The following is a 57671-nucleotide window of genomic DNA, read 5'->3' as shown; positions in this document are numbered from 1 at the left end:
CCGCGCGCCAGACCTGGCCAATAATTTCTGACACTTTCAGGTTACGGTTGAAGCCCTGTTGCGCCGTGGAGCAGAATTTACACTCCAGCGCACAGCCAACCTGTGAGGAAACGCACAGCGTGGCGCGATCGTCTTCCGGAATGTATACCGTTTCAACGCGCTGATCGCCTACGGCAATCGCCCATTTGATGGTGCCATCGGAGGAACGTTGCTCTTCCACGACTTCAGGAGCGCGGATTACCGCGACCTCTTTGAGCTTATTACGCAGCACTTTATTGATGTCGGTCATCTCATCAAAATCGTCGCTGCAATAGTGGTACATCCACTTCATCACCTGATCGGCGCGGAAGGGTTTTTCGCCTAAGTTTTTGAAAAACTCGCGCATCTGCTGACGATTCAGATCCAGCAGGTTGATTTTTGCATCTTTATTGGGAACCGTCAGTGCGACGTTCTCAGGCGTGACAATCTGTTCAGACATAGTTGTGTATTCCGGCCTCGTTATTACACGTTATGGCCCCTGGAGGGTTGAAAAAAGAAGCGCCCCGGGAATGCGTTTTGCAATTCACGGGGCGCTGCATTGTACAAATTCTGCTGTGCAGATGCCACGACTGCGCGCGGCATTGGCAAAATAAAGTGTAAATCTGCTTACAATTTCCGATGGGCTTCGCACAACAGGGTGCGTAAGGCCGTGGAAATTAGCGAGTGCGTGGGCATACTTCGCCTTCGCCGAAGAAATAGGCGATTTCGCGCGCCGCAGATTCCAGAGAATCGGAACCGTGGGTGCCGTTCTCGGTGAAACTGTCAGCATAATCAGCGCGCAGAGTACCTGCCAGCGCGTTAGCCGGGTTGGTAGCGCCCAGCAGGTCACGGTGACGCTGCACCGCGTTTTCGCTTTCCAGCACGGAGACCACGATCGGGCCGGAGGTCATGAACTCAACCAGGCCGTCGAAGAACGGTTTGCCTTCGTGCTCAGCGTAGAAACCACGAGCCTGCTCAACGGACAGATGCAGCATTTTCGTGCCAACAATCTTGAAACCAGCAGATTCAAAACGCGCGAAAATACTACCAATAACGTTTTTTGCCACCGCGTTCGGCTTGATGATGGAAAAAGTACGTTCAATAGCCATGTTAACCCCTGTAAGTTGTTCTGTTGTCGTACATACATACGTATGACCTGGCGCGGATTATAAAGAGCAACGCGGGCATTGCCTATGGATAAAGGTAACATTTTTTTAAAATAAGACGAGTTTCAGCAACACCATTCACCAAAACGTCTCTTCACCACATTATTCAGGTTACATCAAGGCGGCAAGCGCAGGCATCCCCGGTACTTACATAAATCAGTCACCGGGGTGTACACGTGCAACCAACACAAAGGCAGCGTGAAAAAAGATGCGTATATGTGTTGCGTTATTGCACCGCGAACTCTACCGCCGCGACCTGCCCGGCGTCATCCATCACCAGTAACTGGTACTGACCGCTTTTATCAAGGTTAAGGCTTAATAGTTGATCATGACCGTCCAGCGGCTCTCCGTTTAAAAACCACCAGCGTCGCCCTTCGCCACCGGTGGCCTGTAGCGGCAATGTTGCCTGCGAACGCCCCGGTAACCGTTTGATCACTGCGCCATCGCGGATCCCCGAGAGCAACAGCGGCGGCGGTGCGTTCTCATCACGCGGAGGACAGGTTTTCGAGCGCGGAGGTAATCTTGCCGCCCGGCGCTCGCCATCAGGTAACCAGGGTTCCAGCGGCAAAGGCCAGACGATGATTGTGCGTTGTTGCGCATCGGGGCAATCTGCTGCGACCCGTTGTCCCTGCGCGTTAACCCACACCGGGAAACGAATGCCGCGCGCCCCTTCTTGTTCCGCCATCAGCATCGTGGGTGGCTGACTATTATCCAGAAGCCAGGTCGCCAGACGGCGGCGACAATTGCTGTCACCTTCCGGTAAGCTCTGCCCGCCAGGCCAGCAGATGACATCGCGGCTGACCGATTCCGGGCGCGGATCCTGCGGTAAACGCGCCAGCTCCAGCGCGGAACGGGGCTGCAGCATATTGTTCACCTGATTGAGCAATGGCACTGCGCTGGCGAAACCAAACTGGCCCGCAACCGGCGTGCCGTCCGGCCTGCCCGTCCAGATGCCAATCACATAGCGACTATTGAGCCCAATGGCCCAGGCGTCACGATAACCGTAGCTGGTGCCGGTTTTCCAGGCCAGCGGCACCACTTGCGGGAGCGCGCTGTCCGGTAACGGCTGCGCTTCTCCGGCAAGAATGCGGCGAATAATCCACGCCGCGCCCGGCGACATCAGCGTTCTTTCCATCAACGGATCGTCTGGCTGAAAGCGTAACTGTCCGGCCTTGCCGTGGCGCGCAAAGGCACTATACGCTGCGGTGATATCCGCCAGACGGGCGCCTGCCCCCCCCAGAATAAGTGACAGGTTCGGCTCCGCGCCTTCCGGCAATTTAAGCGGCAACCCGGCATTGCGCAGCGTAGCGGCAAATTTCTTCGGCCCGTAGGCCTCCAGAACCTGTACCGCCGGAAGGTTAAGTGAGCGAACCAGCGCCTCGTTCATGCTGACCGGCCCGTGAAAACCGCTGTCAAAATTACCGGGACGATAGTCCCCCGTTCGCCGTGGCACATCCTGTAGTAATGAGGCGGGATGAATCAGACCATCATCCATCGCCAGGCCATAAATGAAGGGTTTTAACACCGATCCCGGGGAGCGGGTGGCGCTGACCATATCGACATGGCCAAAACGGCTATCGTCATTAATGTCCACCGACCCCACCCAGCCCCGCACTTTCATGTCCGTATGGTCGACAACGATGATCGCCAGCGAGCTACGCTGGGGCAGACGAGATTTCACGCCAGCGGCCAGGTCTTCAAGCTGACGCTGGAGGCTGGCATCAAGTGTGGTGGTAATTTTGAGACCCGGGTCTTTGCTTAACATATAACGGGAGAAAAGGGGCGCGAGTTGCGGCATCTGACGCGGTGCCAGCCAGACCGGCTCTTCACGCGACTCCGCAACCTGTTTTTGGCTCCACACGCCCTGCGAGACCATGCGATCCAGTACTTTATCCCGCGCCGCCTGGGCACGCTCCGACCAGCGGTCAGGGCGCAGGCGACTCGGTGCTTGTGGTAAGACAGCGAGCAGTGCCGCCTCTGCATAGCTGAGCTGCGCGGGGGATTTGCCCAGATAAACCCAGCTTGCCGCCCCAACGCCCTGCAACGTACCGCCAAACGGGGCACGGTTGAGATAGAGCGTCAGAATGTCGCGCTTGGAGAGATGCCACTCGAGTTGCAACGCCCGCCATAGCTGGCGGACTTTACCGCCAAAGGTACGCGGATGGGGATCGAGCAGACGCGCAACCTGCATAGTGAGCGTACTGCCGCCAGAAATAACTCTGCCAGCCAGCAGATCCTGCCATGCAGCACGGGCGACCGAAAGCGGGTTTACGCCAGGGTGTTTCCAGAACCAGCGGTCCTCGTATTCGATAAGCGCCTGTAAATAACGCGGAGAGACATCTTCTATCGCCACCGGATAGCGCCAGATCCCCTCGGCATCAGCGAAGCGCCAGAGCGGCGTGCCATCCTCCGCCACAACGACGCGCGCCGGGTTGACCTCTTTTAGAGGCAGCGGCCAGAGTTTGTCGGCGATAAAAAGAACCAACGGAATAAGAAGAAACGCTCCCGCAAGCCAAAGCCCGCGGGAGCGCCAGGTGCGCCCTTTATTCATGCTATGGGCGAACGATCAACGGACCGCTTGCGGCCCCTGTTGCCCGCCACTGCGGCACATACATAGACTCCACCTGCGGCATCGGCAGTTGATAGGTTCCCGGCGTTACCGCACGCGCAAGGTAAACCAGCGTGACTGGCTGCCCTTCGCTAACGGAGACGGCGGCGACAAAGCGATCATCGCGGAATTCCATATGGGCAATATCTGCCTGCTGCATACGGTTAAGGAGTTCCTGCACTTCGCTGCCGCTATCCTGCAGGCTCGCGCTGCTGCTGGCCAGATTCTGGTTTTCCAGTTCCAGTCCGGCTGGCAGAAGGTCAACTACCAGCGCATCTGGCACGTTGTGGCTGGCGCGGACTTCAAGCCAGACCAGCACCAGTTCGCCGCTTTTCAGCGAGGCCAGTGATTTTGTCTGCCCATCGGTACCAAGGATCTGACGTTCGATATTCAGGACATTGCTGGCCGGTGCCGGGGTGTACTCCGGATACCCTGTACTGTCGAGACGCAGCCACATCGGGCTTTCACCGGTGTTTGTCACCGTCAGCGCCGTCATCTGGTCCGCGTTGAGTTCACGGGTTTGCGGTTTGTCGCCTTTCAGCTCTTCACTGGTCAGGGAGGTCTGTGCCTGCCATGTCCCCGGCAAGTTCTGCAAATGACGCCCCGCCAGATAAAGCGCATTGCTTTCCTGCGTGGAGAGCCAGCGTTGGCCATAGGCCTGTTCAGACAAGGTGGTCAGCAACTTGTTCTGCGCATCCGGCAACAGTGAGTTTCTTCCAGCAGCGACAGCATCAGCGCATTATCACGCAGTTCGCTGCCGTAATCCGCCATCCAGCGCTGCGCTTTCGCACGCGGTGTCGTTAACGCCAGCGCCAGTGCCTGTTCACTGCGCGGAGCATCGCCCATCAGCTTGAGTGCCACCCCCAGTTGCAGCAGCGGCAGACCCGCTTTCGCCTGCGCATGACGCTGCCACAGTTCGCGCAGCGCGCCGAGTGGGGCTTTCTGCTGACGTGCAAGCACCAGCGCCGCATAGCTTTGCGCCGCAAATTTTGTCGCCTGGACATCGTCGCTGTAACGCACAGCCATCACCGCCGGGTCCTGCAAGTAACGCAGCAGACGGCTATTGGCGTTATTCAGCGCCTCCACAGGCACGCTGTAACCCTGCTCTGAGGCGCGTACCAGGAAGTCAGTCACATAGGCGGACAACCAGTACTCTTCCGGCCCGTTTTTATCCCATAACGAGAAACCACCGTCATCACGCTGCATTTGCAGCAAGCGGGCGATACCGATCTCCACTGCCGCACGGCGCTGTTCATCGCTGTCACCCTTGATACCCATCGACTTAAGCTGAGCCGCATTGGTATACAACGACGGGAACAGCCCGCTCGCCGTCTGCTCAAGGCATCCGTACGGGTAGGCTTTCAGCTCCTGAATGTAACGGGCGATGTTGAGCGAAGGACGTCCGCTCAGCAACAACTGCCCCTGCAGGGCCACTGGCGAAATACGTTTTGTATGCTCAGCCGGTGCATTCCAGCTCTCATGCGGATAGAGCATGACATCGCTGCTGATGGTCTGCGCCGGGTAAGCCGGGCGCACACCGATCTTCCACGATTTAGTCTGCGTCGCGAAGGTTTCCCCCGGCAATGTCAGGCCTGAAATGGCAGCCGTCACTTCGCCATCGCCATAACCGTCCAGCGCACGTACCGGAATAAAGAGTGTCATCCGCGCCCCTGGCGCTACGTTCACCGGCTTCGGTTGCTCGCTTTCCAGAGCCAGTAAGCCTTTTGCCGCCAGTGCAATGTTCAGCGTCTGCGGCTTATCGGTGAGGTTAGTAATATCGAGCGTCAGGCGGCTGGTATCGCCACCGGCCAGGAAGCGAGGCGTGTTGAGCTCGGTAATCACCGGTGCTGCGACAATCACTTTGCTTTCGCTGTTACCGAAGTCTTCCGCAGTCCAGGCCTGCGCCATCACGCGCAGTTCACCGTTAAAGTCGCCAATAGGCAGCGTAACCGTTCCTTCACCCTTGTCATCCAGCGTAACCGGCTGCGCCTGTTGGGCAATGATGGTGACATGGTTAACCGGTGGCTTGCCGCCACGGTTGAGCTCGTCACCATCACCACCAAAACGTAACGCGGCAAGACGCCCCTGCCCTTCAATCACCTGACCATAGATGTCATAGATATCGGCGCCATAGCGTTTTTGCCCAAAGAAGGCTTCCCACGGGTCTGGCGTAACATAATCCGTGATATTCAGCACCCCGCTATCCACTGCGGAGACCAGCACGTTGACCTGTTTTGGCACGGTGCCGTTTTTCAGGCTGGCCTTCACCTTGACCGTCAGCGGCTGGTTCGGGCGCATTTTTTGCGGACTTTCCAGGGCCACGGAGAGGCGGCGGTTTTCGTCCCCCATCGGCAGATGGAGCAAGCCCACGGCGCGTTTCGGCGTTGCCGATTTGGACTTATCCCCCGGACGCACTACCAGCGTGCTCAGGTAGAGGTCATGGCGACGCCATTTCTGATCCACCGGAATAGAGAGATCCAGCCCTGTCGCGGGCACGTCGATTTCCTGCCACCACAACGGCCCTTCGCTGGACTCAATCATGGCGTAGCCTTTGCCTGCCGCAGGTGCGGTGATGTGCAGCTTAATGGTATCGCCCGGCTGATAGGCAGGTTTGTCCAGCTTCATCGTGACACGGTCAGGGCGTGCGGCACCGGTGCCGTCGCTGTTATCCTGCCAGCTATAACCGGCCCAGAAACGGACGCTACTGACGCTTTCATCAGGCGCTTTGACTTCCAGGCGATATGAGCCCCACTCTACCGGTACGGTAATTTTCCCGGTTTCGTCAGCGGCGAGATCCAACGTCTGCTCATTCTCTACCAGATCTTTTTGATCAAACTGTGACTGCCAGCCTTCGCTTTCCGACCAGTTCCAGTAGTAGTCGCGACGTTCGCGAATCAATCGTACCTGCAGGCCAGAGACCGCTTTTTTCACGCCCTGCGCATCGGCATAGACAATGTCAAAACCGGCATTACCATTTTCATCAACAATCGGCTGGTTGACGGTGGTATCGGTGCGGTAATCGTAAACCGCCTTCGAGGCAAACTGCGGACGGATACCCGGCAGCACAGGCGCAGGCCAGATAGCCTGTTCAGCACGACGCGTGACCGGACGACCGCCCGATTCAAGCAGGCTTGCCTGCAAAATAACCTGCAACGGTGAGTGAGTTTCCTGCCACTGGCTGGGGGCTGTAACCTGGCCATGGCCTTTTTCATCCAGTGTCAGATGCACTTCATCCAGGGTACGCGTCAGATTTTCATCGGCAATGTCGCCAAACTGAAAACCTGGCAGGGCTTTTACCGCTTCGCGTAAAGGGCGCAAATAGAGCTGGCCCTGCAGGGTATTGCCGTTGGCCGGCGCACCGTACAGGTAATAGCCAGCGACGTTGAAATCCACATCCTCATCGGCCTTGAGCGGTGTCGGTTGAGGGCTCAGATTCAGCGCCATGCGTTCTGGCATAAAATCTTCTACATGGAAAGACCAGCTACGCAGTTGGTTATCCCCGGTATTGGCGCGAATTGACCATGTACCGGTCTGCGCGCTGGCATCCAGGGCGTAGGTAAAATGGTACAGACCGTTTGTCGGCTGGCTTACCACGGTACGCATCACCTGGCCATCCGGTTTGACCACCTCAAGCTTCACGGGCTGATCGGCGAGCGGTTTACCGTCGCTGTCACGCAGCAGAGCATTTACGATCACGGTTTCGCCGGGGCGGTAGAGATCGCGCGGACCAAACATAAAGAATTGCTTGCTGTAACCCGGATCACCGGCAATCGCAAATTCCGCCAGATCGAGGGCAGGAAGCTGCAAGTCGAGCAGGGTTGTTTCGCCGTCTTTACGCGCCAGAATCAGTGCCGCTTCTTTGTCCGTGGTCAGCGTGGCATGCCCCTGTGCATCGCTGGTCGCCTGCGCCAGCGTCTGACCTTTATCGTTCAGCAGGACAACATCGACGCCCGATTGCGCCGCACCGTTTTCGAGGCCCTGGGTGAAAATATCTAACCGATTATGGTAACGGTGGGCGGACAGGCCAATATTACTCAGCGTAAAAAGGGTCGCCGCATTGCTATAGCTATAGTGCCCCGCCTGGTTCATAACGGCGATATAGACTCCGGCCTGCTGTAGGGGCTTGATTTCTCCCAGCGGAAGCAGAAGTTTTTCGCGGGTGTTACGTGCCGGATTGAGGTCAAACCGACCGGTGTAAACCAGATCGGCCATTTTCAGCAAATTGTCCGACTCCCAGTTGGTCAGCGCGTTGCGGTATTCCCACTGGCTAACGAAAGCCGCCAGCGATTCCGGCTTCACGCGGTAGAAGTTAACGTCCACATTATTGACGTTAAGCGCCATAACCGGCAGCCCTTCCACCACTTTTCCGGGCAGTAAAGAACCACGGCTGGCAAAGCCAACGGTAGGCTGAATATCACGGGTGGTAATCGCCTTTTCGTAATCAATACCAAACGTGGCTTTATTAAGCGCCACCAGCCCGCGGTCAACGGATACCAACAGTTCGCGGTTGGGTTCCAGGTGACGCAGGCGAAGTTCTTTCAGGTTTGTGGAGAGTTCCCATGCCCCGTCGACTTTGCCATTCTTTTTATCCACCACGTGGACAGTCTGGGCAAAGTTCTGATCCGGGTCGAGCGGAACGGAAAAGGTCAATACCAGGGCGGCCGCGCCCTCAAGCTGGACCTCTGAGGCATCTACCAGCGTTAACGGCTTGCCTTCACTGCTCGCCGCGAGTTGTTTGAGTTTTTCGCCATCCGGTTTTGTCGCGGGTGGCGTTTGACTCGCGGCTGGCGCAGCAGCTGCCGGGGCGGCCTGCGCTTCCTGAGGTTTATCGTTGTTATCACAACCTGCCAATATGAACGCACTAAAGAAGACGATAGCGATCGCCGTCGAACGTTTCAGTTTCATCCTTTATCCCTGGCCCACAAAGCCTGTTAATTCGTTAAGCGTAAGTATTATGCGTGACTTTGCCGATTACAAACAGCCTCCCAGAATCTGGAAAGCGCTTCGCTGAGTTTAGCCGGTTCGTTCGGCCATGTTACCGCGATCACAGGTCGTAACGTTACATGTTACCTTTCAGGTCATTTGTTTTTAAAACAATAAGATAGATAGCTTACTTTTGCGTTCACCTGCTAACGTTAGTGCATCTTCACCCCTTTTTCGCGGTTCATATAAGAGAGAACGTTATGAGCAGAGCCGTTAACGCCCTACAAAATTTCGGTAAGTCCCTCTTTGGTCCGGTGCTGATTTTGCCGATTGTCGGCTTGTTTATCGCCTTCGGAAATATTTTTGGCAACGGCAACCTGGCAGAGTACCTGCCGTTTCTCGGTCATCCGCTGATTCAACATACCGGGCAACTGATTGCTAAATCCGCCGTCTCGGTGTTGGCAAATCTGGCGCTGGTCTTTGCAGTCGGCATTCCCGTTGGTCTCGCCGCACGCGATAAAGGCTATGCCGCGCTCATTGGTCTGGTCACCTTTATCGTGTTTATCAATGCCATGAATGTCACCTTGCAGATGCAGGGGGGGCTGGCAGCGGCCGATCAGATGAAAGCCGCGGGCCAAAGTATGGTGCTGGGTGTACAGGTGCTGGAGATGGGCGTCTTCGCCGGGATCCTCACCGGCGCGCTATCGGGATATCTGTACAACAAGTATTCCGGCGTACAGTTTTCCGGGGCGATGGCTATCTATTCCGGCCACTGCTTTGTCGCCATCATCATGCTCCCTGTCTCTATGATGCTGGGGGTTGTCATGAGCGAGCTGTGGCCTTTCGCCCAGCATGGCATCAGCACGCTGGCCATGGCCATTAAAGGTGCCGGGCCATTCGGCGTGGCCATTTATGGCTTCCTGGAGCGCATTCTGGTTCCCACGGGCCTGCATCACCTGGTCTACACGCCATTTTTATATACCGAACTGGGCGGTACGCAGGAAGTGTGCGGCTCGATGTATCAGGGCGCGCGCAATATCTATTTTGCCGAAATGGCCTGCCCGGACGTGAAACAACTGAGCAGCACAGTGGTGTGGGATGCGCGTGGCATCAGTAAAATGTTCGGCCTGCCCGCCGCAGCACTGGCCATGTATTTGACCGCCAGGCCCGAACGCAAAGCGGCGGCGAAAGCGATTCTTATCCCCGCAGCGCTCACCTCCCTTCTGGTTGGGGTGACCGAACCGCTTGAGTTTTCTTTTCTGTTCGTCGCACCACTGCTGTTCGTGGTGCACGCGGTGCTGACCGGCATCGGCATGATGCTTTTCTCCCTGCTTGGCGTCCATGCCATCGGCGCAAACGGCATCATTGATTTTATTCTCTATAACCTGCCGCTCGGCACTGAGAAGTCGAACTGGCCGATGTACATCGTGGTCGGGCTGATTATGTTCGCCCTCTACTTCGTTATTTTCCGTTTCCTGATTTTGCGTTTCGACATGAAGACGCCAGGCCGGGAAACCGAAGACGAAGAGACGCGTTTGTACAGCAAGCAGGATTACCAGGCCAAAGGCAACAACGATGGACTGGGCGAGGCGATCATCGAAGGACTCGGCGGACGCGGCAACATCGAGGTGGTAGACAACTGCTATACCCGTCTGCGCGTCACGGTGAAAGATGTCGCCACCATTGATGAACCTCGCCTGAAAGCAACGGGCGCGAAAGCGGTCATCAAACAAGGCAATAACGTTCAGGTGGTCTACGGGCTGCATGTCAAAAAAATGCGAGAAGCCGTTGAGGCGTTTCTCTAAAGGAGACTAAAGATGTTGAACCCCCCATTTATTCTCTCTATCGCCGGTGGCGGCAGCACCTACACGCCAGGGATTGTCAAAAGCCTGATGGTGCGTCTGGAGGATTTCCCGCTGGCGGAAATTCGCCTCTATGACATCGACGAAGCCCGACAGAGCACTATTGCGCCGGTGGTGGAAAAAGTGATTCGTGACCACAGCCAGAGCATCAAGTTTACCGTCACCAGCAACCCGGAAACGGCCTTTAGCGGTGCCCACTTCGTCTTCGCCCAAATGCGTGTCGGCCAGTACAAAATGCGCGAGCAGGATGAAAAAATTCCGCTGCGTCATGGTGTGGTGGGGCAGGAAACCTGTGGACCTGGCGGCCTGGCGTACGGTCTGCGCACCATTCTGCCAATGGTGGAACTCATTGACCTGGTCGAGCGCTACGCCGATAAACGCGCGTGGATTGTGAATTATTCCAACCCCGCTGCAATTGTTGCCGAAGGGGTACGTCGTCTGCGTCCGGACGCCCGCGTGCTCAATATTTGCGATATGCCAGTGGCGGCGATGCGCAATATGGGGGCGATCCTCGGCGTTGATCGCCACAAACTGGAGGTGGATTACTTCGGCCTGAACCATTTTGGCTGGTTTACCCGCGTGCTTGTTGATGGCGAAGACAGACTGCCTCAACTGCGTGAACACATTGCCCGCTTTGGCCTGCTCACCGAAGATGCCGCACAGACCGATCCGCAACACTCGGATCCGTCGTGGGTGAAGACATGGCGCAATATTAAACCGCTGATGGATCATTTCCCGGAATATCTGCCGAACCCCTATCTACAGTACTACCTGATGCCCAACGAGATTGTTGAACATCAGGATCCCAACTATACCCGCGCCAATGAGGTGATGAACGGCAGGGAGAAAAAGCTGTTTGCCGCAGCCCAGGAGTATCAACGTACCGGCGTCCTACCGGATGCGTTTCATGTCGGGGTTCACGGCGCGTTTATCGTTGATGTCGCCTGCTCGCTGGCCTTTGATTTACGTCAGCGCCATCTGGTGATCGTCGAAAACAAAGGGGCGATTGCGAACCTCCCCTACGATGCAATGGTAGAAGTACCGGCGTACATCACGGCAAACGGACCGGAGCCGGTGCGCATGGGGGCGGTGCCGTTGTTTCATCAAACGTTATTGATGCAGCAACTGGCTTCGGAACAACTGCTGGTTGAAGCCACCATTGAAGGTAGTTATGAAAAAGCCCTGCAGGCCTTTACGCTCAACCGCACAGTACCCACCATGCAACACGCTAAAGCGATTCTTGATGAAATGATCGCGGCGAATCGCGAATACTGGCCCGCGCTGCAAAAAGCCTGGGAAAATGGTCGGGCGATAAAAAAATAACGAGGATACTCGCGCCTTTTGCGATGGTTGCTTGTCGGGGCAGGAAAAAACGTTAACAATTCAGGATATACCCTGAATAATTCAAGTTGCAGGCAGGCGACAGGTGAGAGAATCTCCGAAGCTTACTGATGTAAGTGACCGGGATGAACGAATCCAGCCAATACACCTGTAGCCTGAAACATGGCGGGTTTCTTGTTGATGACACGGAGGCAACCATGTCCACCTCTTTTTTTGTCTCAGCCGACTGGCTGATTGAACACGCCGATGACCCCGAGGTTCAGGTCATCGATGCCCGTATGGCACCCGCAGGCCAGGAACACACCCGTAATATGACGGCTGAATACCGCGCCGGGCACATTCCCGGGGCGGTATTTTTTGATATCGAAGCCCTTTCTGACCACACCACTTCGCTGCCGCACATGTTACCGCGCCCGGAAGCCTTTGCCGTCGCCATGCGCGAACTGGGCGTAAGCCACGACAAACATCTGGTGGTCTATGACGAAGGCAATCTCTTCTCCGCACCGCGCGCCTGGTGGATGCTGCGTTATTTCGGTGTCGAGCGGGTTTCAATTCTGGCAGGCGGATTTGCAGGCTGGCAGCGCGATGAACTGCCACTTGAGCAGGGTGACGCCAACTTGCCGCAATCTGATTTCGAAGTGAAAGTTGACCCATCACTGGTTAAACGCCTGACCGATGTGCTGCTGGTCAGCCACGAGCGTACCGCACAGCTTGTGGATGCCCGCCCGGCGGCCCGTTTCAACGCCGAGGTGGATGAACCGCGTGCAGGCCTGAAACGCGGCCATATTCCCGGCGCGCTGAATGTACCGTGGGGCGATCTGGTGGTTAACGGTGAACTAAAAACGACAGACGAGCTGGAGGCCATTTTCACACGTCAGGGCGTTAATCTGCAGGAGCCGATTATTGTCAGTTGCGGCTCGGGTGTCACCGCCACTGTCGTCATCCTGGCACTGACCACGCTCGGCGCAAATAACGTGAAGTTATACGATGGTTCCTGGAGTGAATGGGGCGCGCGCGACGACTTGCCGATTGAACCTGCGTAAATGGATAACCGTTTAGCGCCCCTTTTAACGCGCGGGGAGTCTCTTACCCGCGCCGAATACCGGGTCCTTGCCCACCTCACGGATCACCCGCTGCTGGTGGGCAATATCACCGTCCGCGATCTGGCGACAGCGACATTTGTCTCTACTGCCACCATTATGCGGCTATGCCAGAAACTGGGGTTTAGCGGTTACAGCGAATTCATCTGGCACTGCAAACAGCTTCTGGCCGATACCCCTCATATTCCAGAGCAGGTTACGGGAAACGGCAATACCCTGCCTGCGCTTTTCCATCAGTTTATGGCGAACTACCAGCAGACCTTTCAATGGGTGACCGAGGAAAAACGCCAACAGTTCGTCACATTACTGCGCGAGAAAGAGAGTTTTTTCCTTTATGGCGCCGGCTTTTCATATCTGTTTGCGGAATACCTGACAAAAAAATTGCAGGTGCTGGGCAAGACGGCATTTATTTCCGGCCCCGGCGACAGCCGTAATATCTTCCTCAGCAACGCGGCGCGTTACCAGGTGTTTATCGCCGTCTCACGTAGCGGAGAAACGGAACAGGTTCTGGATAAAGCGCGTATTGCACAGAATGTCGGTATGACGGTTATCGCCTTTACTCGCGCCTCGGCGAATACGCTGGCAAACCTCGCGGATTTGCATTTTGCGTTGTATGACGAAGCGGTGCATTTTGCCGCCGAAGCGGCCGGGGTAACGTCGTTTGAGTCGAATCTGGTGTTACTGATGGATTTACTGCTGCTGGAAGCGACGGGATAAGCCCGTCGACGTATCAGATAATGCGGTTGTTCTTCAGATCGCGCAGGAAACTGCCCCAGCGGCGCTCATAGAAGGGGGTGATATGGGCAATCATAAAATGGCTGACCCCGTGTTCCCCTTTTACTACCTGGCAAATATCCACTGGCTCATCACCCGGTAAGGTATCCATTGCCACACTGCCTGCCGCCTCAATCACGCTCTCAATGTCGCCTTCGGCTTCAATACCAATCAGCAGGTTCGGCTGGGCATCATTTTTCTCTTTGATAGAGCAAAGATACGCACATTTCACATGGTTGAAGGTCGAGAACAATTTGATCAACGAATCGATCATCTGCGCGGGCGGTTCTGCCACTTCGGACAGCAGCAGCGACATGCCGCCTTCCAGCACTTCCTGCTGGCTTAACGGACTGTCATCTTTACCCACCAGATGGCTGATTTCACGCGGCGTGAGCTCTTTACCGGTCGGTAACTTCGCATTGAGGAACAGCGTCTCACCGAGCGTCATTTCAAATAGTGTACGCGCAGGCATCACCACAAATGCCTGCTCCGTTTCCACCGCCTGCTGCAGGGCTTCGAGGGAGGTGAAAAAGGGGATCACCGACTGGCCGTCGTCCTTTTCCCAGTGCTGTAGATCCAACACGCTGTCTTCAACAATGGCTTCATCTTCCGCGGCAGTGCCTGGCACCCAAACAGTGGATTCCAGCAATTTGCGGAAAAATGCCGGACGATAAGCCGGCTCAGTCGCAGCTTTTTCCAGCAGGCTATCGAGGGTTTCAGGCTCGTGATGATGGTCGTGATCGTGGTCTGAATGAGACATAAATTTTACTGTTCGTTTAAGCTGTTTGAAGCCCTCACCCGGCCCTCTCCCATAGAGAGGGGGGGACGGCCTGCACCGTACAATCCCCCTCGTCCCTTTGGGGAGAAGGTCAGGATGAGGGGGAAAATTACTTCGCGGTCAACAGATTCGCGATGGCACGCACGCCAAGGCCCGTCGCACCCGCAGCCCACTGCTCCACCGCCGCTTTACGATAGGTCGCAGAGCAGTCGATATGCAGCCAGCCCTGCTGATAATTTTCCACAAAATGCGACAGGAAACCTGCCGCCGTGCTTGCCCCTGCCGGGAACGCCGCGCCAGCGGTGTTATTCAGCTCGGCAAAGTTTGACGGTAGCTGATTACGGTGGAATTCCGCCAGCGGCAAACGCCAGAACGGCTCGTTTTCCGCCGCAGCGCTGGCCAGTAAACGGTTTGCCAGTTTGTCATCGAAGCTAAACAGCGCATGATAGTCATTACCCAATGCGGTTTTAGCAGCCCCGGTCAGGGTCGCGGCATCAATGATAAATTGCGGTTTCTGCGCGGAAGCATTAATCAGACCGTCTGCCAGCACCAGACGCCCTTCCGCATCGGTGTTCATGACTTCTACGGTTTTGCCGTTGCGGTAGCGGATGATATCGCCCAGTTTGAAGGCATTGCCGCTGACCATGTTATCCGCGCAGCATAGGTAAAGTTTCACCCGCTTTTTCAGGCCGCGCGTAATCGCAAATGCCAGTGCACCGGTCACCAGCGCAGCGCCGCCCATATCGGATTTCATCGAATCCATAAACGCGGTCTGCTTGATGCTATAACCGCCGGAATCGAAGGTAATGCCTTTACCGACCAGGCAGGCATAGATTGGCGCTTCTGCATCACCCGTCGGGTTAAAATCCAGCGACAGCAGTACCGGCGGACGTTCAGAACCGCGCCCGACAGTATGGATGCCCATATATCCTTTTTCGCGCAGATCTTCGCCTTTCACGATCCGGTAAGAGACCGCCTCGCCGCCCACGTCATTGAGCAGATCCACAGCGCGTTGCGCCAGTTGTTCCGGCCCGAGATCTTCTGCCGGCGCATTGATGATGTCACGCACCCAGTCGATGGTTTTCAGACGGCTGTCGAGCTCTTTTTGATCGGACTCTGATAAGGTCGGCCACTCAACATTGCGCGTCCCTTTCGGCCCTTTGTAACCAGCCCAGAACGCCCAACTGCGATCCGCGTTCCAGCCTTCTCCGCTCAGCGCGACATGCTTTATGCCCATGCCATCAATTTTGCGCGCGGCGCGCTGAATTAAGCCCGTGTCATCTTTACCGGTCAGGTGCAGGGTGATGCCGTCGTTATTAATACTGTAGAGCGCTTTTTCGCCCCAACGAGCGTCTGCGCCCTGGGTCGTCAGCGTAATTTTCATCGCTTCTGTTGTCATTGTTTTGTCCTTTAGCGCATGGGATATGAAAACGGGCCGCCAGAAGGCAGCCCGTCGATATCAAGATGCTTCATCTAACCAGACTAGCAGAATTGCTTCGAGAATCTTTTCGTTCGATGCGTTCGGATCGTCATCAAAATCTTCCAGATCGCAAATCCACTGGTGCATATCGGTGAAGCGGACAGTTCTCGGATCGAGATCCGGGTTAGCGTCATACAGCGCCTCGCCGATCTCGCGACTGTCGGTCCATTTCAGTGCCATATTAATGCTCCCGGGCGTGGTTGATAGTGTAACGCGGGATCTCCACGACCAGATCTTCGTCGGTGACACGCGCCTGGCAACCCAGGCGACTTTCCGGCTCAAGACCCCAGGCTTTATCCAGCATGTCGTCTTCGTCTTCGCTGCTTTCCGGCAACGAATCAAACCCTTCACGCACGACACAGTGGCAGGTGGTGCAGGCGCAGGATTTCTCACAGGCGTGCTCAATCTCAATACCGCCACGCAGGGCTACATCAAGAATGGTCTCGCCGCTCTTAGCTTCCAGAACTGCGCCATCGGGACAGAGGTCCTGATGAGGCAGAAAAACGATCTTTGGCATGTTAAACCTCGTCGACGGAATGGCCTTTTAACGCGGTGCGCACGGACTGATCCATGCGGCGCGCGGCGAATTCCTGGGTTTGTTTGTCTAGATTTTTAATGGCTTGTTCTATGGCGTCAGTATCATCGCCGTTAGCAACCGCACTTAACTGTGCGATAGCCTCGTCGATAACCATCCGCTCTGCGGCGCTTAACAGCGCGGCATCTGTCGCCAGCGCACCGTTAAGGCTTTCCAGTACGCGGGCAGCTTCCACTTTTTGTTCGGCCAGCATACGCGCTTTCACGTCCTGCTCAGCGAAGCTCATGGAATCTTTAATCATGGTGGCGATTTCGTTGTCGGTCAGGCCGTAGGATGGCTTGACCTGGATAGCCGCTTCAACGCCGGTGGATTTCTCCATGGCTGTCACGCTGAGCAGGCCGTCCGCATCCACCTGGAAGGTAACACGGATATGTGCGCCACCCGCTGGCATCGCCGGGATACCACGAAGCGCAAAACGCGCCAGCGAACGGCAATCCTGCACCAGTTCGCGCTCGCCCTGCATTACGTGGATAGACATGGCCGTTTGCCCATCTTTGAAGGTGGTGAACTCCTGCGCACGCGCCACCGGAATGGTGGTATTACGCGGGATAACTTTTTCCACCAGCCCCCCCATGGTTTCCAGGCCAAGCGACAGCGGGATCACATCCAGCAGCAGCATGTCGCTGTCTGGCTTATTGCCCACCAGAATATCGGCCTGGATCGCCGCGCCAATCGCGACAACTTTATCCGGATCGATGGAGGTCAGCGGCGTACGACCAAAAAACTCACCCACTTGCTCGCGAACCAGAGGTACACGCGTGGAGCCGCCCACCATGACCACTTCCAGCACTTCGTTAGGCTCAACGCCCGCATCTTTCAGCGCGCGACGGCAAGAAAGCAAGGTACGTTTGACCAGCGTCGAAATCAGCGCTTCGAACTGTTCACGGGTCACTGTGCCCTGCCAGCCAGCCACCTCAACGGTGACGGACGCGGCATCGCTCAGCGCAATTTTTGCGGCAATAGCGGCGTCAAGCAGTTCACGCTGCAGACGGTTGTCGCCATGCTGAGGCAGGTTCGCCTGCTCGCGGATAAAATCTGCCAGCAGATGATCAAAGTCATCGCCACCCAGCGCGGAATCACCGCCGGTAGCCAGCACTTCAAACACCCCGCGGCTTAAGCGCAGAATGGAAATATCAAAGGTACCGCCGCCCAGATCGTAAACGGCAATCACCCCCTCTTTCCCGGAGTCCAGGCCATAGGCTATCGCCGCTGCGGTCGGTTCGTTGAGCAAACGCAGAACATGCAGGCCCGCCAGGCGCGCGGCATCTTTGGTGCCCTGACGCTGCGCATCGTCAAAATATGCCGGAACGGTGATAACCACGCCGTCCAGCTCGCCGGACAGGGATTCTTGCGCGCGCAGCGCAAGGGATTTCAGGATATCGGCAGAGACGCGGATCGGGTTTATCAGCCCCGCGCTGGTGGCGATCATCGGCAGACCGTTCTCGCTTGCCTGCAATTGATACGGCAGATGCGGGTAACGTACCTGGATATCGCTCAGCGCGCGGCCCAGCATACGTTTTACGGAACTGATGGTATTAACCGGATCCTGTGCGGCGTTGGCACGCGCGTCATAACCCACGGTATGTTCGGTGGCTGAATAGTGCACAACCGAAGGTAACAGATGACGCCCGGCGCTATCGGCAAGGGTCTCAGCCTGGCCGCTGCGTACAGTAGCAACCAGAGAATTGGTGGTGCCTAAATCGATGCCTGCCGCCAGACGACGCTGATGCGGCGCGGCACTCAAACCAGGCTCACTAATTTGTAATAAGGCCATCTTGTGCTTCCAGAAAAATTAAAAACCGAGCAGTTTTTCTTCGAGTTGTTCTATTGAGCTGCGCAGTTTATCGAGAAAACGCAGTTTACGCACGGTATCCGCCGCGACATCCCACGTTTCATTATTCAGTTGTTCAATCAGTTGCTGATGGCGGGAATCAAACATACCTTTCACGCGTTTGCTAAAGCTTTCCAGACGCGCCTGATCCCGCGCCTGTTCAATCTCATCAAGCTCTTCGCGCAATTCCAGTTGTTCCATCAGAAAAGCGGTATCGCGCACCGTGTGCTGCTCGCTGGCGAGATCGAAGCCGTGCAGTGAAAGGAGATATTCCGCGCGATTCAGCGGGCTACGCAGCGTCTGCCATGCCTGATTGATGGTTGCAGACTGCTGCAGCGCAGCCAGTTGTTCTGCCTGGGTTCCGCTGGCGAATTTATCCGGATGGTATTGACGCTGCAGATCCTGGTAGCGTGACGCCAGCGCCTGAATGTCAATCTGATAGTGGGCGGATAACCCAAAGAGAGTGAAGTAATCCATAGCAATCTCGGAATAGCCTGCTAAAACAAACCCCACACACAGTCATACTCTGCGTCCTTCACGCTGACTCAGCGCGAAGGATGTGAGTCTTTTCTATGGTGGGGCTTATCGGTGAAATGCAATTACACGTTAAAGCTTTCGCCGCAACCGCACTCGTCTTTGACGTTCGGGTTGGTGAACTTAAACCCTTCGTTCAGGCCTTCTTTAACGAAATCCAGTTGCGTGCCATCAAGGAATTGCAGGCTCTTGCCGTCGATAACGACCTTCACACCTTTATCTTCGAACACGGTGTCTTCCGCCGAGGGTTCGTCAACAAATTCCAGTACGTAGGCCATGCCAGAACAACCAGAGGTTCTGACCCCCAGACGCAGGCCAAACCCTTTACCGCGGTTGGCCAAAAAGTTATTCACTCGCGTTGCAGCACTGTCGCTCAGGGTAATCGACATACAATGCCCTCAATTATTTTGCTTCACGTTTACTTTTGTAGTCCGCAATTGCGGCCTTAATCGCATCTTCCGCCAGAATAGAGCAGTGGATTTTTACCGGCGGCAATTCCAGCTCTTCGGCAATGTCAGTGTTTTTAATTGCCTGCGCTTCATCCAGGGACTTGCCTTTTACCCACTCGGTGACGAGTGAACTGGAGGCGATTGCCGAACCGCAACCGTAGGTCTTGAAGCGCGCGTCTTCAATGATACCTTCATTGTTGACTTTGATCTGCAACTTCATTACGTCGCCACAGGCTGGTGCACCCACCATACCGCTACCAACGCTCTCATCGCTGTTGTCAAAAGAGCCGACGTTGCGCGGGTTTTCGTAGTGATCGATTACTTTTTCGCTGTAAGCCATGTTCTGTTCTCCTGATTCCGCTACCGATTAGTGATGTGACCATTCAATGGTGTTCAAATCCACGCCCTGCTTGAACATTTCCCACAGTGGAGAAAGTTCGCGCAGACGACCAATGGAGTTGCGAACCAGCTTGATGGCGTAGTCAATCTCTTCTTCGGTAGTGAAACGACCTAAAGAGAAACGAATAGAGCTGTGTGCCAGCTCGTCAGTCATACCCAGCGCGCGCAGCACGTAAGAGGGTTCCAGGCTCGCCGAGGTACAGGCAGAACCAGAGGAAACCGCCAGGTCTTTGAGCGCCATGATCAGCGACTCGCCTTCAACGTAGTTAAAGCTGACGTTGAGGATGTTCGGTGCGCCCTGGTCGAGATCGCCGTTCAGGTAGACCTCTTCCATATCTTTCACGCCGTCCCACAGACGGTTACGCAGACCGCGCAGACGCGCCATCTCGGTTTCCATCTCTTCTTTGGCGATACGGTAAGCTTCACCCATGCCGACAATCTGGTGTACTGGCAGGGTACCGGAACGCATACCGCGCTCGTGACCGCCGCCGTGCATCTGTGCTTCAATACGGATACGCGGTTTACGACGCACGTACAGCGCGCCAATCCCTTTCGGGCCATAGATTTTGTGGCCGGAGAAGGACATCAGATCCACTTTCAACTGGCTCAGGTCGATAGGCAGTTTGCCCACGCTCTGGGTCGCATCAACGTGGTAGATAATGCCGCGCGCACGGCACATTTCGCCGATGGTCGCGATATCCTGTACCACACCGATTTCGTTGTTCACGTGCATGATGGAGACGAGGATGGTGTCGTCACGCATGGCCGCTTCGAGCTCTTTCAGGTCGATGATGCCGTTGCGCTGAGGTGCCAGATAGGTCACGTCGAAACCTTCACGCTCGAGCTGACGGCAGGTGTCCAGCACGGCTTTGTGTTCGGTTTTGCTGGTGATGATGTGCTTGCCTTTTTTCTGATAGAAGTTAGCCGCACCTTTGATCGCCAGGTTATCGGATTCGGTCGCGCCAGAGGTGAAAACAATTTCACGCGGATCGGCACCAACCAGCTCAGCAATCTGATTACGGGCGATATCAACCGCCTCCTCAGCTTGCCAGCCAAAACGGTGAGAACGAGAAGCTGGGTTACCAAAAGTCCCGTCCAGAGTCAGACACTGCATCATTTTCTCAGCAACACGCGGATCCACCGGCGTCGTTGCGGAGTAATCGAGATAGATCGGTAATTTCATTGCTCTATAAACTCCGTACATCACTCAATGCAATGAATCAGGCTACCGGCTGGATGTACGACCGTTTATACGGGGTGACGGATCACCCCGGCCTGATTCTGAATTCTTATAGTGTTTTAACCTAACTGTTTTGCGGTGCGGCAAGGCGGCAGGCTTGTGAATGCCCAGGTGCTTACATAAGTAAGCGCCTGGGTTAAACAAGTGCGGCCAACGCAGCAGCGCCCCGAAACAGGACGGGTAAATTATGCGCGCAGCTTAACGTCGATGGCATCCTGACCACGGGTCGTGCGATGGGATTCGTGCGTATGCTGACGATCGGACACATCGAGGATTTCCTGGTTATTGACCAACTCACCCAGGGTGATGTTGTTCAGGAAACCGGTCAGACGATCGCTCAGGTCACGCCACAGCGCATGGGTCAGGCATTTGTCGCCGCCCTGGCAGCCGCTTTTACCCTGGCAACGGGTTGCATCAACAGATTCGTCAACGGCGCTGATCACTTCACCAACAGCGATACTGCCTGCATCTTTACCCAGCAGATAACCGCCGCCCGGGCCACGCACGCTGGCCACGAGGCCATTTTTGCGCAAGCGAGAGAACAGTTGTTCCAGATAAGAGAGGGAGATTCCCTGACGTTCGGAAATATCAGCCAACGGTACCGGGCCCGTTTCGGAGTTGAGCGCAACGTCCAGCATTGCGGTCACGGCATAACGCCCTTTAGATGTCAGTCTCATGTCTTAACTTAGCCTCAGACTCGCCCCTGCCCGGGGTTTTTATTAAAATTTAAAATAATGTCGCATAGCAGGGGCAAGTCTGACATTCCTGACTAAATTGGTCAACTATTTACTTGACTGTTTTAGTCAGGTATTTGGCTTTACGTGCCGTTTTGCTTAGGGGCATTTTTCGCCCGCAGAAGCAGTCGGGGCATACGCAGGAAAAACAGTAACCCTACTGTTTTTCCTGCGTTTTCTGCTCAATTGACGCCAGAATTCCGCGCAGGATATTCAGTTCCTGGCTTTCCGGACGCGCACGGGTAAAGAGGCGGCGCAACTTGTTCATGACCTGTCCTGGGTGGCTTTCACGGATAAACCCGGTGGAGAGCAGCGTCTTTTCCAGGTGACCATAGAAACGCTCCAGATCATCCACCAGCGGATACGGCGTCTCTTCATGTTCTTCCGTGCTGTCGTTTTCCTGCGTCGCCAGCCACGCCATACGGACTTCGTAAGCAATCACCTGAACCGCCATCGCCAGGTTCAGCGAGCTGTATTCCGGGTTGGCCGCAATCGCGACGTGATAATGACATTTTTGGAGTTCGTCATTGGTCAGGCCAACGCGTTCGCGACCAAATACCAGCGCCACCGGCGCATGCTGTGCCTCGGAAACGCTTTTTAAGCCACACTCACGCGGGTCGAGCATCGGCCACGGCAGCGTACGGGAGCGGGCGCTGGTACCGACAACGAGGCTACAGCCTGCCAGCGCCTCATCGAGGGTATCGACGATTTGCGCATTGCCAATCACATCGCTGGCACCTGCGGCCAGCGCGATTGCCTGGGAGTCCGGTTTAACCAGCGGGTTCACCAGCCAGAGGTTGGTTAAGCCCATCGTTTTCATTGCGCGGGCGACGGAGCCCATGTTGCCAGTGTGAGAGGTTTCAACCAGCACAATTCGAATATTTTGCAGCATATTTTTTCAACGGCTAAAGAATATTCGCGCATATTATCATAAAGCGAAGACATAATCCGAATTCGCTGCTATCATACGCGCCGTTTTCCGTTCTTTAACATCCAGTGAGAGAAACCGATGCATCCGATGCTGACCATCGCCGTGCGTGCTGCGCGCAAGGCGGGTAATGTAATTGCCAAACACTATGAAACCCCGGACGCTGTAGAAGCGAGCCAGAAAGGCAGTAACGATTTCGTGACTAACGTAGATAAAGCTGCAGAAGCAGTGATTATCGACACTATCCGTAAATCTTACCCGCAACACACCATTATCACCGAAGAAAGCGGTGAGCATGAAGGCACAGATCAGGATGTTCAATGGGTTATCGATCCACTGGATGGCACCACCAACTTCATCAAACGTCTGCCACACTTCTCCGTCTCTATCGCCGTGCGCATTAAAGGCCGCACCGAAGTCGCGGTCGTTTACGATCCAATGCGTAATGAACTCTTCACGGCAACCCGTGGTCAGGGCGCGCAATTGAACGGCTATCGTCTGCGTGGCAGCACTGCGCGCGACCTGGACGGCACCATTCTGGCGACCGGCTTCCCGTTCAAAGCCAAGCAACACGCGGCGACCTACATCAACATCGTTGGCAAACTGTTTACTGAGTGCGCGGATTTCCGTCGTACCGGTTCTGCTGCGCTGGACCTGGCCTATGTGGCTGCGGGCCGCGTTGACGGTTTCTTCGAAATCGCCCTCAAACCGTGGGATTTTGCGGCAGGCGAACTGCTGGTTCGTGAAGCTGGCGGTCTGGTGTGCGATTTCACCGGTGGTCATAACTATATGACAACCGGCAACATCGTTGCAGGTAACCCACGCGTTGTGAAAGCGATGCTGGCAAACATGCGCGAAGAGCTGAGCGACGCGCTCAAGCGTTAATGCCTGATAACCGCTTGCGGCCTGGCTGCAAGCGGTACTCTCTTTCGGCGAATCAAAAAGGCCGAAGCCCTCTTCCCATTATTTCCGCACTGAGCCACATCACAACCGATGCGGTGACAAGAATCGCCCCACCCGCCAGCGCGAGCGTCGTCCAGCCAACCTGCTTCCATAGGGCGGGGGCTTTATTCGCACTCAATTTCACCGCCAGTTGACGAAAACTGTGCACCAGCAGCGCCAGCGTCGAGATTGTCAATGATGTCCCGGCCGCCATCGCCATCGCCGAGGCAACACCCCAGCCGAAAACGCCAATCACCTTACTGAACAGCAGTACCATAATGGCCCCGGAACAGGGCCGCATCCCCATCGAGAGAATGATCATCAAACGCGCGCGCCAGTCGTCGCCCTGCTGTAGCTGCTCCGCCGTGGGCAGATGCTGATGTCCACAACCGCAGTGTTCATGATGCTCATGGTGGGGCGTAAACGCGGTAAATGTAGGTTTGCGTAACAGGCCGCGGAGTTTATTGACAGCACGCCAGCAGAGCAACAGGCCCAGCACCCCCACCAGCGCGTAGCTAAATTTCTCCAGCCAGAAGCTGCTTAAATGAAGCTGACGGGCCGGTAGCGCCAGTACGCTCAATACGACAAACACCAGCGTCACCGCCACCATCCCTTGCAGTAAGGAAGAAGCCAGCGTCAGCCCAATACTGGATTTCAGGCGTGAAGGATGCGTTGCAAGCCAGGTGGTGATCACCACCTTGCCATGCCCCGGCCCGAGCGCATGCAGTACGCCATACATAAAGCTCACCATCAGCAGAGCCCCCCCCGCAGTAGTCGGGTTTTCTGCCACGGCCTGAATCAGGGCACTCATTTGCCGGTTAAACGCACGCTGCCAGCCGACACTTTCACGCAGTACCTGCGGCCAGACGTGCCAGAGCCAGAAGACGCCCGCCAGCGCGAGCACGATAAAGAGGGCCAGAGGCCACCACTGCCGCCAGCGCCGCAGCGGTCGGCGTGTTGTGTTAATTACGGACATTGTACCGTCACCGTCTGCGCGAACTGTTTACCCAACTGCATGTCTTCCTCCGGCGCATCCGCTTTATCCAGCGATTGTGCATAGTTCAGCACATCTTCCCCCGGCTTCGGTGTTTTAACTGTAAGTTTGCATGTCTTCTGTACAACATCCGGCAGCGTGGCATCGCTCTCACTGGCGTAACTCATGTCGACAAAATAGGTCGGATCATAGGTGGAAAAAGTATACGTCTGCCCGCTCAGCGGCTGTGGTTCTGCCAGCGGCAACACAAAGGTTAACACTGCCTTATGCCCTTCCCTCGCAAGGCCATAGCTTAAGGGTCGATTTTGAAATTTCACTTTTTGCCCGTTATGCCAGACTTCGGTGAAGTAATGCTGCCCCAGTACATTGGCCATCACTTCCGCCGCCAGCTTTTTCCAGATCTCGTCACCCGGTTTGGCATCACCCGCATCATAGAGGAGATCGGCGGAGGTAATTTCATCCATCGTCCAGCGCATATTCAGCCCGGTCCATTGCCCGTTATCCACCACAAGCTGCATTTTTATGCGGATGAAACTGTGCGGATGCGCCAGCGCACTGAATGATAAAAATGCGAGAAAGAGCCCAAAAGCGCATTGTTTAACTGCTTGCATGTGTTCCTCACGAGAAAAATTCTGTGATGCTCTCCGGCAATCCTGAAGGAAAGGGCTGCGGCTGCGCTTTCACCAGACATACCTTTAGCTATTCTTATCAAACAACCTTACTGGAGCCTGACAGATGACTATAGAAATGACACCGCCATCTGTGCTCTCCAGTCCGCAGCGCCGCTGCCAGGTGCTTTTGATGCTCGCACTCCCAGGGCACACTGTCACCACGGAAATCATACGTGCCATGAATGGCGTGGATGAAGAGGTCACCCGGCAGGATATTGCCGAGACCGACCATGAGATCCAGCGTTTTCATCGGCTGACTATTACGTCCCGACAGGACGGCAGCTACCGGATTGAAGGCACAGCACTCGACCAACGTTTATGCCTGTTGCAATGGCTCCGGCGTGGGCTGCGCTTATGTCCCCATTTTATCACTCAACAGTATGCGCCAGCGCTCAAAGCCGCCCTTAAACAACAGGGGGTTGCCCGCACGCTGTATGACGACACCAATTTGCGCGCGTTGATTAACCTCTGCGCCCGGCGCTTAGAACGGTCATTTGAATGCCGCGACATTCAGTTTCTGCGTCTCTATCTCCAGTACTGCCTGCTGCAAAGTCACTACGGTTTTACGCCGGAGTTTAACCCGGTTCAGCAGGCATGGACACAGATGCGCGCAGAATACGCAGCGGCGCATGAAATCGTGCGTCACTGGCGCCGTCGTGTTACCGCGTTACCTCCCGGTAACGAACATGCCTTTCTCTCGCTGCTGTTTATGATGTTGCGTACCCCGGACCCACTGAACGACAGCCAGCAACAGGATAAACGCCTGCAACAAGCCATTGCGCATATGATTGCCCGTTTTCGCGCGCTTGCCGGGCTGCGTTTCAGCGATGAGCAAGGGCTGGCGGCACAGCTTTATGTTCACCTGGCCCAGGCGCTGGATCGTAATCTCTTTGGAATTGGTATTGATGACAGCCTGCAGGAGGAGATTTTCCGTCTTTATCCACGGCTGGTACGCACCGCGCGCGAGGCGTTATTGGTGGTGGAAAAAGAATACGGCCTGCGTTTTAGCGACGAGGAAGCGGGCCTGGTGGCGGTCATCTTCGGGGCATGGCTAATGCAGGAAAGCGACCTGCATGAAAAACAGGTCGTACTGCTTACCGGCCACGAGCCAGAGCGCGAACAGGAAATTGAATTGCAACTGCGCGAACTCACGCTGCTGCCGCTCAATATTAAGTATTTGTCGCTACAGGACTTTCAGAAACAGGGGGCGCCACGCGATGTCACGCTGATCGTGACCCCGTACACAACTCCACTCCCCCTCTTTTCACCGCCGCTGATCCATGCGGATCGCCCGCTGACCGGTCATCAGCAGGCGCATATCCGTGAAATGCTTGAAGCTTAAGGCTGAGCGGCAACCTTCGGGCGCAAAAACAGTGCAGGCACTGCCAGTAGCGCCATCACCCAGAACAGCCCCTGATGCAGATGCTGGAATAAGAATCCGGAAAACATGGTCATCACCGCAATACTTCCGCCCATCGCGATGGCCGAATAGACAGCCTGCAGACGAATTATCTCATTGTCTTTGCGGGCAGCGATGTAGCGCATACCGGCCAGATGGCAGACGGTAAAGGTACCGCAGTGCAGAATTTGTACGACGATAAGCCACGACAGATCGGTCGTCCATCCCATCAGGCCCCAACGCACCAGCCCACAAACAGCAGACAGTAAAAGCAAATCGCGGGCGCTAAAGCGGCGGAACAACCGGTTACTGAGCGTAAAGACAACGACTTCTGCGACCACCCCAAGTGACCAGAGATAGCCCACCGTTGAAGCGGAATACCCCGCTTCCTGCCAGTAGATGGCACTGAAACCATAGTAGGCAGCGTGCGCCCCCTGCAGTAGCGAAACGCAAACCAGGAAACGCCAGCTTTTTACGACCAGGTCGCGCCATGCCTTCCAGCCGGTGGCATCCTGATGGCGGGTATCTCCCTGCGGTAAAATCGACGGGCGTAGCAGCATTCCCAGCAGCATAGAAGCAACCCCCAGCGTCAGCATCGCCAGCACCGCACGATAATCAAATTCGCTAACCAGTTTTCCGGTTGCCGCCGAGCCAATCACAAAGGCGATAGAGCCCCAGACGCGAACCCGACCGTAGTCCATGGGAAACTGTTTCTGCCAGGTGTTGGCAAGCGCATCCGTCAAGGGAACCAGCGGCGAGAAAAAGAGGTTAAAACCGATAATCACTACCATGAGCCAGGCCACATTCGTCCCGGCCCAAAAGGCGAGCGCGAACACCAGCGTCATCAACGCAAGGAGACGTAAGGCGTTAATAAGAAGTGAGGGGTTACTGACGCGAGGTGCGATAAGCAGGCTGCCGAGGAAACGGGCTACCAGGCCTGCACCGAGCAAGATCCCGATGGTTTCCGGCGTGAGTCCTGTGCCTTTGAGCCAGACGCTCCAGAAGGGCAAAAAGATGCCGTAACTAAAAAAGTAGGTGAAATAAGCGAGCGCCAGCCAGCGCGTGGACTGCAAAACCATGATTCCCTCCTGAATGAGGCGATAGTCTGGAGGTAAATCAATAAACTGGCAAGTAACAGTTATATAACAGATTGGGGAGGCGTGTTATTCCCTTACCGTTAGCGGATATAGGAATCCAGCACACTCAGCACCACGTCAAGGTCGGCTTCACGTTTAACTTCGTCATTTTCATGAACGATATGATCGGTCAAATGTCCTTTAATAACCTCACGCATCAAACCGTTAACCGCCCCGCGAATGGCCGCGATTTGCTGCAAAACCTGTGCGCATTCATGCGGTTCATCAAGCATCTTTTTCAGCGCCGCAACTTGCCCTTCAATCTTACTCGCCCGTGCTTTGAGCTTTCTTTTATCCCGAATGGTATGCGACATACTGACCTCATTTTCGCGTCTGCTGAGTGGAAAAATCATATCACAGAACAACTGGGGGGGAGTTTCTTTCTACTGGGGGATAGTATTTTTTACTGGGGGGGAGTAGATTTAAAAGAGATAACAATTAGCGAGAATTATTCTCATGACCGATTTTGCGACCCTCTTTCAGCAGGGAAATGGCTGGTTTTTCATACCGAGCGCCATTCTGCTCGGCGCGCTGCACGGCCTTGAACCGGGGCATTCAAAAACGATGATGGCAGCCTTTATCGTGGCGATCAAAGGCACCGTTAAACAGGCCGTTATGCTCGGTCTTGCGGCTACGCTGTCTCATACGGCGGTGGTCTGGCTTATCGCGATGGGCGGGATGTTTATCAGCCGTCGGTTCACTGCCGAGGCCGTTGAGCCGTGGATGCAGATGATCTCAGCAGTGATTATTCTGGGGACAGCCGCATGGATGTTCTGGCGTACCTGGCAAGGTGAGCGCCAGTGGCATGCGGGTCACCACCATGATCATCACCACGATCATGACCACCATCACGATCATCCGCATCCCCACCCTCATGCTCAAGGTTTGATTTTCCAGCCTGCACAAGCCGCCAGCCTGAGCCTGCGCCAGCCGGTGATCCTCTCTGCGCGGAAAGTGGAGAAACAAGAAGAGTATCGTGACGCGCACGAACTGGCCCATGCCCGGGATATCGAGCGCCGCTTTAACGGCACAAAGGTGACCAACGGGCAAATTCTGCTGTTTGGCCTGACAGGTGGACTCATCCCCTGCCCGGCAGCGATTACCGTGCTGCTGATCTGTATTCAGCTTAAGGCGTTAACGCTGGGCGCTACGATGGTGGTGTGTTTCAGTATCGGTCTGGCATTAACCCTGGTTGCGGTGGGCGTGGGAGCGGCAGTGAGTGTGCAACATGCAGCGAAACGCTGGTCAGGATTCAATACTCTTGCGCGGCGCGCGCCCTATTTCTCAAACGTATTGATTGCACTGGTAGGGATTTATATGGGCGTTCACGGCTATTTCACCCTGCGATAAGGCAAAAAAATGCCCGCAAGATGCGGGCATTTTTGTATGCTTTCAGGGCTTATGCATAAACAGGGAAGCGTGCGCAGATATCCAGAACTTTACCTTTGACGCGCTCGATAACCGCTTCATCATTGATGTTGTCCAGTACATCACACATCCAGCCAGCCAGCTCTTTCACTTCCGCTTCTTTAAAGCCGCGACGGGTTACCGCCGGAGAACCAATACGGATACCGGAAGTGACAAACGGGCTTTTCGGATCGTTCGGCACGCTGTTTTTGTTAACGGTGATGTTGGCGCGGCCCAGCGCAGCGTCTGCTTCTTTACCGGTCAGGTTTTTGTCCACCAGATCCAGCAGGAACAGATGGTTTTCCGTACCGCCGGAGACCACTTTGTAGCCACGGTTCAGGAACACTTCCACCATTGCTTTCGCGTTCTTAGCAACCTGCTGCTGGTAGACTTTGAACTCTGGCTCCATCGCTTCTTTCAGCGCGACGGCTTTCGCGGCGATGACGTGCATCAGCGGGCCGCCCTGTGCGCTTGGGAACACAGCGGAGTTCAGTTTTTTGTACAGATCTTCGTTACCGCCTTTCGCCAGGATCAGGCCACCGCGCGGACCCGCCAGGGTTTTGTGCGTGGTCGTCGTGACGACGTGAGCGTGTGGAACCGGGTTCGGGTAAACGCCTGCCGCAATCAGACCGGCAACGTGGGCCATGTCAACGAACAGGTATGCGCCGATGCTGTCTGCGATTTCACGCATTTTTGCCCAGTCAACGATACCGGAGTAAGCAGAGAAACCACCGATGATCATCTTCGGTTTGTGTTCCTGAGCCTGCTTCGCCATGTCTTCATAGTCAATTTTACCGGACTCATCGATACCGTAAGGGATGATGTTGTACAGTTTACCGGAGAAGTTAACCGGGGAGCCGTGAGTCAGGTGGCCGCCCTGTGCCAGGTTCATACCCAGAACAGTATCGCCCGGTTGCAGCAGCGCGGTGTAGACCGCGAAGTTAGCCTGAGAACCGGAGTGCGGCTGCACGTTCGCATAGTCAGCGCCGAACAGCTCTTTTGCACGGTCGATAGCCAGTTGTTCAACGATATCGACATACTCGCAACCGCCATAGTAGCGTTTGCCCGGATAACCTTCGGCATATTTGTTGGTCAGCTGAGAGCCCTGTGCCTGCATTACACGCGGGCTGGTGTAGTTCTCGGAGGCGATCAGTTCAATGTGTTCTTCCTGACGTACTTTTTCCTGCTCCATAGCCTGCCACAGTTCGGCATCATAATCGGCAATGTTCATTTCACGTTTTAACATCCGCATCTCCTGCTCAGCTAACAATAAAGCAACTCAAATTTGAGGGCCCGTTTTGGGGAACGGCTCACAGTATAACTGATTCATATCGCGATAACAGGTCTTGACAAAGGTTTTTACGCAAACGATTGGCTGCGCGCCAGACAAGGGTTTGAGAGATAATGCACTTTGCCTTTGCAACGGAATTCTTTTCACGTTTGTGATGCAACTTCTTCACGTTTGAAATTCATCACCGCAGCCGCTTCCCTCTTTACAACTCCGCTGCCTCACCTATAAGATGCATTTTAAATGCATCTTATAAATCACCTGACAGGAAGCGACTATGCTTGACGTTCAAACCATCGAGACAGTGAAAGCCACCATTCCTCTGCTGCTGGAAACCGGTCCAAAACTGACCGCCCATTTTTACGACCGGATGTTTACGCACAATCCCGAACTCAAAGACATTTTTAACATGAGCAATCAGCGTAACGGCGATCAGCGCGAAGCGTTGTTCAACGCTATTGCGGCCTATGCCAGCAACCTTGATAACCTCGCCGCGTTACTGCCTGCGGTGGAAAAGATTGCCCAAAAACATACCAGTTTTCAGATCCAGCCTGCGCAATACGACATTGTTGGCCATCATCTGCTGGCGACCCTTGATGAGATGTTCAGCCCAGGCCAGAAAGTCCTCGACGCATGGGGTAAAGCTTATGGGGTATTGGCTGGCGTCTTTATTCAGCGAGAAGCGCAACTGTATGATGAAAATGCGAGCAAAACCGGCGGCTGGGAAGGAACGCGCCCGTTTCGTCTGGTGGAAAAAACCGGGCAAAGCACGTTAATCACCAGTTTTGAATTCGCCCCTGTTGATGGGCAACCCGTTGCTGATTTCCGTCCGGGACAATACATCGGCATCTGGCTCAAACCGGAAGAATTTGCTTATCAGGAAATCCGCCAGTACTCCCTGACACGCGCCCCTGACGGTAAACATTATCGTATTGCGGTTAAACGTGAAGAAGGTGGGCAGGTCTCAACCTGGCTGCATCAGCGCGCGCAGGTCGGCGACGTGGTACATCTGGTGGCCCCGGCAGGCGACTTCTTTATGAATGTCGAGGGCAACACCCCGGTTACGCTCATCTCCGCAGGCGTCGGCCAGACACCAATGCTGGCGATGCTCGATACACTCGCCCGGACTGGGCATAAAGCTCAGGTAAACTGGTTCCATGCAGCAGAAAATGGCGATGTTCACGCCTTTGCCGATGAGGTGAAAACACTGAGCAGCAAACTGCCTCGCGTGACGTCTCATGTCTGGTACCGCGCGCCTACCCATTTTGATAAGCAGGCGCAGGCCTTTGATAGCGAAGGGTTGATGGATCTGAGTAAGCACGAGTCAGCATTCAGCGATCCGGCCATGCAGTTTTATCTTTGTGGCCCGGTGGCGTTTATGCAGTTTGCCGCGAAGCAACTGGTCGGGTTGGGGATGAAGGCAGAGAACATTCATTACGAATGTTTTGGCCCCCACAAGGTGCTGTAAGAGCAGGAGGAATAGCCCTCACCCGACAGGGTGAGGGAGAGGATCAGATAGCCGCGTCGTCTTCTTCGCCGGTACGGATACGTACCACGCGGGCAACATCAAAGACAAAAATCTTACCGTCGCCGATTTTACCGGTCTGGGCCGTGCGGATAATGGTATCTACGCAGGTCTCAACGATATCATCGGTGACAACGATTTCGATTTTTACTTTCGGCAGAAAGTCCACCATGTACTCTGCACCACGGTACAGTTCGGTATGGCCTTTCTGGCGACCAAACCCTTTCACTTCGGTCACCGTCATCCCGGTAATGCCGACTTCGGCCAGCGCTTCACGCACGTCATCCAGTTTGAAAGGTTTAATAATTGCATCAATCTTTTTCATGGTTGGTCCTTAAAAACGCTTGCCAGTAAGCTACTTCGTAATCGGTTGCTCACACTACCATATTCACTACGCCATTACTCTTTAAAGTCGTTGGCATCCAGCTCATGGCGCGAGAGCAATTTGTAAAATTCAGTACGGTTGCGCCCGGCCATCCTCGCCGCGTGGGTGACGTTACCTTTGGTGATTTGCAGCAGCTTGCGCAGGTAATTGAGCTCAAACTGATTCCGTGCCTCCACAAACGTGGGCAGGGCCGTGTTCTCACCTTCCAGCGCCTGCTCAACCAGCGCGTCGCTGATGACCGGCGATGAGGTCAGCGCTACACATTGCTCAATGACGTTGACCAGTTGGCGCACGTTACCCGGCCAGCCTGCGGTCATCAGCCGTTTCAACGCATCGGTGGAAAAAGCGCGCACAAAGGGTTTATGTCTGTCAGCCGCCTGACGCAATAGATGGTTGGCCAGCAGAGGGATATCCTCCGCACGTTCCGCCAGCGCCGGGATTTTGAGGTTAACCACATTCAGGCGATAAAACAGGTCTTCACGAAATTCGCCGCGCGCCATTGCTTTGGGCAGGTCGCGGTGGGTCGCGGAGATAATCCGCACATTGATGTCGATATCACGGTTGCTGCCGAGCGGCCGGACTTTGCGTTCCTGCAACACACGCAGCAGTTTAACCTGTAACGGAATGGGCATATCGCCGATTTCATCAAGAAACAGCGTACCGCCTTCTGCCGCCTGGAAAAGCCCCTCACGGCTGCTGACCGCGCCGGTAAAGGCACCGCGCGCGTGACCAAAGAGTTCAGATTCCAGCAACTGCTCCGGTAACGCACCACAGTTGATGGCGATAAAGGCATTTTTGCTGCGCGGACTGGCATTGTGGATCGCCTGCGCCAGGATCTCTTTCCCGGTCCCGCTCTGGCCGTTAATCAGCACGCTGACATCAGACTGCGCCACCATTCTCGCCTGCTCAAGCAGGCGCAGCATGACCGGGCTGCGGGTAATGATCGTATCGCGCCACTGATCGTCTGAGGCGGGTGCAGAGTGCTCCAGCGCATCGTCAATCGCCTTGTACAATGCATCTTTATCGACCGGCTTGGTCAGGAAGCTGAACACCCCCTGCTGCGTTGCGGCGACCGCATCCGGAATGGAACCATGCGCGGTGAGAATAATGACGGGCATACCCGGCTGCACCTTCTGGATCTCCGTGAACAGTTGCATACCGTCCATCTCATCCATACGCAGGTCGCTGATGACCAGGTCCACTTTCTCGCGAGCCAGCACGCGAAGCCCCTCCTGCCCGCTCTCGGCAGTGACAATGCTGTAGCCTTCACTGGTCAGGCGCAAACCAAGCAGTTTTAACAGGCCCGGATCGTCATCCACCAGCAGCAGATGGGCAGGTTTTCGGCTGGTCATGGTTTCGCGTCCTCTTGTTTCGTTTCGGTCCTTGCGGGGCGCGCGCTATCCGGTAGATCATTGCCCGCCGGTTTGCGGCTGGAGAGTCGACGTTCTATATCGGTCAGGTTTTCCAGTTTGCGCGTGGTCGTGTCCAGTTGCTCACGCAGAAATTGTTGCTGCTGGCGTAAGGTATCCAGCTCGGCATCCGTCGACTGCTGGAGCTTGCCATAACGGCCACGCTCTTCTGCAAGCTGGAGCTGTGATGTCTGACCGTCGCGCCAGAGCTGATAAAGCGGACGCACAGGTGCAGGAATTTGCGGGCTTAACACATCAAGACGCGTGATATTCTCACGCCGTTCCAGTGGGGTAATTTTCGCACTCGACAGTAAAATGCCGCGCTTAAAGGCGTCCTGCCACGTATCGTCGGGCCAGACGCGCGCCTCAGCACGCGCTTCTGCTGGCGCCAGGCGCCCGGCACAATCCATACTGCGCAGCCAGAATAACGGGTTGGTATCGAAAGCCTGGCCGGTTAATGACCAGATATTACCGCAGTCCGTCAGCAGGAAATCGGCCAGTTGATGTTCCGGAAGCTGCTCTTCGAATTGTTCATGTACAGCATGCTCAGGCGTCTGGGATACACAACCCGCCAGTAGCAGGCCGGGTAATGCACGAAGCATTTTCTTAGGCAACAACACCGCGCCAGCCACGCGGGAAAAAACGTGCGACATACTCACCTGATTTCGCTTCATTTGTTGGATTTTTCCGACGCATTAAGCGGTAGCTCAATGCGAAAACAGACATCTGCATGATCGACGTCCACCAGATGCAACTCGCCGTGCATACGGCGAACGCAGTCTCTGGCGATACTTAACCCCAGGCCACTCCCCTTCACCGCGCCTTTTCGCTGATGGCTCCCCTGAAAAAAGGGTTCAAAAATCATACTGCGTTCCGCCTCAGGAATCGGCGTACCGGTATTGGATATCTCAATACGCAGCCGCGAGCCTGCAAGATAGCTGTGAATATAAATGTTACCGGATTCAGCCCCATAGTGCACCGCGTTCGAATAAAGATTATCCAGCACGCTCATCAGCAACATCGGCTCAGACCAGCATGAAGCCGCATCCAGCACAACCTCGGTATGCATCATTTTAGCTCGCGCGGGCAAACTGTGAGCCGTAAGAACCATATCCACCAGCGGCTCGATCTCAACGTCTTCCAGCTCAACCGCGCCATCCGCCAGTTTCCGGTTATAGTCGAGTAATTGTTCAATCAGTTTTTGCAGATTACGGCTGCTGTCATCGAGGATAGCCACCACCTCTTCCTGCTCCACTGTTAACGGCCCGACGACCTGATCGGCAAGCAGTTCCGTCCCTTCACGCATGCTGGCAAGCGGGGTTTTCAATTCATGAGAGATATGGCGTAAAAATTGATGACGCTGTGATTCAAGCCAGGAAAGGCGTTCACTTAGCCAGATGATGCGTTCCCCCACGTAGCGCAACTCACGCGGGCCTTTAAAGACTACCGTATGCCCAAGGGAACGCCCTTCCCCCAACCGGTTGATCATCCGTTCAATGCCCTTCACCGGGCCGATAATCATCCGTGTAAACAGCAGAACCATCGCGAGGCTAACCAGAAACAGCACCAGTGCCTGCCAGCCGAAGAACTGACCGCGCTCGGCAATTTCCTGCTGCAACTGCTGTCCACGGGAAAACACCACCTGCCGCGTTGACTGCACCATCTCGGTATTCGCCGCCGCAAAGGCTTCGAGTCGTGCGGATGCCTCTGCGGTTGGGCCACTGCTTTTGCACTGTAACTGAGCGAGATCGTTCAAATCCTGACGCAGCGCCTGGTAGAGTTTTTCGTCCGGTAACACGCCTGCATGGGCATCCAGCATCTCGCTGTAGCGTTTACGTTGGCTCTGATACACCTTTGACAGGGTTGCGTCGTCCAGCACACAGTACTGACGGTAACTGCGTTCCATTTCCAGCGCGGCATTGGTCATCGCCTCGCTGCGTCGGGCATCGATAAGCGTGGTGCGATTCGTTTGTGCCGCCTGGGCGCTCAGGGCATTCAGGCTTTGCCATGCCTGCCAGGCAAGCACCAACAAAGGCAATAAGATCAGTAAGAACGCCATCATAACGACCTGGCGTAGGGAGCGGGGAAAAATGGGCCAGCGTTTCAACGCAATACTCTCGCAAATCGGGTTTAACAGGATGCTAGCTGAGTAATGTGCTACGGGGAAGCCAGAAAAAGCAAAGCCGGGTATAAACCCGGCTTTGCTTAGAAATTAGGCGGTGCCTAACTCGACGTTTCGCCCGATATCTGAAAAAGCGAACTTTTATCAGCAGTTGGACGGCAGGCACCTTTAAGTGCGTCATTCGAAGTTTATGTAGCACGTCCCGAAGGGGCTGACATAAGGAGGTGAATGAGCCACTGGTTATTATTATGCAACACTTATGCCAAAACGCAAAACAAAATATTAACTAACTGAAATATAAGAAGTTAACAACATTCTGGCATTAAATAGCGGTTGAATGATTTTCACGCTAAGTGTCTCCGATCAGCAACACCCTTTTATCCCAAACTCATCCACCATATAAATCAAACACTTAAATGTCTCCTTTTGGAGACATCAGAACGGTGGCTTTGTCGCGGTTTCCCGACACTGCAACATGACACAGATAACATTTAAAACATCCGCGCCAGAATCATAATCAGCAGCACAAGGATAAGCACCCAGAAGAAACGTAAAGGGGAACGAGAATTATCAGGCACCTGACCGGCATGAACATCAGGCTGCGCGTCGGAATGCAGCTCCCCTGTCGCCGGTGATGTCGCCTTTTGCGTTGCCTGCTGCTGCGCGGTTTGTTCCAGAACGGGTGGCGGGGCTTCTTGTGCCTGCCACCAGTTATCACGTGGCGATTCCCCACGAGCGGCTTTTGCCCGGAACAACTTCTTGTTCAGCGCTGTAATTCGCCCCGGCTGGGTTGTGTATCCATATTGCCGTTTTAAGTCGGTGACCTGCTTTTGCAAAGCAATGCCCTTCTCAGGCGCCACCATTGCCACGAAATTAGCATAGCCTTCAAGGCTCGCCATCAGCTCGCCCGGTCCCCAGCGTTTCCCTTCCATTCCATCTTTTGCAATCTGAAACAGCAATGCGCGAAAGCGTTTTAGCGTTTTGCGATCCACGGAGGGCTTTTCATTCACCACAATACCGGTGACTTCCTGCTTTTGCGGCTTGCGCATTACCCGGGTTTTCTCAGGGTGGATCTTAAAACCTTCATCCTGAACAATTTGCTTGCAGCGCCATAATAGCTGTTGCACATTGGCGGACGGCTGCGCACTGGAAAAGGTCATGTCGTCAGCATAACGGGTGTAAACAAAGCCAAGCTTCTGTGCCATTGCCTGCAAACGGCTGTCGAGACGACGGCAGATGATGTTGGAAATCGCCGGACTGGTTGGCGCGCCCTGCGGCAGGAAACGGGCGTCTTCCTGCACAAACCAGGTCTCGCCATCCAACGCGACCTGTTCAACCTCTGGTTCAGTGGTTAACAATGCCAGTTGCGTGGCCAGTTGCTCGGCATAACCTAACTGGCGAAATAAACCTTTTACCCGGCGGTAATTCACCGTCGGGAAGAAGTTTTCCATATCCAGATTGACCACTATCGCCTGGTTCACATGCGGCAGCGCATTACTCAAAATGCTGCGCCCGGTAACAAAACCGTGGGCCGCTTCGTGTAACTTCACCCGATTCAGAATGTTTTCCAGAATCCAGTACTGCGCGCGCTTCATACGTGGCATAGGCGCCGAAATCAGTCGCTCATCGCCATTTTTTTTGGCGAGGGAAAAACGCCGGTAATGGTTTACTCGGGAGATGTTTTTCTGGAAGCAAAGAAAACGCAGCTCATTAATCGTGATGCCCATGGCGGCGGCCAGCGCCTGGCTGTCTGCAAGCTCGGGCAAGTTCTGCACCTGCAATCGGGCTGTATTGTGGGCGGTGTCGGCGAGGCCAAATGAAACCCCCTCCCCCAGCCAGGTTATCTCTGTTTGCTGCTTTTGATGCCATTGCAACGCACGCGCATAGCGCGCTTCGTTACGGGCAATGCGGGTTTGCTCGCGTTTCTCCAGGGCCGCTTTTTTGCGCGTCTTGTGCAATTCCCGCAATGCTTTTTGCGGGTCATCATAAAGCCGTTGTTTCTGCCCCAGCTCCGCAAGCTGTTTCTGTAACGCCGCACGTTGAGCAATAAATTCTGCGGTGAGAGCGGGTTTATCCTGCGTTTCGTCCCAGAAACCCAGACGGATCATTTCAGCGAGGATGTACTCCTCTTTACTGGTTTCTCGGATACGCTCGTAAATTTGCTGGCGGGTCAGCTTTGAAGATTCAGACATAACGAACGCCCCCTGACCGTGATGGACAAGAGAATACAGGGATGACCGGGAGGGATAGCGGCGTGGCGAATAAGGCCTTCGAAGAGTTCCTGGTACTGAGGTTATCCACTCGACGCAGAGTGGAGTACCTGTCACTCATTGGCTTCGTTGAAGCCATACTGCAATAGTGACAGGTACTCACACTCTGCCCAGTGAAGATGGCATCAGTGACGCGTGGGCAGTCATAAAACCTGAATGGCGATCCACCATCCGGGATGCAAGGTTTCCTTGCCACGCCGCTATTAACGTCGAGTATAACAGCAGAAAAAGTCCTTTTCATCATGCTTTTACCTTTGCTGCCAGCCGCAATGCCAGCATATGTTCACACGGACCACGACGCAGTCGGTTCTGATGGAAATAGTGACAATTGCACTCACCCACCGTCAGCCGCTGGTCTGTATCCAGCATCAGGGAAACGTTGTACCGTACGGCATTATCCAGAACCTGACCGCGCATTTGCGTTCCAGAGGCATTACTCAAGGCGCTTTCTACCTGCACCAGGCCAGCGTTGACGAAGTTGATAGCCTTCTCTTCCCGTTCGTTGCTAAAGCGCAGTTGTTCCAGTGGGATCGGCTCGCGGCAGAGCGCGCGAATACGATAAAGATCTTTGTTAAGATCATAGAGCACCTGGCCATGTTGGCTGTAGGCTGCCAGCGCCGCTTTTACTATGCTTTCGTCCAGCCCCAGCTCGGTGGCAAGAGCAGCGCATGAAGCCATATGGTGCCTGCTCAGTGCCTGATAAACCCGCTCCAGCGTCAGGGTATCGACTGCCTGGCGCGGCGCGAGCAAATCAAAATTGCCCTGGGCCGACCAGTCATTCGCGCTCCAGCCGGACAGGCCGAGCGTAAAACTCATCGCCCCTAAATCTGCGGTCCAGAAGGAAGGCATACCATCGTCGAGAAGGCAGACATCGAATTTTTCGGCAACGGGGATGAGACGTTCAAGAATGTGCAGTCTTCGCCGTCCCCAGACACGTATGGAACGCGGCTGATCGCCCTTGTAGAGCGAACGTGGGCAGACCAGCGTTTCATTCCACGGCTCAAAAATGATTTTGACGGGCTGCCCCGGCGTCAGCTCAAAACGCAGCGAGCGCGGCCCGCCACGCTCTTTCTTACGCCTGAGACGAAAGCAAATATTGTGCATATCCATGGGTGCGAGCGAAAATTTCACCATCGGCAGGGTCATCGCCGAGCTGACCTGTAAAAAACCGCGCACCCAACTGTCCGGCAGATCGATCTTCTTCTCTTCACACTCGCTGCCGGCAGTCTGAATGGCGAAGCCGTCCGGATCAATTTTCAACTGCGTCGGGTGATAATCACGGATTTTCTGAAATGCCTGATAGAGCCCTTCGGAGTAGTCGATATTAGTGGTGCCGTAAGCATGGTCGCTAATATTGTCGAACACATCGTAATGACAGCTCAATTTTCCATAGCTTGACTCGTCTTCGGAAAAGCATTCAAAGAAGACTTCGTCGGGATGTACGGTGATGACAGGATCCAACACATACCAGGCGTCAATATCGTTTTTATAGAGATAATCGAAATAGGCTTTTTGCGCCTGATGATAAGGTGCAAGCAATGTTGCAGCCTCTTTGTTCAGCACATGTAATCGCCCGCTAATTTCATTCGCTTCTTGCTCAAGCAGGCTTTTCTGCGCAATAAATTCCGCTAATAACCGCTGTTCTTCTCCCGCCAGCCAGCGCCGATACTCAGTTTTATCTTTCGGCTGAAAACGCATGTCCGATACCACCACGTTATGCAGCGCGGAGATGGCCTCGCGAAACGCCAGTTTCTGCCTGAGCTCACCGACGAAGAACGCCGGTGGGCGAAGGCTATCTGGCGAGAACGTCAAACCAGCTTCCGAGGCCTGACTCTTTCCCTGATAACGATAACTAACCTGCATGAGGCGCTCCTTGTTCGGGTCGGGCAATAATTTCCAGCGGCAAATTCAAATGGGGATACTGTTTTTGCAGTTGAAGCATGGCCTTGATCAGCGGTGCTTTGTCTTTCTGCACAACTGTCAGCGACAGACGAGTCAGCAATGACGCCACCATCTCAAGCACCAACGGGCTGGCAGCCGCCTGCTGCGTAAGAAACGCAAGCGTTCTGTCTTTAGCGACACGCCCACGGTTAACCTGGGAAAGGATTGTCAGGAAACAAGGTTTCAGCGCCAGGATGACGTCGGGCTTTCCGGCTGCGTACTCTTCAAAAAAATGGGTCACAAAGGTCTGTACTGTCAATGACGGATGCTGACTCAGCTTTAACAGGTACGCTTCCCCCTGCTCGCGCTGGAAGAACGTTTGTAACAGTTCCCGACCGTAAGCCTGCACATCGTCGCGGTTGCTGTCGCAGACCTTGACGATCAGCTCCGGGGTCCAGCCTTGGGAGGGGTAGTTCTGGCGGAAATACGCAAAACCAAATTCTCGGGTTGCGGGCCAGTCACTTTCCAGTAGCTCCAGCGCAGCACTGCTCTGTTCGCGGACAACATCTACATGTGAGGTGAAAGCCCTCAACGCATAATCACGAACATGATGGTCAGGATGATTTGCCAACGCCACCCATTGATTCACACTCCACGCCAGCGGAGAACGGGCCAGAAGACACTCACATCCCAGACTTTGTGCTGCCAGCGATCTGGCATGAATCAGCCGCCAGATGGTGTCCTTGTCCAGGGACATCAGGCAGGCATTAAGCTTGTGCGTGAAGAACGTTAACAGCGCCTGGTGTGCGCCTTCGTGGGCTTCTTTTTTAAAGACTAAGGGGAATAATCCCGCAAAGACCTCAGCAGCATGCTGCTCTGCCAGTTGCCCCAGTAGCATGTAACAGGCTTGCCGCTCTTCTGCCTCACCGCACTGGAGCAGATCAATTAGCTGCGGTAACTGCAGCAAGACCAATTCCGGATTTTGTTTGCCTAACAGCGCGATGCCCGCGGCGCGGATAGCCGCGACAGGCGAGTTGTGAATCTGAACCAGCAGGGCTTGCGAAAGCGGGCTCTGCGCCAAATCGGAACTCACCAACAACCGGGCGGCTAAAAGCTGCACACCCGTATCGGGATGGGCGAGCAGCTCGCTGAAATTCTCAATCGTCAGCGACGGGGCCATGGCAGACAGATGGCTCACCAGGCACATCGACAACCAGAGGGCATGTTGCTCAGAAAAGGTGGTCTGCGCGTCGGTAAGCCGGAGCAAAAGCGCCCGCGTTAACGTCTGCTGTTGCGAGGCGGTCAGAGGCTGCCGGGAAAAACGCTCTTCTAACCACGCGCTGATCTGCGCATCGTCAGCCAGCAAAAGCGCGGTAACCGGTTCGGCTTCGTCAAACAGTGCGCTAATGCTGTTTAAATGGGTCAGCGCCAGGCTGCGCGCTTGCGGGTGGACACTGTTAATCAGCCCCAGCAGCAGCTCAGGAGTGAGCGAACGCGCAGTAAGAAGCGAGAGCACAAAATCGGCAATGAGCGGGAACGGACGAGCCAGCAACTGCACCAGTTGGCTATCGGTGAGGGCCTTGCAGAAGGAGGCATTATCTTTCATTGCCCTGAGCGCAAACGTGCAAACGGCTTCACTCTCGCTCAGGCACAATAACGTCAGCAGTGCGTCAGGGCGTTGATCCCAGAGTAGTGGAAATGCCTCGGCGCGGCGTTCATCCTTTTCATCGTTGACCCGAATCCATAACGCTCTCTGCCTGTGGCGCTGATAGTGAGGGTGATGTAAGCGCAGAACGGCGTTCCACGCGAAGAGATGCGCATCGCAGGCGAAGACGCCTGAATCACTCTGCTTTTCTGGCACCAGGCATTCTTTTTTATACTGGAGCAGAAGCGCGCAGGCCATATCGACATAGCGAGCGTCGCCACGGGCGCCGAGACGCCGCAGGGCACGCCAGCTACGACGCCGCAGGTAGTCGCGCGTTTTACGCGAATAGGCCAGCCTGCTATCGTCGCGCAGAAGTTCCTGGCTGGGTTTCAGATAGCCCACGCCGTTCACCCAGACGCCGTCCCACTGGGCAGAATAAAATTCCCGCGTAGTATCAAAACGCCAGGCCAGCAGGGCAAACACTGGCGCATCCAGGCGGAACTCGGCCATTTTGAACAGGTAGCGCACACCTTTAAACAGATTAGGGCGCAGAGGCAGAACGTATAGCAGACGAATCAGGCCTTGATGCAATAGCGGGTTGTCCAGCGCTACCCGATAGAGCGTTTTCAGTAATGTACTCGCGTTGGGATTCTGGTCATTAATGTGGCGCTGAAGTTGCGTATCGATTGCCACGGTATCACCAACGGCTAACGCCTGGGACAGATCTGATGGTAATGAGGCCAGCAAGTTTTGCCGCAGCACAGCGATATCGTCATCGTCACCCAGACGCAGATACACTTCATAAGCAAGGTTGTTTAATGGCGGATATGGGTTTTCAAGAAAGGGTCTCACACGCGCCAGGTTGTGCTGATTTCCCGTGCGCCCCAGCGTCCAGAGGCGGGCGTAATTTTCCAGCCAGTGATGTTCCTCGTTAAGCCCCTTTTCCAGCCAGTCTGCCAGCATAGCGTTCGGCTGCTGAGGGAGTCGCCATATGCTTCGGGCTCGTTGTTCGCTCTCTTTAATGCGATCGATTTGGCGTATTAAGGTGTGTAACGAAGAAGAGAAAGCGCTGACAGCGGAGGGGGAAAGTGAACCGGCCTCAACGTAGCCTTTGTTGGTTTTCGCAACCACCACGCTTGCGAAAATAGCCTCGGCATTTGTGAAATCAACGGGGGCAGGCGTTTTTGTCCCTTCCCGTAACGTGCCGCCACGCCGTCCGTAGCGAAAATTCACCCAGTAACGATTCACCTCGTTGCCAGGCTGTTCACAGAGATCCACCTCATAGACCTTGTCTGAGGCTCCCTGCGTAAAGGTTAATTTTACCTTTTTAATCAGCTTCATAACCGTTCCCTTCCCTGTTAGCGCCGGAAACGATTGTACTCAATATCGCCAGTTCTGTCTTTTAGATAAGCAATCGGAAAGAGGAAGCACGCCCGACCATGCGGGCCGGGCGTGCTGGATGGGGTTAACCTAACTGCTTACGCGCATTGCGGAAGATACGCATCCACGGGCTGTCCTCACCCCAGTTTTCCGGGTGCCAGGAGTTAGAAACCGTACGGAACACACGCTCCGGATGCGGCATCATCAGCGTCACGCGACCACTTTCGTTGGTAACCGCGGTAATACCGTTTGGCGAACCGTTCGGGTTAGCCGGGTAGGTTTGGGTCACTTTACCGAAGTTATCGACAAAGCGCAGCGCCACCAGACCTTTGCTTTCAAGCTGAGCCAGATGTGCGTCGTCACGCACTTCCACGCGGCCTTCACCGTGGGAAACCGCGATAGGCATTTGCGAACCCACCATACCCTGCAGCAGCAGCGACGGACTTTGGGTCACTTCGACCAGGCTGAAACGCGCTTCGAAGCGGTCAGAGTGGTTACGCACAAAGCGTGGCCACAACTCACTGCCCGGCACCAGCTCACGCAGGTTAGACATCATCTGGCAGCCGTTACATACGCCCAGCGCCAGCGTCTGCGGACGGTGGAAGAAGGTTTCGAACTCATCACGCACGCGGTTGTTGAACAGAATCGATTTCGCCCAACCTTCACCCGCGCCCAGTACGTCACCGTAAGAGAAGCCGCCACAGGCAACCAGCGCCTGGAAATCTTCCAGACCGGTACGCCCGGCCAGCAGATCGCTCATATGGACGTCGATGGCATCAAAGCCCGCACGGTAAAACGCTGCCGCCATCTCCACATGGGAGTTAACGCCCTGCTCACGCAGTACCGCCACTTTCGGGCGCGCGCCGGTCGCAATATAGGGTGCCGCAATGTCTTCGTTAATATCGAAAGAGAGCTTCACGTTCAGGCCCGGATCGCTATCGTTGGCTTTCGCCTGATGCTCTTCGTCAGCACATTCCGGGTTGTCACGCAGGCGCTGCATCTGCCAGGTGGTCTCTGCCCACCACATACGCAGGGTGGTACGACTTTCGCTGAACACAGCCTGACCTGCCGCCTCGATAACAAACCGATCGCTCGCCGTGGCCTGACCCAGGTAGTGAACACAATCCGCCAGACCGTTTGCCGCCAGCAGCGCTTCTACAGCTTCACGGTCCGCGGCACGAACCTGAATGACGCCACCCAGTTCTTCGTTAAACAGCGCCGCCAGATGATCCTGGCCCAGTGCGGCGATATCCACATTCACACCGCAGTGACCGGCAAACGCCATTTCGGCCAGCGTCACCAGCAGACCACCGTCGGAACGGTCATGCCAGGCCAGCAGTTTGCCCTCTGCCACCAGCGCCTGCATCGCATTCCAGAAACCTTTCAGTTGCTGGACATCACGCACATCGGCAGTTTTATCGCCCAGTTGACGGTAAACCTGCGCCAGCGCGGTTGCGCCCAGCGCATTGTGGCCTTTACCCAAATCAATCAACAGCAGGGCGTTGTCTTCGGTAGAAAGTTGCGGCGTCACGGTACGACGCACATCTTCGACGCGGGCAAAAGCGGTGATCACCAGCGACAGCGGCGAGGTCATCTCGCGCTGCTCGTGACCTTCCTGCCAGCGGGTCTTCATCGACATGGAGTCTTTACCCACCGGAATGGTCAGGCCCAGCGCCGGGCAGAGTTCCTCACCCACGGCTTTTACCGCGTCGTACAACCCGGCGTCTTCACCCGGATGACCGGCTGCGGACATCCAGTTTGCCGAGAGCTTAATGCGGTTGAGTTCACCGATTTGCGTGGCCGCCATGTTGGTCAGAGACTCACCGACCGCCAGACGGGCAGAGGCGGCGAAGTCCAGCAGTGCCACCGGCGCACGTTCGCCGATGGACATCGCTTCGCCGTAGTAGCTGTCCAGGCTGGCGGTGGTCACCGCACAGTTAGCGACAGGCACCTGCCACGGGCCAACCATCTGATCGCGCGACACCATACCGGTGACGGTACGGTCGCCGATGGTCACCAGGAAGGTTTTCTCGGCGACGGCAGGCAGATGCAGCACACGGTTTACCGCGTCAGCAATGGAAATGTCACGTGAATCGATGGCTTCACCGGCCGCTTTACGTGTCTGCACGTCGCGGGTCATTTTTGGGGTTTTACCCAGCAGCACATCCAGCGGCAAATCGATCGGCTGGTTGTCGAAGTGGCTGTCGCTCATGGTCAGATGTTGCTCTGCCACGGCTTCACCAATCACTGCGTACGGGGCGCGTTCGCGGCGGCAAAGTTCATCAAACAGCGGTAACTGATCGGCCGCAACGGACAGGACATAACGTTCCTGGGATTCGTTACACCAGATTTCCAGCGGGCTCATCCCCGGTTCGTCGCTAAGGATGTCGCGCAACTGGAATTTACCACCGCGCCCGCCATCGCTTACCAGTTCCGGCATGGCGTTGGACAGACCGCCCGCCCCCACGTCATGGATAAACTGGATCGGGTTGGCATCACCCAGTTGCCAGCAGCGGTCAATCACTTCCTGGCAACGACGCTCCATTTCCGGGTTGTCACGCTGGACGGAAGCAAAATCCAGGTCCGCGTCAGACTGGCCGGAGGCCATGGAGGAGGCAGCGCCACCGCCTAAACCGATGTTCATCGCCGGGCCGCCGAGGACGATCAGTTTCGCGCCAACGGTGATCTCACCTTTTTGTACGTGATCGGCGCGAATGTTGCCGATACCGCCTGCCAGCATGATCGGTTTGTGATAGCCACGCAGCTCTTCGCCGTTGTGGCTGTTCACTTTCTCTTCGTAAGTACGGAAGTAGCCGGTCAGCGCCGGACGGCCGAATTCGTTGTTAAACGCCGCGCCACCGAGTGGGCCTTCGGTCATGATATCCAGCGCAGAAACGATACGTTCCGGCTTACCGAAATCTTCTTCCCACGGCTGTTCAAAACCCGGAATACGCAGGTTAGAAACGGAGAAGCCCACCAGACCCGCTTTCGGCTTCGCGCCACGCCCGGTCGCCCCTTCGTCACGGATTTCACCACCAGAACCGGTTGCCGCGCCCGGCCACGGAGAAATCGCCGTCGGGTGGTTGTGGGTTTCCACTTTCATCAGAATGTGCGCCGCTTCCTGGTGGAAGTCATAACGACCATTCTCGTGGTCAGCGAAGAAACGCCCGACCTCAGAACCTTCCATCACCGCGGCGTTGTCTTTATAGGCAGACAGCACATAGTCCGGGGTTTTCTCGAAGGTGTTTTTGATCATCTTAAACAGCGATTTTGGCTGCTGTTCGCCGTCAATCACCCAGTCGGCGTTGAAAATTTTATGACGGCAGTGTTCAGAGTTCGCCTGCGCGAACATGTAGAGTTCGATATCATTCGGGTTGCGGCCAAGGCGGCTAAACGCATCCTGCAGATAATCAATTTCGTCTTCCGCCAGTGCCAGACCGAGACGCACGTTAGCGTCGATCAGCGCCTGACGCCCTTCACCCAACAAATCCACACTTTGCACCGGCGCAGGCTGATGATGTTCAAACAGGCGTGCCGCATCCGCTTCGGCGGTAAATACGGTCTCCATCATGCGGTCATGCAGTTCAGCCGCCACGCTTGCCCATTGCGCTTCGGTCAGCGTTGAGGCCTCAACATAGTAAGCCACGCCGCGCTCAAGGCGATTGATTTTGCCAAGGTCGCAGTTGTGCGCGATATCCGTTGCTTTAGAAGACCAGGGGGAGATGGTGCCAGGGCGGGGCGTAACGAGAAGTAATTTTCCGGTTGGGGTATGGCTGCTCAAGTTCGGACCATATTTCAGCAGGCGTTGCAGCCGCGTGAGCTCTTCCTCGTTCAGCCGATCGTTCACATCGGCAAAATGGACATACTCAGCGTAAATATTGCTCACCGGGAGCCGGGCTGCCTGAAAACGCGCCAGCAGTTTGTTGATACGAAATGCGGACAGTGCAGGCGAACCACGCAGAATTTCCATCATAAGTCTCTCGTCTTCGAAGCTTTAAGTGTGCATCAGGGGGAAAACGGGCGTCATTATAGAGAATCCTGAGCGGTGACGAAACCGTTTGCGTCGAAATAAAATCATGAGTGGCATTTGGCAGCAAACCGTAGCGGCTTCGCTAATTAGTTGCCAACTGGCGTATTGTTGCGCAAAATGCCGCTCAACGACCGATAAACATCCTTGTATTCATGGCGGCTATTTATTGAGGCATCGCACGGCGCAGAGAATTAACTAATTGAAAAAATTTAAGATTAATTATCTGCTTATCGGCATCGTCACCCTGCTGCTGGCAGCGGCCCTGTGGCCTTCTATCCCCTGGTTCGGCAAAGCCGACAACCGCGTTGCGGCCATCAAGGCGCGGGGCGAGCTTCGCATAAGCACTATCGCGTCCCCTTTGACGTATGCCAGTGTAGATAATAAACCTTACGGGCTTGATTACGAGCTCGCCCAACAGTTCGCCAGCTATCTTGGCGTTAAACTGAAAGTGACCGTACGCCAGAATATCAGCCAGCTTTTTGATGATCTCGACCACGGCAAGGCCGATATGCTGGCAGCCGGGCTGGTCTATAACAATGAGCGCCTCGAAAACTACCAGCCGGGCCCGGTTTACTATTGGGTTTCGCAGCAACTGGTTTACCGCGTTGGCAGCTACCGCCCCCGCAGCCTGGCCACCGTCAATGACACCCAACTCACCATCGCCCCAGGCCATGTGGCGATCAACGATTTACGTGAACTTAAAGAGAAGACGTTCCCGGATCTGAGCTGGAAGGTGGACGATAAAGCAGGCACCAACAATCTGCTTGAAGACGTGGTGAACGGCAAACTCAGCTATACCGTAGCGGATTCGGTCGCCGTGAGTCTGTTCCAGCGCGTCCATCCGGAACTGGCCGTCGCCCTCGATATCAGCGATGAGCAGCCGGTCACCTGGTTTAGCCGCCGCGATGACGACAATACCCTGTCGGCGGCGATGCTCGACTTCTTTAATAACATTAATGAAGACGGGACCCTGGCGCGCCTGGAAGAGAAATACCTCGGTCATGGCGATGATTTTGATTACGTCGACACGCGCACCTTCTTACGCGCGGTGGACAGCGTTCTGCCCGATCTCCAGCCGCTGTTTACGAAATACGCGCAGGATATTGACTGGCGTCTGCTGGCCGCGATTTCATATCAGGAATCCCACTGGGATACCCAGGCGACCTCCCCTACCGGCGTACGCGGCCTGATGATGCTTACCCGCAATACCGCGCAAAGCCTGGGACTGAGCGACCGCACGGATGCCGAGCAAAGCATCAGCGGCGGTGCACGCTACCTACAGGATATGATGGATAAAGTACCTGACAGCGTCCCTCGCGACGAGCGTATCTGGTTTGCGCTGGCAGCCTACAATATGGGTTATGCGCACATGCTCGACGCCCGGTCGCTCACGGTGAAAACAAAAGGCAATCCGGATAGCTGGGCGGACGTAAAACAGCGCCTGCCGCTGCTGAGTCAGAAACCCTATTACAGCAAACTCACCTATGGCTATGCGCGTGGGCATGAAGCTTACGCCTACGTGGAAAACATCCGTAAATACGAAATCAGCCTGGTGGGGTATTTGCTGGAAAAAGAGAAAGAGGCGGCGAAGAAATCACAACTGGCGCAAGGGTATCCGGCGGTGGCGGCGGAGGAGTTCAATCGTGCGCCTTACGGTATCATGCCCTTTAGCGCTTTTACGCCAGGCGAGGCCTTCCCGCGCAATCCGCTGACCGTACCGGACAAACTGGTGGTGCAAGTGCCTGGCGCGGCTAAATAAGCGGCTCCGGCCCTTTTTTCTGCGCTTTTTTCTCCAGCCGACGCTGACGGAAAAAATCGCTTAGCATGCCGGCGCACTCATCGCGCAAAACCCCTTCGACAATCTCAACCCGATGGTTCATGCCCGGGTGGTGCAGCACATCCATCAGCGAGCCTGCCGCACCGGTTTTCGCATCACGCGCACCGAAGACAAGCTGACCAATACGGCTATGCACCATCGCCCCGGCACACATCACGCAGGGTTCAAGCGTAACGTACAGGGTGGTATCAATCAGACGGTAGTTTTGCAACACCATCCCGCCCTGGCGCAGCGCCATGATTTCCGCATGTGCGGTGGGATCGTGGCGGCCAATGGGACGGTTCCAGCCTTCACCAATAACCTGATTATTGTGGACCAGCACCGCGCCAACCGGCACTTCGCCTTCTTCCCACGCGCGTTTTGCCAGCGCTAACGCATGGCGCATCCAGTAGTCGTGGTTGAGTTCAGGGTTGGACAAAGGGGGACACTCCAGTTAACAAGCGGGGCGCATTATACACAGCCGTTATGTGTTGCACACGCTCATTCCAGTTGCTGGAGCTGTCCACGCGGCGTCACCCGCCAGCGATGCTGGCAAAAATAGAGCAGTGGGTTGTCCTGTTTACTGTCGCTATAGCCACTGTACAAACGCAGCGGCGTGCCAATTTTGCGCTCAAGCTGAGCAACTTTTTCATGCCCCAGACAACGCAATGTAAGCACCCACCCACCGTAGCGGCGCTCAATCTGGCTGGCAATAATATTCACTCGCGGCAGCCAGGGGGTATCAAAATAGACCTGTTCCACCAGCGGCTGCGGCGAACCGGTGATAAGCCAGATATCTGCATCGGAGGCCAGAAGATAGTTGGTGAGTCGTTCCTGCACCACCGGAAATGCCGTGACATGCCCGCGAAACCAGGTGGCAAATTTCTGCTCAAGCCGCTTAAGGTGCGTTTCGCTATGACCGAAAGTACATGCCCATAACAACAGACTCATTGGCCAGCGCGCGGCGCGCCCTTTGACTAACAGGGCGATACCAATGACGGGCAGTAAAGGCAGAACCAGCAAGACATTCAGAGGGTGATGGCGCAACGCGTAGCGCAGGAATGTGCCGAACATATCCTGCTGATGTAAAGTGCCATCAAGATCAAAAAAGACAATGCGACGCTCGCTGGTAGCCAAATGTTACTCCTCAGGATCGGTGAAACCCAACAGCCAGGTAAACAGGAACCCGGCTATCACTGCTACCAAATAGCCTAACAGATAGAGCATCACTTTTCCGGTAACAATGGTTAACGCAAGCGGTAATCCGGAGATACCGAAGGTGATAACCGTCGCCACTTTCCAGTAGCTTATCAGCGCACCGCCCACGGCGCCGCCTAAACACGCGCCGAGAAAAGGTTTCCCCAGCGGCAGAGTGACACCGAAAATCAGCGGCTCGCCAATTCCCAGTAATCCCACCGGGAGTGCGCCTTTGATTACTTTTTTCAGGCGGGCATTACGGGTTTTCATGAGCACCGCAATCGCCGCCCCCACCTGCCCGACCCCCGCCATCGCCAGAATCGGGAACAGGGCGTTGTAACCATGCGCCTGTACCAGCTCTACGTGGATGGGCACCAGCCCCTGATGAAGCCCGGTAAGCACGAGCGGCAGAAATGCGCCTGCAAGGATAGCCCCCACCAGCAGGCCGCCGCGATCAATAGCCCAGGAAGCCCCGTGCGCGATGCCCTCGGAAATCACGCCGCCCAAAGGTTGTAGCGCAATAATCGCCACCGTCCCTGCGATAAGCGTGGTCAGCAACGGGTTAAGGATAAGCTCGATCGAGCCGGGCAGAATGTCGCGAAATTTTTTCTCAATCCAGCACATTAAGGCCACGACCAGTAACACCGCGATAACCCCACCGCGGCCCGGCTGCAGCGCCTCGCCAAACAGGGTAATTTGCGCCAGTTGTGGGCTGGAGAGAATCCCGGCCATCACCCCACCCAGCGCCTGCGAGCCGCCAAATACCTTCGCGGTATTTACCCCCACCAGAATATTCATGATGGCAAACACGGCGCTGCCAAAAATGGCCAGCAAACCGAGCATATTGGGGTATTGTGTCGCAAAATCGCCGACAATATCCGGCCGTTTGAGGATATTGATAATACCCGTGATCAGCCCCGAGGCGATAAACGCCGGGATCAGCGGAATAAAGACGTTTGCCAGCTTACGCAGCGCATCACTCATTGGGGCTTTGTATTTGGCTTTCGCCTGTGCCTTGTTACGCTCGACATTATCTAGCGCCGCGTCCGCCCCGCTCATTTGTGCTCGCATCGCATCCACCAACTGCGCCGCCTTACCCGGCCCGACAATAAACTGATGCTGCTGGCCCTGTTTGACATAGCCGCTAACCCCTGGCAACTGTTTTGTGGCCGCCAGGTCCAGCTTCGCGTCATCGAAAAGTTCGACGCGCACGCGGGTCATGCAGTTTTCAAGACGCTGAATGTTACCCTGCCCGCCCACCCCGTTGAGGATGGCGCTGGCGAGCGCTGCTGTTTTGTCCATACACGCCTCTTTAGTTTTCTAACGCCGCCCGTAAAAAGCCCTGATGCGCCGTCAGTTTCGCGCGTGCCGCAGGCGCATCAAGCCCGGTCAACACCATCAAAATGGCCGGTTTGACGTCGAAATCAGTCTGCTTTAGTACGCTTTCCGCGACATCACGCGTGACGCCTGTTGCCTCTACTACCATGCGACAGGCACGGTCCACCAGCTTGATATTGGTCGCTTTCATATCGACCATCAGGTTTTGATAAACCTTACCAAATTTCACCATCGCCCCGGTGGAAATCATATTGAGTACCAATTTCTGCGCAGTGCCCGATTTCAGACGCGTGGAGCCAGTGAGCGCCTCCGGGCCAACCACCGGTGAAATGGCAATATCCGCTTCATGGGCAATAGGGGAATCCGGGTTACAGGAGACCGCCACGGTGGTGCAGCCCACGACATTGGCATATTTCAGGCCGCCGATGACATAGGGCGTGCGCCCGGACGCTGCCAGCCCCACCACCAGATCCGCAGCGTTCAGTGAGAGGGCTTTCAAATCGTCCTCGCCGAGCTGCGCATTGTCTTCCGCCCCTTCAACGGCTTTGAGCAATGCCCCAGGCCCACCGGCAATCAGCCCGACCACCAGACCGTGCGGCACGCCAAAGGTCGGCGGGCACTCAGAAGCATCCAGCACCCCAAGTCGCCCACTGGTACCGGCGCCCATATAAATAATTCTGCCGCCCGCTTTCAACGCCAGCGCCGCCGCATCCACCGCCCTGGCAACTTCCGGTAAGGTGGCTTTTACTGCCTGAGCGACCAGCGTATCCTGTTGGTTAAAACGGTTAACTAATTCGATGGTCGTTAATGCGTCTAAATCCATAGTTTCTGGATTGCGTGTCTCGGAAACCAGTGCGCCAAGATTCATTTTTGCTCCTAAAGAATTTTTTATTCATAATAATAGCAAGACATGGAATATAAAATTCATTTGCCTGCGTCAAATGCGTATTTGTAATTGTGGTCACATTTTGCCTCAGGAGACGTGATGAACTGTTTACTTAGTATTCGCCAGCGTTATGCCGGATTTGCACAGAGCGATAAGAAGCTGGCGGATTTCTTGCTGGCCGAGCCCGATCGCGCTCGTCATTTAAGCTCTCAGCAACTGGCGCTGGAGGCGGGTGTGAGTCAGTCGAGCGTGGTGAAATTCGCCCAAAAGCTGGGGTTCAAAGGCTTTCCGGCACTGAAACTGGCGATCAGCGAGGCACTCGCCAGCAGCCCGGATCCCTTTTCCATCACTGTGCACAATCAGATTCTCGGTGACGATACGCTGCGCGTGGTTGGCGAAAAGCTTATCAATGAGAATCTGAGCGCCATGCGCGCCACCCTGGATGTGAACAGCGAAGAGAAGCTACAGCAAAGCGTGGAGATGCTGCGCACGGCAAGACGTATTGTGTTGACCGGGATTGGCGCGTCCGGTCTGGTGGCGCGTAATTTCGGCTGGAAGCTGATGAAAATTGGCCTGAATGCCATAGTCGAGCAGGATATGCACGCCCTGCTGGCCACAGTGCAGGCGATGGATCCACAAGATCTGTTGTTAACGATCTCGTATTCCGGTGAGCGCCGTGAGATCAATATGGCCGCCGATGAAATGTTGCGCGCCGGTGGACACATTCTGGCGATTACCGGTTTCACACCTAACGCCCTGCAACAGCGTGCCAACCACTGTCTGTACACAATTGCCGAAGAACAGGCGACCCGCAGCGCGGCTATCTCATCGACCAGCGCCCAAACGATGCTCACCGATCTGTTATTTATGGCCCTCGTTCAGCGCGATCTGGAACATGCGCCGGAGCGTATTCGCCACAGCGAGGAGCTGGTAAAAAAACTGGTTTGAACAGGGAATGATCGTATAATGCCCGCCCTGTTTGTGTGAGGTTTCTGAGATTTTCCTGATGGCGCTGTTAATCACCAAAAAATGCATCAATTGCGATATGTGCGAGCCCGAATGCCCTAATGAGGCCATTTCGATGGGCGAGAGCATTTATGAGATTAACAGCGATCGCTGCACGGAATGTATTGGGCACTACGAAACACCGACCTGCCAGAAAGTGTGCCCGATCCCCAATACCATTTTGAAAGATCCGGCACATGTCGAAAGCGAAGAGCAGTTGTGGGACAAGTTTGTACAAATGCACCACGCGGATAAGATCTAGAACCTGACTCAGGGCTATTTTACTTGTCATTTTAAACCAGGGCAGTGCTCGCAATCCTCACGTACCTGAGTACGCTCCGGTTTCTCCGCGCTATGCGTGTTTAAACTGATATCGTCAATGATGCCCTGAAATAAGGTCCTTAACTCTCGATAATCACCGTCGCGCAGGCATAGCGGCGCTCATCTGCCAACGTGACGTGCATGTGCGCCACGCCCAGTTTTTCCGCAAGCGCTAACGCTTCACCCCACAGTCGCAGACAGGGCTTGCCCAGCTCGTCATTAAATACTTCAAACTGGTTGAACGCGAGCCCGTTGCGGATACCCGTTCCAAACGCTTTTGCCGCCGCTTCTTTGACGGCAAAGCGTTTGGCGAGAAAACGCACCGGTTGCTGATGCCTCTCCCAGATGGCCCATTCATTATCGCTTAACACGCGTTTTGCCAGGCGATCGCCGCTACGGGCAATCACCGCTTCAATACGTTCAATTTCGACAATATCTGTGCCAATGCCAAGAATAGCCATTACTTACGCGCTTCCACCATGAGGCGTTTCATTTCCGCGACCGCCTCTTTCAGACCGCTCATGACAGCACGACCAATAATGGCATGGCCAATGTTCAGTTCATGCATTTCCGGCAGGCGTGCGATAGCCTGCACGTTATGGTAGGTGAGGCCGTGGCCGGCATTGACTTTCAGGCCGAGGCTTGCCGCATAGGTTGCCGCTTTAGCGATGCGATCCAGCTCTTTTGCCTGTTCCGCTTCGCTTTTCGCGTCGGCATAACAACCAGTGTGAATTTCGATGTATGGCGCGCCAACATCGGCAGCCGCTTTGATCTGCTCAACATCGGCGTCAATAAACAGTGAGACCAGGATACCGGCCTCTGCCAGACGCTTACAGGCATCACGCATTTTGTCACGTTGCCCGGCCACATCCAGACCGCCTTCGGTGGTCACTTCCTGGCGTTTCTCCGGCACCAGGCAGCAGAAATGCGGCTTCGTTTCGACTGCAATCCCCAGCATCTCTTCTGTGACGGCCATTTCAAGGTTCATTCGCGTGTCCAGGGTCTGGCGCAGTACGCGAACATCGCGGTCAGTGATATGGCGACGATCTTCACGCAAATGCACGGTAATACCGTCCGCACCGGCCTGTTCCGCAATAAATGCTGCTTGTACCGGGTCCGGATACGCCGTGCCGCGCGCATTGCGCAGGGTGGCAATGTGGTCAATGTTGACGCCTAACAGTAATTCAGCCATCACAATCCTCGTTTTCTTTTTCGTTCGTCTTTACGTTCTACTCACCCCGCCCTTCTGCTCACATGCGCAAAGGCGAAAGCGAGTCGGAAATTCGGCTCCGTTAACGTTTCGGCATAAACTGGCGAAACAGTTCCCGGCTCTTGAGCGGTTTGCCCCCAAGATACGGCTTTAACGCTATGCGGGTAAAGCGTTTCGCCGCCCTGAGCGTATCCATATCGGGAAATTCGCGTTCGGCAAGCGCACGCAAATGCCGCCCGGTAAATGTGGTGTTATCCACCACCACGCTGGCAATAAATCCCTTCTCTTCGCGATAACGGTAGGTCATGGTGTCGTCAACCGGTTCACCGCTGCCTGCACAGTGCAGAAAATCCACGCCATATCCGAGGTGCCCCAGCAACGCGAGTTCAAAACGACGCAAAACCGGTTCGGGCGTACCGATTGCGCCAGCCAGTGCCTGGATACAGTGCAGATAATCGAAGAAAAGTTCAGAGAAGCGAGTCTCATGTTCAAGAACCCGTGACAGGAGCTCGTTGACATACAGACCGCTGTATAGCGTAATCCCGGAAAGGGGAAGAGCCAGAGAGACGGCTTCAGCGCTGCGCAGCGTTTTGACTTCGCCGCGTCCGCCAAAGCGTACCAGCAAGGGGGTAAAAGGCTGTAATGCGCCTTTCAGGTTGGAACGTTTTGAACGTGCGCCTTTAGCGACCAGACGCACGCGGCCCGACTCTTCCGTGAAGACGTCCAGCATTAAGCTGGTTTCGCTCCAGGGGCGACTATGCAGGACGAATGCGCGCTGCCAGCCCTCCATCATACTCGTCGTCTTTCAAGCTGCAGGCGCGTTAACTGCGCCCGCTCCCCCCAGTCACTTACCGATGTAAGCTCCAGGGGATTCACGGTCTTGCCGCCTTCCTGCAACTCGAAATCCATAGAGTATCAACTCTTAAAGATCGTCAACGTAGCCAAGACTACGCAGTGCACGCTCGTCGTCGGCCCAGCCCGATTTCACTTTCACCCACAGCTCCAGGTGAACCGGGGCTTCGAACATCTCCTGCATGTCTTTACGGGCTTCGATACCGATGGTTTTAATTTTGGCCCCTTTGTTGCCAATCACCATCTTCTTCTGCCCTTCGCGTTCAACGAGGATCAATCCATTGATATCGTAACCACCACGTTCATTGGTAATGAAACGCTCAATTTCGACGGTGACAGAATACGGCAATTCAGCGCCCAGAAAACGCATCAGTTTTTCACGAATGATCTCGGATGCCATAAAACGCTGAGAGCGGTCGGTAATATAATCTTCCGGGAAATGGTGAACCGCTTCCGGCAGATGCTTGCGCACAATGCTGGCAATAGTATCAACGTTAAAGCCGGTCTCAGCAGAGATTGGGACGATATCGAGGAAGTTCATCTGGCTACCCAGGAACTGCAGATGCGGCAGCAAATCGGCCTTTTCCTGCACGTTATCGACTTTGTTGATAGCCAGGATAACCGGCGCTTTCCCTTCACGCAGTTTATTGAGTACCATTTCATCGTCCGGCGTCCAGCGGGTGCCTTCCACGACGAAAATGACCAGTTCTACATCACCAATCGAGCTGCTCGCCGCTTTGTTCATCAGGCGGTTAATCGCACGCTTTTCTTCCATGTGCAAGCCGGGGGTGTCCACGTAGATGGCCTGGTAAGCCCCCTCGGTGTGAATACCTACAATGCGGTGACGGGTGGTCTGCGCTTTGCGCGAGGTAATGGAAATCTTCTGCCCGAGCAGATTATTCAACAGCGTGGATTTACCCACGTTAGGGCGGCCGACGATGGCGATAAACCCACAATATGTTTTTTCAGTTTCAGTGCTCATTCCAGCTCCAGTTTTTTCAGCGCCTGTTCGGCTGCGGCCTGCTCTGCCTTACGGCGGCTTGAACCTGTGCCTACTACCGGTTCTTTCAGGCCACTGACCTGGCAGTGGATAGTGAATTCCTGATCGTGTGCTTCACCACGCACCTGCACCACCAGATAAGACGGCAGTGGGAGGTGGCGACCCTGCAAAAATTCCTGCAAACGGGTTTTCGGATCTTTTTGTTTATCACCCGGACTGATTTCGTCCAGACGTGTTTGATACCAGTTCAGGATCAGTTTCTCGACAGTCTGAATATCGCTGTCGAGGAATACCCCACCGATCAACGCTTCTACGGTATCGGCCAGAATGGATTCACGACGAAAACCACCGCTTTTCAGTTCACCAGGCCCTAAGCGCAGACATTCACCCAGTTCAAACTCACGGGCGATTTCCGCCAGTGTGTTTCCGCGAACCAGCGTTGCGCGCATACGGCTCATATCACCTTCGTCCACCCGCGGGAAACGGTGATATAGCGCATTGGCAATCACAAAACTTAAAATGGAGTCGCCTAAAAATTCGAGACGCTCGTTATGCTTGCTGCTGGCACTGCGATGCGTTAATGCCTGCTGCAACAGCTCCTGATGATGAAAAGTGTAGCCCAGCTTCCGCTGAAGCCGATTTATTACGATGGGGTTCATGCGATACCAATAGATGAATGCGTCAACAATGCAGCACACGAAACCGACCTGAAAGTACATATCATCGATTGGCAGCCTCTTTTAATCGATGGCGCGCATGATGAAGTGTAAGAACCAACGCGGTTTCGTGTGCTGTGGCGCCC

Annotated in this window: 48 protein-coding genes and 1 pseudogene (1 of these 49 only partly in view); 12 read left to right on the top strand and 37 right to left on the bottom strand. The window is 55.1% G+C overall.

The window, feature by feature from the left end:
* The 4 genes and pseudogenes from rlmN to ACS0RQ_RS06710 all read right to left on the bottom strand — a co-directional run.
* Window positions 1-478 carry the start of a dual-specificity RNA methyltransferase RlmN gene (rlmN, locus tag ACS0RQ_RS06725; protein ID WP_039079666.1) on the bottom strand. It extends 689 nt beyond the left edge of the window, so only the first 478 of its 1167 coding nucleotides appear in the window; its start codon is at window positions 476-478; its stop codon lies off the left edge, out of view.
* A gap of 217 nt (window positions 479-695) precedes the next feature.
* Window positions 696-1127 (bottom strand): nucleoside-diphosphate kinase, encoded by a 432-nt coding sequence (ndk, locus tag ACS0RQ_RS06720; protein ID WP_039079665.1) that lies wholly within the window; start codon window positions 1125-1127, stop codon window positions 696-698.
* A gap of 283 nt (window positions 1128-1410) precedes the next feature.
* Window positions 1411-3735 (bottom strand): peptidoglycan glycosyltransferase PbpC, encoded by a 2325-nt coding sequence (gene pbpC, locus ACS0RQ_RS06715; protein WP_271849590.1) that lies wholly within the window; start codon window positions 3733-3735, stop codon window positions 1411-1413.
* Window position 3736: 1 nt separating this feature from the next.
* Window positions 3737-8697, bottom strand: a pseudogene (locus ACS0RQ_RS06710) (alpha-2-macroglobulin family protein).
* Window positions 8698-8975: 278 nt separating this feature from the next.
* Between ACS0RQ_RS06710 and ACS0RQ_RS06705 the strand changes: the two are divergent.
* The 4 genes from ACS0RQ_RS06705 (at window position 8976) to ACS0RQ_RS06690 (ending at window position 13735) form a co-directional block, all read left to right on the top strand.
* Entirely contained in the window at window positions 8976-10520 is a 1545-nt protein-coding gene (locus ACS0RQ_RS06705; protein WP_271849588.1) for a PTS transporter subunit EIIC, read from the top strand.
* Between the two features lie 12 nt (window positions 10521-10532).
* Window positions 10533-11900: a 6-phospho-alpha-glucosidase gene (locus ACS0RQ_RS06700; protein WP_271849587.1), complete on the top strand. Its 1368-nt coding sequence runs from the start codon at window positions 10533-10535 to the stop codon at window positions 11898-11900.
* A 215-nt stretch (window positions 11901-12115) separates the two neighbouring features.
* On the top strand, window positions 12116-12961 hold the full coding sequence (sseA, locus tag ACS0RQ_RS06695; RefSeq protein WP_039079789.1) for a 3-mercaptopyruvate sulfurtransferase: 846 nt from the start codon (window positions 12116-12118) through the stop codon (window positions 12959-12961).
* Window positions 12962-13735 (top strand): MurR/RpiR family transcriptional regulator, encoded by a 774-nt coding sequence (locus ACS0RQ_RS06690; protein WP_193794096.1) that lies wholly within the window; start codon window positions 12962-12964, stop codon window positions 13733-13735.
* A 13-nt stretch (window positions 13736-13748) separates the two neighbouring features.
* On the opposite strand, the gene sseB is transcribed toward ACS0RQ_RS06690, so the two are convergent.
* The 11 genes from sseB to trmJ all read right to left on the bottom strand — a co-directional run bounded on the left by sseB (window position 13749) and on the right by trmJ (window position 22724).
* The gene (gene sseB, locus ACS0RQ_RS06685; protein ID WP_271849586.1) at window positions 13749-14552 is read right to left on the bottom strand and encodes an enhanced serine sensitivity protein SseB; all 804 of its coding nucleotides are present in this window, start codon (window positions 14550-14552) and stop codon (window positions 13749-13751) included.
* 127 nt (window positions 14553-14679) lie between these two features.
* Window positions 14680-15969, bottom strand: coding sequence for an aminopeptidase PepB (gene pepB, locus ACS0RQ_RS06680; RefSeq protein ID WP_271849585.1), 1290 nt, complete (start codon window positions 15967-15969; stop codon window positions 14680-14682).
* Between the two features lie 60 nt (window positions 15970-16029).
* A complete protein-coding gene (iscX, locus tag ACS0RQ_RS06675; protein WP_039079658.1) occupies window positions 16030-16230 on the bottom strand; it encodes a Fe-S cluster assembly protein IscX in 201 nt (66 codons plus the stop codon).
* Window position 16231: 1 nt separating this feature from the next.
* Entirely contained in the window at window positions 16232-16567 is a 336-nt protein-coding gene (gene fdx / locus ACS0RQ_RS06670; protein WP_039079657.1) for an ISC system 2Fe-2S type ferredoxin, read from the bottom strand.
* A gap of 1 nt (window position 16568) precedes the next feature.
* Window positions 16569-18419: a Fe-S protein assembly chaperone HscA gene (gene hscA, locus ACS0RQ_RS06665; RefSeq protein WP_271849584.1), complete on the bottom strand. Its 1851-nt coding sequence runs from the start codon at window positions 18417-18419 to the stop codon at window positions 16569-16571.
* Between the two features lie 18 nt (window positions 18420-18437).
* On the bottom strand, window positions 18438-18953 hold the full coding sequence (hscB, locus tag ACS0RQ_RS06660; protein WP_271849583.1) for a co-chaperone HscB: 516 nt from the start codon (window positions 18951-18953) through the stop codon (window positions 18438-18440).
* A 122-nt stretch (window positions 18954-19075) separates the two neighbouring features.
* Window positions 19076-19399 (bottom strand): iron-sulfur cluster assembly protein IscA, encoded by a 324-nt coding sequence (gene iscA, locus ACS0RQ_RS06655; RefSeq protein ID WP_039079654.1) that lies wholly within the window; start codon window positions 19397-19399, stop codon window positions 19076-19078.
* A gap of 13 nt (window positions 19400-19412) precedes the next feature.
* Window positions 19413-19799 carry a Fe-S cluster assembly scaffold IscU gene (iscU, locus tag ACS0RQ_RS06650; protein WP_003860661.1) on the bottom strand — a complete coding sequence of 129 codons (387 nt, stop codon included), beginning with the start codon at window positions 19797-19799 and terminating at the stop codon, window positions 19413-19415.
* 27 nt (window positions 19800-19826) lie between these two features.
* Window positions 19827-21041 (bottom strand): cysteine desulfurase, encoded by a 1215-nt coding sequence (gene iscS / locus ACS0RQ_RS06645; RefSeq protein WP_039079653.1) that lies wholly within the window; start codon window positions 21039-21041, stop codon window positions 19827-19829.
* Window positions 21042-21283: 242 nt separating this feature from the next.
* Window positions 21284-21775, bottom strand: a complete 492-nt coding sequence (gene iscR, locus ACS0RQ_RS06640; protein WP_039079652.1) for a Fe-S cluster assembly transcriptional regulator IscR — start codon at window positions 21773-21775, stop codon at window positions 21284-21286.
* Window positions 21776-21989: 214 nt separating this feature from the next.
* Window positions 21990-22724, bottom strand: a complete 735-nt coding sequence (gene trmJ, locus ACS0RQ_RS06635; protein ID WP_108700834.1) for a tRNA (cytosine(32)/uridine(32)-2'-O)-methyltransferase TrmJ — start codon at window positions 22722-22724, stop codon at window positions 21990-21992.
* Between the two features lie 117 nt (window positions 22725-22841).
* On the opposite strand from trmJ, the gene suhB reads away from it, so the two are divergent.
* Window positions 22842-23645: an inositol-1-monophosphatase gene (gene suhB / locus ACS0RQ_RS06630; protein ID WP_039079650.1), complete on the top strand. Its 804-nt coding sequence runs from the start codon at window positions 22842-22844 to the stop codon at window positions 23643-23645.
* A 52-nt stretch (window positions 23646-23697) separates the two neighbouring features.
* Here suhB and ACS0RQ_RS06625 read toward each other — a convergent pair whose 3' ends face one another.
* Window positions 23698-24678: a nickel/cobalt transporter gene (locus ACS0RQ_RS06625; protein WP_271849582.1), complete on the bottom strand. Its 981-nt coding sequence runs from the start codon at window positions 24676-24678 to the stop codon at window positions 23698-23700.
* The gene (locus tag ACS0RQ_RS06620; protein WP_132439070.1) at window positions 24669-25307 is read right to left on the bottom strand and encodes a DUF1007 family protein; all 639 of its coding nucleotides are present in this window, start codon (window positions 25305-25307) and stop codon (window positions 24669-24671) included. The genes ACS0RQ_RS06625 and ACS0RQ_RS06620 overlap by 10 nt, the downstream gene beginning before the upstream one ends.
* 124 nt (window positions 25308-25431) lie before the next feature.
* Between ACS0RQ_RS06620 and csiE the strand changes: the two genes are divergently transcribed.
* Window positions 25432-26709 (top strand): stationary phase inducible protein CsiE, encoded by a 1278-nt coding sequence (csiE, locus tag ACS0RQ_RS06615; protein ID WP_271849581.1) that lies wholly within the window; start codon window positions 25432-25434, stop codon window positions 26707-26709.
* Here the strand turns inward: csiE and ACS0RQ_RS06610 are convergent.
* Together ACS0RQ_RS06610 and rcnR are read right to left on the bottom strand one after the other, a co-directional pair.
* Window positions 26706-27845: a 3-phenylpropionate MFS transporter gene (locus ACS0RQ_RS06610; protein ID WP_271849580.1), complete on the bottom strand. Its 1140-nt coding sequence runs from the start codon at window positions 27843-27845 to the stop codon at window positions 26706-26708. The genes csiE and ACS0RQ_RS06610 overlap by 4 nt on opposite strands.
* Before the next feature lie 98 nt (window positions 27846-27943).
* Window positions 27944-28216, bottom strand: a complete 273-nt coding sequence (gene rcnR, locus ACS0RQ_RS06605; protein ID WP_039079645.1) for a Ni(II)/Co(II)-binding transcriptional repressor RcnR — start codon at window positions 28214-28216, stop codon at window positions 27944-27946.
* A 142-nt stretch (window positions 28217-28358) separates the two neighbouring features.
* Between rcnR and ACS0RQ_RS06600 the strand changes: the two genes are divergently transcribed.
* Complete coding sequence (locus ACS0RQ_RS06600; RefSeq protein ID WP_271849579.1) at window positions 28359-29252, top strand: nickel/cobalt efflux protein RcnA; 894 nt, start codon at window positions 28359-28361, stop codon at window positions 29250-29252.
* Window positions 29253-29301: 49 nt separating this feature from the next.
* On the opposite strand, the gene glyA is transcribed toward ACS0RQ_RS06600, so the two are convergent.
* Complete coding sequence (gene glyA / locus ACS0RQ_RS06595; RefSeq protein ID WP_271849578.1) at window positions 29302-30555, bottom strand: serine hydroxymethyltransferase; 1254 nt, start codon at window positions 30553-30555, stop codon at window positions 29302-29304.
* A gap of 319 nt (window positions 30556-30874) precedes the next feature.
* Between glyA and hmpA the strand changes: the two genes are divergently transcribed.
* Window positions 30875-32065 carry an NO-inducible flavohemoprotein gene (gene hmpA / locus ACS0RQ_RS06590; protein WP_271849577.1) on the top strand — a complete coding sequence of 397 codons (1191 nt, stop codon included), beginning with the start codon at window positions 30875-30877 and terminating at the stop codon, window positions 32063-32065.
* Between the two features lie 43 nt (window positions 32066-32108).
* Here the strand turns inward: hmpA and glnB are convergent, their stop codons facing one another.
* The 8 genes from glnB to purL all read right to left on the bottom strand — a co-directional run bounded on the left by glnB (window position 32109) and on the right by purL (window position 47187).
* Entirely contained in the window at window positions 32109-32447 is a 339-nt protein-coding gene (gene glnB, locus ACS0RQ_RS06585) for a nitrogen regulatory protein P-II (protein WP_024549981.1), read from the bottom strand.
* A 74-nt stretch (window positions 32448-32521) separates the two neighbouring features.
* Complete coding sequence (gene glrR, locus ACS0RQ_RS06580; protein ID WP_271849576.1) at window positions 32522-33859, bottom strand: two-component system response regulator GlrR; 1338 nt, start codon at window positions 33857-33859, stop codon at window positions 32522-32524.
* Window positions 33856-34590 (bottom strand): two-component system QseEF-associated lipoprotein QseG, encoded by a 735-nt coding sequence (qseG, locus tag ACS0RQ_RS06575; protein ID WP_271849575.1) that lies wholly within the window; start codon window positions 34588-34590, stop codon window positions 33856-33858. Before qseG ends, glrR begins: the two co-directional genes overlap by 4 nt.
* Window positions 34587-36023 (bottom strand): two component system sensor histidine kinase QseE/GlrK, encoded by a 1437-nt coding sequence (qseE, locus tag ACS0RQ_RS06570; RefSeq protein WP_039079787.1) that lies wholly within the window; start codon window positions 36021-36023, stop codon window positions 34587-34589. Before qseE ends, qseG begins: the two co-directional genes overlap by 4 nt.
* Window positions 36024-36529: 506 nt before the next feature.
* On the bottom strand, window positions 36530-38230 hold the full coding sequence (locus tag ACS0RQ_RS06565) for a reverse transcriptase family protein (protein ID WP_271849574.1): 1701 nt from the start codon (window positions 38228-38230) through the stop codon (window positions 36530-36532).
* 318 nt (window positions 38231-38548) lie between these two features.
* Window positions 38549-40171, bottom strand: coding sequence for a hypothetical protein (locus ACS0RQ_RS06560; protein ID WP_271849573.1), 1623 nt, complete (start codon window positions 40169-40171; stop codon window positions 38549-38551).
* Window positions 40161-43175 carry a hypothetical protein gene (locus ACS0RQ_RS06555; RefSeq protein WP_271849572.1) on the bottom strand — a complete coding sequence of 1005 codons (3015 nt, stop codon included), beginning with the start codon at window positions 43173-43175 and terminating at the stop codon, window positions 40161-40163. Before ACS0RQ_RS06555 ends, ACS0RQ_RS06560 begins: the two co-directional genes overlap by 11 nt.
* A 124-nt stretch (window positions 43176-43299) precedes the next feature.
* The gene (gene purL, locus ACS0RQ_RS06550) at window positions 43300-47187 is read right to left on the bottom strand and encodes a phosphoribosylformylglycinamidine synthase (protein ID WP_271849571.1); all 3888 of its coding nucleotides are present in this window, start codon (window positions 47185-47187) and stop codon (window positions 43300-43302) included.
* Between the two features lie 256 nt (window positions 47188-47443).
* On the opposite strand from purL, the gene mltF reads away from it, so the two are divergent.
* Window positions 47444-49003, top strand: a complete 1560-nt coding sequence (gene mltF, locus ACS0RQ_RS06545) for a membrane-bound lytic murein transglycosylase MltF (RefSeq protein WP_079496144.1) — start codon at window positions 47444-47446, stop codon at window positions 49001-49003.
* On the opposite strand, the gene tadA is transcribed toward mltF, so the two are convergent.
* The 4 genes from tadA to murQ all read right to left on the bottom strand — a co-directional run bounded on the left by tadA (window position 48996) and on the right by murQ (window position 52463).
* Entirely contained in the window at window positions 48996-49499 is a 504-nt protein-coding gene (tadA, locus tag ACS0RQ_RS06540) for a tRNA adenosine(34) deaminase TadA (protein WP_193794114.1), read from the bottom strand. The genes mltF and tadA overlap by 8 nt on opposite strands.
* 62 nt (window positions 49500-49561) lie before the next feature.
* Window positions 49562-50197: a phosphatidylglycerophosphatase C gene (gene yfhb, locus ACS0RQ_RS06535; RefSeq protein ID WP_271849570.1), complete on the bottom strand. Its 636-nt coding sequence runs from the start codon at window positions 50195-50197 to the stop codon at window positions 49562-49564.
* A 3-nt stretch (window positions 50198-50200) separates the two neighbouring features.
* Window positions 50201-51559: a PTS transporter subunit EIIC gene (locus ACS0RQ_RS06530; protein WP_039079633.1), complete on the bottom strand. Its 1359-nt coding sequence runs from the start codon at window positions 51557-51559 to the stop codon at window positions 50201-50203.
* Window positions 51560-51569: 10 nt separating this feature from the next.
* Window positions 51570-52463: an N-acetylmuramic acid 6-phosphate etherase gene (murQ, locus tag ACS0RQ_RS06525; RefSeq protein ID WP_222556344.1), complete on the bottom strand. Its 894-nt coding sequence runs from the start codon at window positions 52461-52463 to the stop codon at window positions 51570-51572.
* A 117-nt stretch (window positions 52464-52580) separates the two neighbouring features.
* Here murQ and ACS0RQ_RS06520 point away from each other — a divergent pair, with 117 nt between their 5' ends.
* Together ACS0RQ_RS06520 and ACS0RQ_RS06515 are read left to right on the top strand one after the other, a co-directional pair.
* The gene (locus ACS0RQ_RS06520) at window positions 52581-53429 is read left to right on the top strand and encodes a MurR/RpiR family transcriptional regulator (protein ID WP_334632466.1); all 849 of its coding nucleotides are present in this window, start codon (window positions 52581-52583) and stop codon (window positions 53427-53429) included.
* A 58-nt stretch (window positions 53430-53487) separates the two neighbouring features.
* Window positions 53488-53748 carry a YfhL family 4Fe-4S dicluster ferredoxin gene (locus tag ACS0RQ_RS06515; protein WP_039079785.1) on the top strand — a complete coding sequence of 87 codons (261 nt, stop codon included), beginning with the start codon at window positions 53488-53490 and terminating at the stop codon, window positions 53746-53748.
* Between the two features lie 139 nt (window positions 53749-53887).
* Here ACS0RQ_RS06515 and acpS read toward each other — a convergent pair whose 3' ends face one another.
* From acpS to rnc, 5 genes are all read right to left on the bottom strand, one after another.
* A complete protein-coding gene (acpS, locus tag ACS0RQ_RS06510; RefSeq protein ID WP_039079630.1) occupies window positions 53888-54268 on the bottom strand; it encodes a holo-ACP synthase in 381 nt (126 codons plus the stop codon).
* Window positions 54268-54999 (bottom strand): pyridoxine 5'-phosphate synthase, encoded by a 732-nt coding sequence (pdxJ, locus tag ACS0RQ_RS06505; RefSeq protein WP_271849568.1) that lies wholly within the window; start codon window positions 54997-54999, stop codon window positions 54268-54270. Before pdxJ ends, acpS begins: the two co-directional genes overlap by 1 nt.
* A gap of 100 nt (window positions 55000-55099) precedes the next feature.
* Window positions 55100-55807, bottom strand: coding sequence for a DNA repair protein RecO (gene recO, locus ACS0RQ_RS06500; protein ID WP_271849662.1), 708 nt, complete (start codon window positions 55805-55807; stop codon window positions 55100-55102).
* Between the two features lie 132 nt (window positions 55808-55939).
* Window positions 55940-56851: a GTPase Era gene (gene era / locus ACS0RQ_RS06495; protein WP_039079628.1), complete on the bottom strand. Its 912-nt coding sequence runs from the start codon at window positions 56849-56851 to the stop codon at window positions 55940-55942.
* Window positions 56848-57528, bottom strand: coding sequence for a ribonuclease III (gene rnc / locus ACS0RQ_RS06490; protein ID WP_039079783.1), 681 nt, complete (start codon window positions 57526-57528; stop codon window positions 56848-56850). The genes era and rnc overlap by 4 nt, the downstream gene beginning before the upstream one ends.
* Here rnc and ACS0RQ_RS06485 point away from each other — a divergent pair.
* The gene (locus ACS0RQ_RS06485; RefSeq protein WP_162303307.1) at window positions 57472-57639 is read left to right on the top strand and encodes a hypothetical protein; all 168 of its coding nucleotides are present in this window, start codon (window positions 57472-57474) and stop codon (window positions 57637-57639) included. The genes rnc and ACS0RQ_RS06485 overlap by 57 nt on opposite strands.
* The last annotated feature ends 32 nt before the right edge of the window (window positions 57640-57671 follow it).

Source organism: Phytobacter diazotrophicus (assembly GCF_052061655.1).
GTDB lineage: Bacteria > Pseudomonadota > Gammaproteobacteria > Enterobacterales > Enterobacteriaceae > Phytobacter > Phytobacter diazotrophicus.
This window is presented reverse-complemented; position numbering and strand designations above follow the sequence as displayed.

What these genes read in the sequence shown, in the direction of transcription:
- ndk (WP_039079665.1), bottom strand. Translation starts at nt 1,127, where the DNA reads ATGGCTATTGAACGTACTTTTTCCATCATCAAGCCGAACGCGGTGGCA.
- pbpC (WP_271849590.1), bottom strand. Translation starts at nt 3,735, where the DNA reads ATGAATAAAGGGCGCACCTGGCGCTCCCGCGGGCTTTGGCTTGCGGGA.
- ACS0RQ_RS06705 (WP_271849588.1), top strand. Translation starts at nt 8,976, where the DNA reads ATGAGCAGAGCCGTTAACGCCCTACAAAATTTCGGTAAGTCCCTCTTT.
- ACS0RQ_RS06700 (WP_271849587.1), top strand. Translation starts at nt 10,533, where the DNA reads ATGTTGAACCCCCCATTTATTCTCTCTATCGCCGGTGGCGGCAGCACC.
- sseA (WP_039079789.1), top strand. Translation starts at nt 12,116, where the DNA reads ATGTCCACCTCTTTTTTTGTCTCAGCCGACTGGCTGATTGAACACGCC.
- ACS0RQ_RS06690 (WP_193794096.1), top strand. Translation starts at nt 12,962, where the DNA reads ATGGATAACCGTTTAGCGCCCCTTTTAACGCGCGGGGAGTCTCTTACC.
- sseB (WP_271849586.1), bottom strand. Translation starts at nt 14,552, where the DNA reads ATGTCTCATTCAGACCACGATCACGACCATCATCACGAGCCTGAAACC.
- pepB (WP_271849585.1), bottom strand. Translation starts at nt 15,969, where the DNA reads ATGACAACAGAAGCGATGAAAATTACGCTGACGACCCAGGGCGCAGAC.
- iscX (WP_039079658.1), bottom strand. Translation starts at nt 16,230, where the DNA reads ATGGCACTGAAATGGACCGACAGTCGCGAGATCGGCGAGGCGCTGTAT.
- fdx (WP_039079657.1), bottom strand. Translation starts at nt 16,567, where the DNA reads ATGCCAAAGATCGTTTTTCTGCCTCATCAGGACCTCTGTCCCGATGGC.
- hscA (WP_271849584.1), bottom strand. Translation starts at nt 18,419, where the DNA reads ATGGCCTTATTACAAATTAGTGAGCCTGGTTTGAGTGCCGCGCCGCAT.
- hscB (WP_271849583.1), bottom strand. Translation starts at nt 18,953, where the DNA reads ATGGATTACTTCACTCTCTTTGGGTTATCCGCCCACTATCAGATTGAC.
- iscA (WP_039079654.1), bottom strand. Translation starts at nt 19,399, where the DNA reads ATGTCGATTACCCTGAGCGACAGTGCTGCAACGCGAGTGAATAACTTT.
- iscU (WP_003860661.1), bottom strand. Translation starts at nt 19,799, where the DNA reads ATGGCTTACAGCGAAAAAGTAATCGATCACTACGAAAACCCGCGCAAC.
- iscS (WP_039079653.1), bottom strand. Translation starts at nt 21,041, where the DNA reads ATGAAATTACCGATCTATCTCGATTACTCCGCAACGACGCCGGTGGAT.
- iscR (WP_039079652.1), bottom strand. Translation starts at nt 21,775, where the DNA reads ATGAGACTGACATCTAAAGGGCGTTATGCCGTGACCGCAATGCTGGAC.
- trmJ (WP_108700834.1), bottom strand. Translation starts at nt 22,724, where the DNA reads ATGCTGCAAAATATTCGAATTGTGCTGGTTGAAACCTCTCACACTGGC.
- suhB (WP_039079650.1), top strand. Translation starts at nt 22,842, where the DNA reads ATGCATCCGATGCTGACCATCGCCGTGCGTGCTGCGCGCAAGGCGGGT.
- ACS0RQ_RS06625 (WP_271849582.1), bottom strand. Translation starts at nt 24,678, where the DNA reads ATGTCCGTAATTAACACAACACGCCGACCGCTGCGGCGCTGGCGGCAG.
- ACS0RQ_RS06620 (WP_132439070.1), bottom strand. Translation starts at nt 25,307, where the DNA reads ATGCAAGCAGTTAAACAATGCGCTTTTGGGCTCTTTCTCGCATTTTTA.
- csiE (WP_271849581.1), top strand. Translation starts at nt 25,432, where the DNA reads ATGACTATAGAAATGACACCGCCATCTGTGCTCTCCAGTCCGCAGCGC.
- ACS0RQ_RS06610 (WP_271849580.1), bottom strand. Translation starts at nt 27,845, where the DNA reads ATGGTTTTGCAGTCCACGCGCTGGCTGGCGCTCGCTTATTTCACCTAC.
- rcnR (WP_039079645.1), bottom strand. Translation starts at nt 28,216, where the DNA reads ATGTCGCATACCATTCGGGATAAAAGAAAGCTCAAAGCACGGGCGAGT.
- ACS0RQ_RS06600 (WP_271849579.1), top strand. Translation starts at nt 28,359, where the DNA reads ATGACCGATTTTGCGACCCTCTTTCAGCAGGGAAATGGCTGGTTTTTC.
- glyA (WP_271849578.1), bottom strand. Translation starts at nt 30,555, where the DNA reads ATGTTAAAACGTGAAATGAACATTGCCGATTATGATGCCGAACTGTGG.
- hmpA (WP_271849577.1), top strand. Translation starts at nt 30,875, where the DNA reads ATGCTTGACGTTCAAACCATCGAGACAGTGAAAGCCACCATTCCTCTG.
- glnB (WP_024549981.1), bottom strand. Translation starts at nt 32,447, where the DNA reads ATGAAAAAGATTGATGCAATTATTAAACCTTTCAAACTGGATGACGTG.
- glrR (WP_271849576.1), bottom strand. Translation starts at nt 33,859, where the DNA reads ATGACCAGCCGAAAACCTGCCCATCTGCTGCTGGTGGATGACGATCCG.
- qseG (WP_271849575.1), bottom strand. Translation starts at nt 34,590, where the DNA reads ATGAAGCGAAATCAGGTGAGTATGTCGCACGTTTTTTCCCGCGTGGCT.
- ACS0RQ_RS06565 (WP_271849574.1), bottom strand. Translation starts at nt 38,230, where the DNA reads ATGTCTGAATCTTCAAAGCTGACCCGCCAGCAAATTTACGAGCGTATC.
- ACS0RQ_RS06560 (WP_271849573.1), bottom strand. Translation starts at nt 40,171, where the DNA reads ATGCAGGTTAGTTATCGTTATCAGGGAAAGAGTCAGGCCTCGGAAGCT.
- ACS0RQ_RS06555 (WP_271849572.1), bottom strand. Translation starts at nt 43,175, where the DNA reads ATGAAGCTGATTAAAAAGGTAAAATTAACCTTTACGCAGGGAGCCTCA.
- purL (WP_271849571.1), bottom strand. Translation starts at nt 47,187, where the DNA reads ATGATGGAAATTCTGCGTGGTTCGCCTGCACTGTCCGCATTTCGTATC.
- ACS0RQ_RS06530 (WP_039079633.1), bottom strand. Translation starts at nt 51,559, where the DNA reads ATGGACAAAACAGCAGCGCTCGCCAGCGCCATCCTCAACGGGGTGGGC.
- murQ (WP_222556344.1), bottom strand. Translation starts at nt 52,463, where the DNA reads ATGAATCTTGGCGCACTGGTTTCCGAGACACGCAATCCAGAAACTATG.
- ACS0RQ_RS06520 (WP_334632466.1), top strand. Translation starts at nt 52,581, where the DNA reads ATGAACTGTTTACTTAGTATTCGCCAGCGTTATGCCGGATTTGCACAG.
- ACS0RQ_RS06515 (WP_039079785.1), top strand. Translation starts at nt 53,488, where the DNA reads ATGGCGCTGTTAATCACCAAAAAATGCATCAATTGCGATATGTGCGAG.
- acpS (WP_039079630.1), bottom strand. Translation starts at nt 54,268, where the DNA reads ATGGCTATTCTTGGCATTGGCACAGATATTGTCGAAATTGAACGTATT.
- pdxJ (WP_271849568.1), bottom strand. Translation starts at nt 54,999, where the DNA reads ATGGCTGAATTACTGTTAGGCGTCAACATTGACCACATTGCCACCCTG.
- recO (WP_271849662.1), bottom strand. Translation starts at nt 55,807, where the DNA reads ATGGAGGGCTGGCAGCGCGCATTCGTCCTGCATAGTCGCCCCTGGAGC.
- era (WP_039079628.1), bottom strand. Translation starts at nt 56,851, where the DNA reads ATGAGCACTGAAACTGAAAAAACATATTGTGGGTTTATCGCCATCGTC.
- ACS0RQ_RS06485 (WP_162303307.1), top strand. Translation starts at nt 57,472, where the DNA reads ATGATGAAAAGTGTAGCCCAGCTTCCGCTGAAGCCGATTTATTACGAT.
- rnc (WP_039079783.1), bottom strand. Translation starts at nt 57,528, where the DNA reads ATGAACCCCATCGTAATAAATCGGCTTCAGCGGAAGCTGGGCTACACT.